We start from the raw sequence: 55,722 nt of genomic DNA, 5'->3' as shown, positions 1-55,722 counted from the left end.
CAAACGCCAGTACGCCAAGCTGCTCAAGGTAACGCGGCCGGACGTTGATCCCGTCGCCTTCCAGCGTCTGCGAGAAGCGTACGAGCGGGCGTTGCAGCGACTGCGTGCCGGCGACAGCCTCGTCGCCCACGCCCTCCCCCCTGCTGCGGATGAACAAGCAATGGCGCTGCTGGCCGAATTCGATGACTGGAAAGTCGACGAATGCTGGGCCCGCGCCGTGGCACAAGGGTGTGCCGCCGACTTTGAACAACTGCTGTTCCAGCGTTGCGTCAACGCACCCGACCGGCATCTACCGCTGTTGACCTGGGGCGTTGAAAAACGCCAATGGCTCACGCCATGGCAGCAAATAAACAGCGGCGGTTTTCCCCATCAACGCCTGGTCCACGCACTCAAGTGCGCGCTGTACGACGATCTTGAAAAATACCTGGCAGACGCCCAGCCTCGAGCGTTCTTCGAACGACTGGAGCGGGCATGCCGCCAGGGCTGGCTGGTTGACCTGACCCATCACCAGGCGTTGCAGGTGCAGGTGTTGCACCTGTTCACGGTGCAAGAAAGCTGGTCGCCGACTCTTTTCCAACAGGTCTGCCAGCTGTTCGCCTGGGACGCTGGCGCTGCGGTGCCTATCGATCAAGCGCGGTGGCAGGCCCTGGTCCGGCGCAGCGAGCAATACGTCTGGCTGAACGCGTTGCGAGATCAGGCGCAACAACCGGGTGCGGCGGCGTTGTTTTTGATGTGTGCAAAACCCGCGCAGCAAGCGCAATTGGCCGCCACGTTCGGAGAAGCCGATTGGCAGGCCTGCGAGCAACTGTCCGCAGCCTTTTCCACACGGTTCCCCGACCTGCTGGGCTTGCTCCCCAATCACAACCCGTGGTTCTGGCAGGCCCTCGTCGGCTATCGCCCCACCCGCCACGGCCTGAAACGAGCCACCGCCGTCCTTGCAACCTGCCTGGCGTTGGGTAGTCTCTCCAGCCGATTCGCACTCGGCCCGACCTTATTGATGCTGCCGCTATACCTACTGGGCGGCTGGTTGATGGCCCGCGTCGGCCAGTGGCTGCTGACCTACTGGACCGTCATGGCCGAGAGCCTGCAAGACCTCGACCAACGCGTCAGCCGCTGGTGTGTGCGCCGCAAATGGATCCCCGACCGCCGCTATCGGGTGATCCGCAACGGCGGTCCATTAGTAGCGCTGGGTTTTGTCGTGTGGCAATGGCTTGGGTGGTTGGGGCTTGCTACCTACGCAGTGACCGGTTTGATCGGCGTGCTCCAGCCGGCACGCTGGGCACCTGCCGAGTATGAGTACCGCTGGCGGCGACCGTTGCAGGCGATCTATCGGATTGCCGGGCTGAGTGCGCTCCAATGGCTGTTTTGCGCAGTAATGGTCGCGGTGATTGCGTATATACAGTTGGAATTGCCCGGCACCGCGCTTACCCGAGGGGCATGGCGTTAACATGCCCGTTACCTGATTTTTTGCGTTGATATCCACGATCAAGGAAGACACCCCATGACCAATACGCTCTCCCAAGACTTCACCCAAATCCCCACAGGCATGCAGCCCTTTCCGGCGATTGAAGACGTGTTCGTCGCCGATCAACTGGAACTGGCCAAGCATCTGCATCCGCTCTTCAGCCTTGACCTGAGCCAGGTGAATCCCGAATGGTCGGGCGTCGTGCACATGCTGAGCCCGTTGGAGCCCTATGAGAGTCTTGTCGGCGAGCTGACCGAATGGGACGGCTTTCACGGTGACCTGCTGAAAACCAACTGGATCGGATTTCAGCTTGAGCAGGGGCGATACCGCCTATGCGGCGACCCGCGCTACTTCTTTCTCCATGCAGGCAACGCGCAACTGGCCGACCCTCACCCCGGAGCGCGGGCGGACCTGGAGCGTCACTGTGCTGAGCAACACCGCGCATTTGCCCGCACGGTCGAGCGGTTCAACACCCACGGGGTACTGGCGCGCGAAGACGGCGAGCCGCTGGATGCGGTGGAGTTTGTCACCCAACTGGGCGGCGAAGTCGACGGCTTGGCTAACTGGGTGGAGTCGGTGGAGTTTCCGATGCAGATCATTGAACTGGACCCCGACCGTGGCGATTCGAACGTGTATCCCTTGAGCCCGGCCGGCAACCGGTTTTTCCACGTCGCCAGCGTGCCCGGCTGGCATTACCGCACCGCGGGGGCCGACTTGATCGTGATGTTCTACGAGCCGATTGAAGGCATGGTGTTATTTACCTTCGACTACAGCTGAGCAAAGTGATGACTCAACGGACCAAAACGCTTCTCGGTTGGGCCTTTCTAACCTGCCTGGCAGTGCTGTTGGCTTACGCGCTCGTACATAAACCGCAATTCCCGTCGCAAATAGTCCTCAAGCAAGCGTTCATACCCGGGCAGTGGGTGTACATCGTGCAAGACGCGAGGAACGCAGGGGAGCCCAAAAGTCTGCGGTTCTACGCAGACGATTACGAAAGCAGCGACGAGGTGATGAAGGTGCGCCTGGGCAAGAAGCCACCGTTCCTTGTTTCGGACACCGACTTGCAGAATGTAGTGATCGAACGGGTCGCCAATGGCCTGTACATCAAACTCGATGGTGCAGTCGAGGTGTACCGAAGCAACCTCTACCTGGCCGATGGCGACACGTACACCACGCTCCGCGTCAATCTGGAACAACGCGACACGCGGCCGCCCTTGCCGAGCGGCCGGTAGGTTTATTTCAACAGGGCGATCAGCGCACAGACCACGGTGATCACCAGCGCCGGCCACTGCATCGGCATGAAAAAGAAGTGATGGCGCACCCCATCAGCGTGCGGATGCCGATTGAGCACGAAGCCCAGCACCACGTTGATCGCCGAGCCAACACCCGCGCCTATCAGGAACTGCATCAGCGAGACATTGCCTGGCTTGACGCTGGGATCAGGCCACAACCCCATCAACAACAGCACCATGGCCACCGGAGTGAACAGCGTGAGCCAGCCTGCGCCGCGATAAATCATCGTTTGATACTCCTGGGCTTAGGCCAACTCACGGGCTTGTTCTTCAACCGCAAACACCACATCCAGGGTGTTGAGGAACAGATCATGGCTGAGGATGCCGGTGGCGATGGTCGACAGCACGGGCTTGCCGCTGTCGTCCTTGACCACCACGTTCTCGGTCCAGGCGTTGAGGTCGACGGTGCGCAACGATGCCATCGGCACTTTGCGGCCCTGGTACTCAAGGAAGGCGGCGCTGACCAGAATTGGCGTCGTGGTGATCTTGAGGAAGTTGCCGCTGACCCGCTTGCCCCAGACCTGCGCAGTGCTGATGCAATTGAACGTTACCGCCCCGCCCGCCTCCAGCGTCGCCGCCACCGCCGGCAGGCGTGCGCGTACGTGCAGTTCACGCACCAGTTGCTGGAAATCGTGAAAGCCCTTGAGGGTCTCGATCACCCGGTGAAACGGTTCCGAAGCATTGCGGCGATAGGCAACGTTGGTAACCATACCGGTCAGCACGGTTTGGCCGGAGCCGAACAGATACAGGTCCTCGATATCGGCAAAGGCCGTGTATTCGCGCTCATCGTTCACGAAGCGCTCGATGCCATGCTCGTACACGTCATAACGGGGCGCACGCAGCTTTTTGTGCCAGGCGTAGACCGCAAACATGCTCAGGCCGATCACCGCCAGCAAGGCGCTGGTGGCATAAAACACCATAAGCGGGTCGCTGAAATTCAAGGTCATGCCGCGTGACGTCTGGAGAGTGACGGGGCCATTGTTGCCCTGCGGCAGGATGGTGCTCAGGTACAGCACAAACCCGGCCATCCCCAGCATCACAGAACCAAAGATCAAACTGACCACAAGAAAGGCTTTGCCATGACGGAAGCTGGCGATCAGCTCACCAGTATTGGAAGGCGATTGAAAAGGGGATGAGGGCATGGGGGCTTGCGTCCTTGTAAGTAGATAAAGCGGGCTGCTTGGGTGCGCTTGGCACGGCGAGTTGGAACATGGCCAATTAGTATCGTTCCTTGTGCAGAGGCCTTAATGTGATGCACGCCGCAAAGTGGGCCAGGTCTTTTTTTTCACACACAGAACAGTGATCATCCCCCTCCCCCCGTATGTTGAGGAACCAAGACCATGGAATTGACGCTGGAAGCTGTGGCGCTTTTTGCACTCAAGTTGGTGCATGAGGTGGACGGTGGCAGCCCGGTTTTGCGGGATGATCCGGTGATGGTTGGCTATGACAGGGAGGTGTTTGGGCTGTTGGTGCGGCAGGGGGATTTGGCTGAAATCTTGGTGAAGATTGATGACTGTGCGGGCCAGGCTTTGATGGCGGTGGGCGGTGCCGACACAGTACTGGGACGTGAACTGCAACGGCTGGCGGCGGCTGTGCAAAATGCCCATCAACTGGATCAACTGCCCGAGCCGTTAACCACCCTCAAGGATTATCTGAAAGACATCCAGTGAGGCGACCTACCGCCGACCTTCCACCGCCATGCGCGCCGCCAACCCCATCAGCACTGAGCCCATCAGCCAGCGCTGCACCACTTGCCAACCGGGCCGGGTGACGAAAAACACCGCAATGGAGCCCGCCAGGGTGGCAATCACCGCGTTGACACCCACGCTGATAAAAATCTGCGTAAAGCCCAACACCAGTGATTGTGTTAGCACACTGCCATGGCCGTTCGGGTCGATGAACTGGGGCAGCAACGACAAATACATCACCGCCACCTTAGGGTTCAGCAGGTTGGTCACAAGCCCCATTGTGAACAGCTTGCGTGGGCTGTCCTTGGGTAAATCGCGCACCTGAAACGGTGAACGCCCGCCCGGTCTGATCGCTTGCCACGCCATATAGGCCAGGTACAACGCCCCACCAAACCGCAGCGCGTCGTAGGCAAACGGTACCGCCATGACCAACGCGGTAATTCCCAACGCCGCACAAAGCATATAAACCAAAAAACCCAACGCCACGCCGCCCAGGGAAATCAATCCAGCCGTACGGCCCTGACAGATCGAGCGGGATATGAGGTAAATCATGTTCGGTCCGGGCGTCAGCACCATGCCGAGGGAGATCAGCGCATAGGCAAGCCAGCTGGATAGTTCAGGCATGGTGCGGCTCCGGTTGTTGAAACATCTGGGCAAGGTTGTAAGGTTGGTCGCCATGGTAGGGCGTTCAAAATGCCCGCGTTAGATACAGATCCACGAGCAAATCGGCATACACCCACGAGGCAGGCCCATGATCGACTTCAACAACAAAGGTTTCTTCAAGCTCAAACAAAACAACGAATACGCCGAACGCGTAGCCGCCCTGCTGCTGGACGGCGAGGAAGTGGTCGACGCCTACAAAGCCATGCGCGACGGCGTAGTGTTTACCACCAAGCGCATCATCGCCGTGAACGTGCAGGGGATTACCGGGAGCAAGAAGGACTTCACGTCGCTGCCGTATAAAAATATCGTGGCGTACTCGGTGGAAACGTCCGGCACGTTTGATCTGGATTCGGAGTTGGAGATTTACTTTTCTTCGCTGGGGAAGGTGAAATTTGAATTTACGGGGAAGACGTCGATTGTTGAGATTTCGCGGTTGATTTCCAAGCACCTGCTGACCTGATCAGCAGGTAAAAATCAAAATATTCGAAACGATAGCGCCCTTCTGACCCCTGTCTCGTTTTCCCACACCCATCATCGAACAAATCCGACTTAGTCCGCTCATACCCCTCTTAGGCTCACGTCCCCGCACAAGGAGGTGAGCCTGTCATGTCAGAGCGCGCATACCCTCTCACCGAAGAACAACAACTCAAACAGCGAATCCTGACACCGCAACCGGCACGGCCTTTTTCGCCACCGCTCCATCTACTCGACCGTCCTCCCGCGCCAGCCCCCTCCCCCACCAAGCCTCCCGGCTGCGTATTCACCAAACCCTGCCAACTGCCCGACGGCATCACCCACTACGCCGATCCCAGCGGTTTCGTACCGCTGGAGTTGGTCAAGGAATACGGACATTTCAGCCTGCTGGGCGGGCGTGAAGTGGACGCTCGGGGAACGGTCTCGCTGCGCAAGATCAGCGGAAGCGCATTGCCCGTTGGCTTGGGGCAGTTGGCGTTGCGTGCAGCGGTGTTGGAGTCGGCAGCGACTGCTGTCGGCTCTGTAGCCGGGGCGTTGTTGACGGGGTTAGTGGCGTTGGCTTGGCCATCGGCGCTGGGTGATAGCGCGCTGTACAGCGATGAGCAATTGCGCTCGATGCAACGGGCGCGCTCACAGATGCGTTTGCATGTTGAGCAGTTGGAGGGCGGCACGCTCAAGGGCTATGGGTTTTACACCGGCAACAATGCCGACTGGCAGATGATCGATGTGGTGCAGTTGCAAAGCCGTGGCGATCAGTTTGTGGCGGATTTGGGCCAAGGTGTGGAGCTGATCTGGACGCCTGCGGTTGAATCCGGGGGACGCCCTGGGAATCCCAGCGTTGGAGGCTGCACCGCAGGCGCCGGTAATTTGGATTTACCCGCCAAACCAGAAGGCTGCGCAGATTTTGGTGAACCCGGTTTATCCGCCGGAATATCGGGATTTTATTCTGGTGTTCCCGGTGGAGTGGGGGGTTCGGCCGTTGTATGTGGTGGTCAGTGTTCGGGCTGGGGATCATACCTATCACCCCAAACCAAAACTCCTAGCTGCATTTCCGAAAGCCAAGTGGGCTCGCTCGAAAACTCCAATGACGGGGGTGGCCAACGCCCAAGATGGAAAGATCCCGATGGAACGATCTATGAATGGGACGCTCAACATGGCGCTGTGGAAAAGTACTCCAAGCGCGGAATTCATCTCGGCGAGTTCGATCATTTGACCGGTAACCAACGTAAGCCAGCCAAGCCTGAAAGGACGGTAGAACCATGAACCACTCAGTTATGGGCGTTTTGCCTAACGAGGACTTTGCGTCCTTTGAACAGGCGCTACCTCTGTCCACTCAAGACCTGATGGACATTATGGGGTGGGAGAAACTGGAGGATTGCGTATTTGACTATCTATTGACGGAAGAACAAGTACTCAAGATAGAAAAAGCGATTGCTCTAAAGCTGCCCACTCACTTTGACTTATTCCTTACCTCACACGACTAAGTGAGCCAAGGGGCATTCAAACTCCATTCGCCGACTAAAGGCTGACGAGGATCTCCCTGGTGAGCGGGCTTTTTTTGTGGTGAGCGGGCTTGCCCCGCGCTGGGGCGCGAAGCGGCCCTGAAACCAAGCCCTGCGGTTCCTATGGAAAATCTCGGTGGCCGAGTTGGGGCTGCTTCGCAGACCAGCGCGGGGCACGCACGCTCACTACACATGCCCTTTCAGCTCAGGCAGTTGAAGGGCTGCTGTTCTGGATTTCTTCGTTAAAGACCAACCGCGCACACAACCCACCACGCTCCAGGTTGTGCAACGCCAGCCGGCTGCCGATCTTGCCGACGATCATCTCGACAATCGCCAGCCCCAACCCGGCGCCATTGGCATTGTCACGGCTATAAAACCGCTCAAACAAACGCCCGATTTCCGCTTCATCAATCCCCGGCCCCTGGTCCTGCACGCTCAGGCAAAAAGCACCAATCACCACCTTCACCTCGCTGCCCGGCGGGGAAAAGTTGAGAGCGTTGGTCACCAGATTTTGCAGGGCGATGGCCAGTGCCACGGGCTCGGTTTCAACCCAGCATTCTTCGTCACCCTCCAGCACCAGCTCCACACCTTTCTCCATGGCCAGCGGGGTAAGTTCTGCCAATTCTTCGCGTACTAACTCTGTCAATTGCACACGGCTGCGCACAGGGTTGTTCAACTGCGGCTCGATGCGCGCCATGGTCAGTAACTGGCTTCCGATGCGGGTAGCGCGGTCGACACCGCTTACCAGAAATTCCAATGCCTCGCGTCGTTGCTCCACTGTCTCCGCGCTTTGGGCGTTTTGCGCATGGATACGCAGGATCGCCAGGGGGGTGCGCAGTTCGTGGGCGGCGTCGGCGATGAACCGGCGTTCGCGTTCCAACAACTCGTCCACCTGCACCAACAGCCGGTTGAGCGCGGTTTGCATGGGTTCCAGGTCGGAGGGCAGCGGTTTAAGGTGCAGCGGTTGCAAGGTGTCGGAATTGCGTCCACGAATCGACAGTGCCATGGCGCGCAGGGGTTTGAGACCCCAACCGATTAACAGCCAGATCAACACCGTCAGCAGCGGCACGCCGATGAGGGTCGGCCAGAGAGTGTGACGCATGATGCGTTGGATCACGTCTTGGCGGATGTCGTCGCGCTCGCCCACCCAAATCAACAGGCCCTGTTGCGGGTCGGCGAGGAGGAAGGCGCACCAGTCGTTGCCGTTGTCCATGATGTCGTGGGAACCAAGGGTCGCGGGCGGTGCTGCCAGCACCGGCGCTTCGGCTGAGCGTACAAGTAGCTGGCCGTCACTGCGCCACACCTGGAAGGTCAGGCGAGTTTCATAGGGATGGGCCACGCCCTCTTCGCCCACGCGGCTCATGGCCTGATCAAACGCCTGGTACAAGCGGTCCCAATCCGCCTCGCCGGGGTCACGCTGGCGCAGTACGCCTTGCAGCAGGCGCGCGCTTTGGGCGAGTTGGGCGTCGTAGACTTCTTCGATTTCGTGGTGACTGTCGCGCAGCACCAGCCAACTGATCAGGGCATCGCCGAGCAGGATCAACACCAGCACCGGCACGAGGATGCGCGCGCGCACGGAGGTCATGGCTTGAGCACCAGCACATAGCCAACGCCGCGCACGGTGCGTATGAGCTCGGTGGATAACTTTTTACGCAGGTTGTGGATCAACACTTCCAAGGTGTTGCTTTCGACGCGGTCCTGCCAGCCATACAACGCGCGAGACAAGCGCTCGCGGGTCACCACTTTGCCGGGGCGTACCATCAGTTGGTGCAGCAGTTGATATTCCATGGGGGTGACGATGATGTCCTCATCCAGGTAACGCACCTGCTGGGTGGCGGGGTCGAGGTTGACGCCGGCGTGTTCGAGCATCGGTTGCGCGCGGCCCTGGCTGCGGCGCAACAGCGCGCGCACGCGTGCCTTGAGCTCTTCGACGTCGAAGGGTTTGACCAAGTAATCGTCGGCACCAGCGTCCAATCCGGCGATGCGCTCGGCGGTGCCGTCGCGGGCGGTTAGGATCAGCACCGGAAGATCATGTTGCTCGGCGCGCAGTTGCTGCAACAGGTCGAGGCCGTCGAGGCGGGGCAGGCCGAGGTCCAGCAGCAGTAGATCGAAGCTCTCCGTGCGCAACGCATGCAGCGCCGCAACGCCATCCTGCAGCCAATCCAGGGTGTAGCCCTCGGCACCCAAGGCCACACGAATCCCTTGGCCGAGGGCACGGTCATCTTCGACAAGGAGTAGGCGCATAGCAAAATCTCTGTAGGAATCGGCGGCATCATGCCGGGTTATGGCCGGGGCTATTTCAGCAAAGATGTTACGGCTCGTTGCCAACTAAGGTTGCCCTAAGGTTGGTTTTGCACTGTGAAATCTCCCACATTTGCTGAGAGCTTTTCCATGCGCAAAATTCTCCTGCTGTCCCTGATCCTCGCCAGCCCCCTGGCCTTCGCCGGCCCGCAATGCACCACCGCCGAGCGCTCGCAATGGCAAGACGAAAAAGCCTTCCAGGACAAGCTCAAGGCCGAGGGCTACACCATCAGCAAGTTCAAGGTCACTGATGGCAACTGCTATGAGATCTACGGGTTCGACAAGGACAAGCGCAAAGTTGAGATCTACCACGACCCGGTCACCGGCAAGGCCGTGAAGACTGAGATCAAAGGCTGATGCCAGGCGAATCCCTACGCCTGTGGGACCCGCTGGTGAGGCTGTTCCACGCCTCTATCGCCGGGGTCTTCGTCGCCAATTACTTCTTCAACGAAGCCGGCGACGACTGGCATGTCTGGCTGGGTTATTACGCCATGGCCTGGCTGCTGGTGCGAACGGTGTGGGGATTTGTCGGACCGCGCAGCGCACTGTGGGCAGACTTTTGGCCTACGCCAAAAAGGCTGAATGCCCACGCGTGCTCGTTGCTCAAGGGTAAGCCGCAACACCGCTTGGGGCATTCGCCGATTGGCGCGCTGGTGATGCTGTTGATGTTGCTGGCGTTACTCACCGTCGGCGTGAGTGGCTTTTTGATGCAGGAAGTCGATGCCCTCTGGGGCGCCGATTGGCCGCTGCAAGTCCACGAGACCGCCGCCAATGCGCTGCTTGGCTTGGTTTGCCTGCATGTACTGGCTGCCGTGTTTGAAAGTATCCAGGTGCGGGACAACCTGCCGTTATCCATGCTCACCGGTCGCAGGAAGCGCCTGCCGGATGAACGTGCGCAGTAATCCTTTTACCCACAGGTTCCCTATGCGCTCCGCCTTATTGATATGCAGCCTGCTGGCAGTGTTTTTCGCTGCCTGGCAAAGCCATCCGCCCCATGTGCTGGCGCCGTTTGCCCAGACCAGCCCGAACACCGCAAAAGTGGCGGCGCCGGCGCAGTACAGCAGCCGGTTCGTATCCACCCAGCTCACCGACTTTGTGCACTCCTCATCCGTGACCGCCCTGCCCGGCGGCGACTTGATGGCGGTGTGGTTCGCCGGCTCACGCGAAGGTGCCGCTGATGTGCAGGTGCGCACCGCGCGCTTTGATGCACGTACCGGCGAATGGGGCGCCGAACAGGTGCTGGCCACGCGGGAAAGCACCCGCGACGGAACCCAGCGTTATATCCGCAAGCTCGGCAACCCGGTAATTGCCCTGGCGCCGGATAAACGCCTGTGGATGTTTTATGTGTCGGTGTCAGTGGGCGGCTGGGCCACCAGTGCGATCAACGTGATGGTGTCGGATGACCTGGGGGCCAGTTGGACGGCCCCTCGGCAACTGGTGACCTCGCCGTTCTTCAATATCAGCACCCTGGTCCGCGCCGCGCCGGTGTTCCACGCCGACGGCTCCATCGGCCTGCCGGTGTACCACGAGTTCATGGGCAAGTTTGCCGAGTACCTGTACCTGAGCGCAGACGGAGCGGTGATCGACAAATTCCGTATCAGCCGCGGCAAGAATTCCCTGCAACCGACCATCGTGCCCCTGGACGGCCAACGCGCCGTGGCGATGTTGCGCTATGCCGGCGACACCCATCACCGCGTGCTGGCCAGCCGCACTGAAGACGCCGGGCAAACCTGGAGCCAGCCGTACCCGCTGGAACCGGCCAACCCTAACTCGTCGCTGGCGGCGGTGGGCACGGTGGACGATGGGTTGCTGGTGGCGCTCAATGACCTGCAGGACGGCCGCTTCAAGCTCAGCCTCTATGGCACCGACGCCCAGCTCAGCCAGTGGCGCACTGTGGTGCAACTGGACGAATCACCGGACCCGCTCGGCCAACCGTTCGCCCCCGAAGCTTATAAAGAGATCATCGGCGAAGGCTTTCGCGCCTCCAGCGGCGCGCAGCGTTTACCGCTGGAGCAACGTTTTCTCAGCAGCCTCGACTACCGCGTGTGCAAACCCCGTGGCTGCGATTTCGAGTACGAGTACCCGTACTTCAGCCGCAGCCCGGACGGTATGTACCACCTGGTGTACTCATGGAATAACACGTTTATCAAACATGTCAGCTTCAACGAAGCCTGGCTGGCGGAGCGTCTGTGATGGTGTTGCTATGGCAGGCGCATTTGAGTTTTGTGCTGTTGGGGTTTGTGCTGTTAAGCACGTTTCGATTTACCGCCCGATGGCGACCGTGGTTGCTGCCAGTCCTGGTGGTGGTGAGCGTTATCCCGATCAATGAGCTGCCATTGGCGGCCTATGTCCGCAGTTTTACCGATGATTTGGCGATCAGCACGCTGGTGTTGTTGGGGTGGGTTGCGCTCAGCCGTCTGGGCGTGGTGCAGCCGCTGGCTCGACCGCATCAGGTGCAGATGTTGCTGCTGTTTGGCCTGCTGAGCCTGGTGCTATACCCGGCCACGTTAGGCCTGACCTATTTCGACCCGTACCGCTTGGGCTTCAACCCTCGACCGATGATTGTGCTGGTCGCGGTGGCGGCGCTGTTGATGCTGTGGCTGCGCAATGCGCTGGCGGTGTGGATGTTGGTGATCGGCACGCTGGCGTTCGCATTACGGCTCAAGGCCTCAGAGAACTATTGGGATTATCTGGTTGATCCGCTCTTGGCAGGCTACTGCGTAGTCGCTGGATTAATGCAACTCAAACTGTACTGCTTTAAAGAATGGAAAATTTGATGAGTGCGTTGCAATCACGTCGCCTGCGCTACGGCATGGGCGCGATCGGGTTGGTGTTTGTGCTGCTGGCTGCGTTGCGACTGGTGTTTGTGCTGGGTTTTTCCGGCCTTGATGTGACAACCCCGGCGCTGCTGGAAACCCTCGGCATCGGCCTGCGTTTCGACCTGCGCCTGGCGGTGTTGCTGCTGCTGCCGCTGGCGGTGCTGGCATGGCTGCCGCGCTGGAACCTCACCACGCTGCCAGTCCTGCGCTGGCTGGCACGTGCCTACCTGGTGGTCGCACTGGCGATGATCGGCCTGGTGTACATCATCGACTTCGGCCATTACGCCTACCTCGGCGTACGCATCAATGCGACGGTGCTGCGCTACCTGCAAGACGCACAGATTTCACAACAGATGGTGTGGGAAACCTATCCAGTGCTGTGGATAACCGCCTGCTGGCTGGCGGCAGTGGGGTTGTGGGTATGGGCGTTGATCTGCCTGGAGCGCCTGACCCTGGACCGTGCGCCAACCCCCATTAATCGATGGGCGGTGACGTCAGTCTCAGTGGTTGGCGTGGTCGCCGTGCTGCTCGCCCTGCTGGGGCGCGTGGCCAACCTCAACCTGGAAAACCCGGTGCCGCTGCGCTGGAGCGATGCGTTCTTTTCCGGCAACAGCCAGGTGGCCGCCGTGGGCCTCAACCCGGTGCTGTTTTTGTACGACACCCTCAAGGTCGGCCAATCGCAGTTCGATGAAGCCCAGGTGCGTAAGCATTACCCGCAAGTCGCCCAGTACTTGGGGGTGGATCAACCGGACGCCCAGCAACTGAATTTCACCCGCCACCAGGGTGTGCAGCCCTATCGCCTGGCCAGCGAGCGCCCGCTGAACGTGATCTTCGTGATGCTCGAATCCCTTGGCACGAGCGCCGTCGGGGCCTACGGCAACCCGCTCAATCCCACGCCGAACCTGGATAAACTGGCCAGCCAAAGCTGGTTCTTCAAGCACTTCTACGTACCGGTCACCGGCACCGCCAAGACTGTCTGGGCCAGCATCACCGGCGTGCCCGACGTCACCCGCCAGGAGACTGCCACGCGCAATCCGCTGATCACCCGGCAACACACGCTGATCAACGCATTCGAGGGCTATCAGAAGTTCTACATGATCGGCGGCAACGCCGGCTGGGCGAACATCAACGCGCTGATCCGCCAGAGCATCGACGACGTGCAGCTGTTTGAAGAGAGCGACTGGCAATCGCCACGGGTGGATGTGTGGGGTATTTCAGACTTGGACCTGTTCAAGGAAGGTGACGAACTGTTGAGCAGGATGCCCAAGGACCAGCCGTTCTTCGCCTACCTGCAAACCTCCGGCAACCATCGACCTTTCACGATTCCCAAAGACAACGACGGTTTCCAGGTGGCGAACGTGACCCTGGAGCAAGTCCAGGCAGCCGGTTCGCGCAGTGTCGAGCAATACAACGCAGTGCGCCTGCTCGACTACAACATCGGCCGCTTGATGGAAATCGCCAAGGCCGGTGGTTACTACGACAACAGCATTTTTGTGTTCTTCGGCGACCACAACACGCGCATCAGCCAGATCCCGCACATGGCGCCTGCCTTTGAACAGCTGGGGCTGGAAAGCAACAACGTGCCGCTGTTGATCCACGCGCCGGGCCTGGCACCTAGGGTGATCGAACAGGCGGTGGGCCTGGCGGATTTGTTGCCGACCGTTGCGGGCATGGCAGGCGTGCCGTTCACCAATGGCGCCATGGGCCGGGATATCCAACAGCCTGCTCCGGAAGGCGAGCGCGTGGTGCCGCTGGTGTTGCGTGAGGGGACGTTCCCAATCATCGGCGGCGTGACCCAACACTTCCTTTTGCAAATGCAACACGACGGCAGCTCACCGACCCTGCATGACCTGGCCTCAAAGACACCGCGAGAGGATGTGGCAACGCAACATCCCGCAGAGTTTCAGCGTTTGCAGGCGCTGACCCGTGGGCTGCATGAGAGCGCGCGGTTGATGCTGTTCAGAAATGTGCGGGAGTGATTATTTGGGTTGGAAGGTTTCGAGGTAGGCCAGGATGTTGTCGATTTTCTCCTGATCACTGATGCCCCAAAAGATCATCCGCGTACCGCTCACTACCTTCTTCGGTGCCTCGATATAGGCGGCGAGCTTGTCCCGCGTCCAGACCACGCCGGAGTTTTTCATCGCGTCAGAATACTGATAGTCGGTGGTGGTGCCGGCAGGCCTGCCGATGATGCCGTTGAGTTCCGGGCCGAACCCACCGCGCGCCCCTTCGCCGACGCTGTGGCAGCCGCCGCAGGTCTTGGTAAAGAGCTTTCCACCCGCCTCGGCGTCGCCGGCCGCGAGGGCTGAGTGGGCGTTAAGGATCAGGGCGAGGGTGAGCAGGACGTACTTCATGGGAACTCCACATCGGCGAATGCGGGCGATTATGCCTGTTTGTCAGGAACGCATGCCCATCCAGATCAGCGCTTCGGTCCACGCTCGATCAGGGGAGCATTCAGGGTCGACAGCCTTTTGCGTGCATTGCAGAGCACAGGGATCGTGCCGCACCTCCCCGCAAACAAGCAAAATAGACCCTCTGAGTAACCACCCATCGTTTTGGACATATCCAATCGAACCTATCCGATGGTCTTCCACTCCACCTTACTGAACCCTGATGGTGGAGTAACGATCATGGCTCAGCCATCGATTTTAGTACTGGAAGACGACGAGATCATTCGCTCGTTAATGGTGGATGTACTTGAGGATTTTGGGGCTCATGTGACGTCATTTCCTTCGGCGGATGAAGGGATGATTTTTCTGGAGCGGGATGATGAACCGGTCGACCTGATTGTCAGTGATGTTCAGATGCCAGGTTTGCTCAACGGCTATGACTTGAGCCGGGTAGTGGCCCATCGTTGGCCAGAGGTAAAGGTAGTGCTGACATCCGGCAACACTAAGATCGCGGCGCAACTGGGTAGCTCTGTGCGGTTTCTACCGAAACCGTGGAGCGCCGAACACCTGATTGAGTGTGTGCAAACGGCACTGACCCAGCAAAGCCCGCACCTGCATTGATAGCATCGCAACATCACTGAAGCCGAACTTTGGGACAAACACTGCGGTCATTAATGAGCAAGGAGAGACTTTTCTGATCCGCTGGTCAGGCTTTTCGCCTTGTGCGTACAGCCAATGGCCATGAGGTGTGTAGAATCACTGCCCAATTCTATGCGTCATTTATGGCCGGCAGGCCCACAGTTCGAGCTTATTGAATGCATTCACAGGCCCCTGACGGTGGTGTGCCCTCGTTGTTGGAAGCGTTGCGCACAGGCACGGCCCTGCTGCATGTAGCGCTGGAAAAGCGCCTGCCGTTTTTCAGCGAATACCTGGATACCGACTGGTTTCGACGCTTGCTCCAGGCGTATTACGGGTTTTATGGGCCAATGGAAGCCGCGCTGTACGATTGTGAGTTGATCCCTGATGGCTATGACACAGAGCTGCGTGTGAAAACGCCCACTCTGTTGAGCGATCTTCTCGCCCTTGGCCTGAATGACATGGCTATCAACGACCTGCCCCGCTGCACCCAATTGCCGCTCCTCGATACCCCTGCTGCCTGCCTGGGCGCCTTGTATGTGCTCGAAGGCGCTACGCTGGGCGGCCAGGTACTGCGCCGGGAAATGGCTCAGCGCCTGGATCTGGACGCCGATAACGGCGGTGCGTTTCTCAATGTGTATGGCCCTGAGACTGGTCGGCGCTGGAAAGACTTTCTCGACTATCTGGGCCACCAGCCGCTGGACGCACCAGCCAAACAACACGCGGTAGACGCGGCCCGTTCGACATTCCGCTGCTTTGAGCAATGGCTCGACAGCCAGGAGGTATTGCTATGAAACCCGATGATTTTGAAGAGCTGCTTGCCAACTGTGCGGACGAGCCTATTCGCATTCCAGGGGCCATCCAGCCCCATGGTGTGTTGCTGACGCTGTCTGACCCCGGCTTGCAGATCATCCAAGTCAGCGCCAACGTCGCCAGCCTGTTCAATCATGCACCGGAGACGCTGCTGGACCAGCCGCTGCACCGGTTGCTGGGCGCAGAGCACGCTAAGGCTGTGCAACACATGATCGAGCTCAACAACTTTATCGACGCGCCGCCGCTGCACGTTACTTTCAACGGCGCCAAGTTCGATGGCCTGCTGCATCGCCATCAGGGCGTCCTGATACTGGAATTCGAACCCTTGCTGGAGAATTTCCAGCCGCGGGCAATGAATCGTCGCACCAGTGATTTGGGCAAGATGCTGCAACGTTTGCAGGCGGCGAAAACCCTGCAAGCGCTGTACGAAATCAGCGTGCATGAAATCCAAGCCATGACCGGCTACGACCGCGTGCTGATCTACCGCTTCGAAGAGGAAGGCCACGGCCAAGTGATCGCCGAAGCGTCCGCGCCGTCCATGGAACTGTTCAACGGGCTGTTCTTCCCCGCGTCCGATATTCCCGAGCAGGCCCGCGAGCTGTATCGCACCAACTGGTTGCGCATCATTCCCAACGCGGCCTACGAGCCAGTGCCACTGCTGCCCAAACTGCGCCCGGACAATGGTGAGCCGCTGGACCTTAGCTTCGCCACCCTGCGCAGTGTGTCGCCGATTCACTGTCAGTACATGCAGAACATGGGTGTGCTGTCGTCCATGAGCATCTCGCTGATGAAGGGCGACAAACTCTGGGGCCTGATCAGCTGCGGCAACCGTGAACCGCTGCTGGTGCCCAACGAGTTGCGCACCGCCTGCCAGACCATCGGCCAGGTGTTGTCATTGCAGATCAGCGCCATGGAAGCCTTGGACCTGAGCCGCCAGCGCGAGGAAAAAGTCGAGGCCCTGGCGTTGCTGGATCAGGCGATGAAAGCCTCGGCGGACAACGTGTTCGATGGCCTGGCCCTGCAAGGCCAAGTGCTGATGGACCTGACCCTGTCCGGCGGTGTGGCGATCATCGAAGACAAGCAACTGCACCGCTACGGCAACTGCCCGGAGCCGGCGCAGATCCGCGCGTTGCACAAGTGGCTTCAAGAGAGCGGCGATACGGTGTTTTCAAGCCATAACCTGGCCTCCGTCTACCCGCCGGCCGCTGAGTTTCAGCAGATGGCCAGCGGTGTCCTGGCCATGAGCCTGCCTAAACCGGTGGATAACGGTGTGCTGTGGTTCCGCCCGGAAGTGAAGGAGAACATCAACTGGAGCGGCGACCCGAACAAGCCACTGGATCTGGAAAACTCCGACTCTGGCTTGCGCCTTCGCCCACGCACTTCGTTTGAAATCTGGAAAGTGGAAATGGCCGGCATCTCCACCAAGTGGAGCCATGGTGACCTGTTTGCCGCCAATGACCTGCGTCGCTCCGCCCTGGAAAACGACCTGGCACGCCAGGTAGCGCGTGAGCAACAAGCCGTGCGCGCCCGTGATGAACTGGTGGCGGTGGTATCCCACGACTTGCGCAACCCGATGACGGTCATTTCGATGTTGTGCGGCATGATGCAAAAGGCCTTCAGCTCCGATGGCCCACACACGTCGCGGCGGATTTCCACGGCCATCGACACCATGCAGCAAGCCGCCGGGCGTATGAATGTGCTGCTGGAAGACTTGCTCGACACTTCGAAAATCGAGGCCGGGCGCTATGTGGTCAAGCCAGTGGCGCTGGATGTGAGCCAGATGTTCGAAGAGGCTTACTCGTTGCTCGCACCGCTGGCGATGGAAAAAGGCATCGACCTGTCGTTCAGCGCCGAGCCTGATCTGGTGATCAACGGCGACCCTGAGCGGATGTTCCAGGTGCTCTCGAACCTGATCGGCAACGCCATCAAGTTCACGCCGCGCCAAGGCACTATCGGCATCAGTGCCATGAGCAATGGTGAGGAGACCGTGTTTTCGGTGCGCGACTCCGGCGAGGGCATTGCGCCGGAGCAATTGCCCCATGTGTTCGACCGCTATTGGACCCAGACCGAAAACAATCCAACGGGAAGTGGCTTGGGGCTCTACATCACCCAGGGCATCGTCCACGCCCACGGCGGCAAGATCATTGCTGAAAGTGAAGTGGGGCGCGGCAGCGAGTTCCGGTTTACGGTGCCGAACGTAATTGAAAACTCACCTACCTAAACGCCAGCGACCTTGTGGCAAGGGGTCTGTGGCAATAACCAGACATGGCTTGCTCTAGAGAGCGGCCTCAACCTCCGTCATATCTTGCAGCAGGGCGTTTATAGCTCGACGCCCCTCGTCCTCTATAAGTTTGTCGCCACTTCGCTCAACAGGGCGAAGTCACCCTCGACTGATAGAAGGATACTTCCATGCTCGGCCCTATAAATTCTCCCCCTCTGCCTGCTCAATACCCCACTGCACCGCATGACGACGCCCCCCTTCAACGCAATAAGCGCAGCATCGACGGCCCTCAATCGCAGCTCGAACCTCAGGACGCTGACGGTTCGGCGCGCGATGGCCGACACAGGAATACCGGCAGCCTAGACAGCCTGGGCAAGGGCAACTTGCCTTAAACCGTCGTACGAGGGGCAGTGCACTGCCCCTCGTCTTTGTAGGTCGTCGCGTCTTAACAAAACACTGACATCCGTTGCGCTAATCTTTCCGGTTCAACCCTGGCCGGAGCCTTTTACTGCATGCCACATCCCGACACCTTGCCCGCCGTACTCGCCGGCCCTCTGCTGCGGCGCCTGGAACCCCAACGCTTGGTGTTGTGGCTGGTGGGAAGCCGAGCATTAACCCTGACCCTGAGGCTGCAATCTGCCGAGCAGCACCTGGATATCCCGCTGGGCCAGGACCAATGCCAAGTCGTGCAGGTGGGCCGCGAGGCGTTTGTCCATCTGATTGATATACGGCTGCAAAAGGCGCTGCCGCAGGATGTGATCATCGACTATGACTTGCTCGTCGACGGCACCGGCATAGCCCAGTGGGCACCCCACTTGCTGTACGCCAACGCCCAATACCCGAACTTCGTGCTGCACAGCCGTATCCATCAACTGGTTCACGGCTCGTGCCGCAAACCTCACCACAGTGCCGACGAAGGCCTGCTTTGCGTTGATCGCCTGCTGGCCAATGCGCAGAACCCAACCGAGCGCCCGGCCTTGTTGATGATGAGCGGCGACCAAGTGTATGCCGACGATGTCGCCGGGCCGATGCTGCGCGCGATCCATGGGCTGATTGCGCGCCTGGGCCTGTTCGACGAATACCTGGAAGGCGCCGTGGTAGACGATAGCGCCAGCCTCTACGGGCATCACGCCAGCTACTACAACCGCGCCGATCTGCTCCCGGCGCTGGACAGCAACGAGACCCTGCGTGAACGTTTTTTTGGCGGCGTGAAAAAACCGATTTTCACCAGCAGCACCGCCGACAACCATCTGGTGACCTTCGCCGAAGTCATGGCGATGTACTTGCTGGTGTGGTCGCCTGCCCCTTGGAACCTGATCACCCCACAACCGCCGCAACTGAGCGCCGAGGAGTCATCGCGCTATGTGCGTGAGCAAGTGACGCTGGATACATTCCGTGAGGGTTTGCCGGACGTAGCACGGGTATTTGCCCACCTCTCCACCCTGATGATCTTTGACGACCACGACATCACCGACGACTGGAACCTCAGCGCCCAATGGGAAGAAACCGCCTACGGCCATCCGTTTTCCAAACGCATCATAGGTAACGCACTGCTCGCCTACCTGCTGTGCCAGGGTTGGGGGAATAACCCGGATGCCTTTGTTGAGCTGGTGGGCCAAACGCAGACGCTGGTCACCCACACGCAGGACAATCACTTGGACGCGCTCGCGCAGGACCAGTTGGTGGAGACACTGCTGAAGTTCCAGCAGTGGCATTACGTCCTGCCCACAACGCCGGCCTTGGTGGTGCTCGACACCCGCACCCGGCGCTGGCGCAGCGAATTCACGCTCAAGCACCCATCAGGCCTCCTTGACTGGGAAGCCTTGAGCGAACTGCAACAAGAGCTGCTCGATCATCCCTCAGCCATCATCGTCTCTCCCGCGCCGATTTTTGGCGTCAAGCTGATCGAGACCGTGCAAAAAATCTTCAGTTGGTGCGGCCATCCGTTATTGGTGGACGCCGAGAACTGGATGGCTCATCGCGGCGCAGCTCAGGTCATCCTCAACATCTTCCGCCACTCGCGCACGCCGGGTAACTACGTGATCCTCTCGGGCGACGTGCACTACTCGTTTGTCTATGAAGTGCTGATCCGCCACCGCAACGCCGGCCCCAGAATCTGGCAGATCACCAGCAGCGGCATCAAGAACGAATTCCCACCTCGATTGCTGGAATGGTTCGACCGCCTCAACCGCTGGCTTTATTCGCCGCGATCGCCCCTGAACTGGTTCACTCGCCGCCGCACCATGCAGGTGGTCCCCCATATCCCGGAACATGCCGAAGCCGGTGAACGGTTATGGAATTCGGCCGGAATTGGCCAAGTGTTTTTCAACGAGCGGGGGCAGCCTGAGGCTATTTACCAGCACAACGCGGACGGCAACCCTCGGACGAGGATGGTGGCGCCGCAACAATAGCCAATAGCCATCACCCAAAAGCAGCATACCCACTCTATTCAAAGCGTTTAATCCCTGCTGTACAGTAGCCCCAGCCACGGAGTATCGGCGACAACATTGGCAGGCCTAGGCGCCTGCCCACGCAAGGAATGCGCAGATGGACGATACTTCCGGCAACAACCCGCTGGACCATGATTTTTCCCACCTTAACGCCGACATGTTGCATGCCGTGCTGGAGCTGGTCAGCGACGGCATCTGGGACTGGAACGCCAATACCGGGTTCGTCTACCGCAACCCAGGCTGGTACGAAATGCTGGGCTACCCTCGCCATTCCCTGGAAAACAACGTGTTTACCTGGGAAAACGTTATCCATCCGGACGATTATCCCCGCGTGATGACGGTGTTCGATGACTACGTCCACCAGCGTACCCCTCACTACCAAACCGAATACCGTTGCCGCAAAAAAGATGGCAGCTACCTGTGGATCGAGGATCGCGGCTATGTCATTGCGCGCAATGAGGACGGCTCGGTAGCACGGATGGTGGGCGCCCATCGCGACATCGATCTGCGCAAATCCTCCGTTGAACAGTTGGAGCGACGCAATCATCCCTTGAGGCACTGGTGGCCGAGCGGACGCGCGAGCTGTCGCGGGTCAATCAGCAATTACAACTACAGCTGAACGAAAACCGCTCCCTGGCCGAACGGGACGCCCTCACTCTCGTCGCCAACCGCTACCGCCTGGAAAAAGTACTGCTGGAAGAGTGCGGCCGCGCACAGCGTTTTCGCCTGCCGTTGGCATTGATCGCGGTGGATATCGATGACTTCAAACCAATCAATGACCGACATGGCCACGGCGTGGGCGACCAAACCCTGGTGCACGTCGTGGAATGCCTGGAGAGCTGCATTCGTCCAGGCGACCTACTGGCTCGGTGGGGAGGTGATGAGTTTATGGTGGTGCTGCCCAAAAGCTCACTGGAAACCGCCAGGGCGCTGGCTGAGAACATCTGCCGAACGATGCGCAAGATCCCGATGCGCGGAGATCTCACCGTCACCCTGAGCCTGGGCGTGGCCGAGCGCCGCATGGATGAATCCCCCGCCGCCCTGATGGCGCGTGCCGACCAGGCACTGTATCGCGCCAAAGCGGCGGGGAAAGATGGGGTGTCGGAGTAGGTCAAGCCCGTCAACGTACTGGCGGCGGGTACTGGATGCCGCCTCTGCTCCACAGCGCATTGAGGCCGCGCTTGACGGGTTCAGCGCGTTGCCACAAACGACTTTTGGCAACGGCTCCTTCCGATTTGGAATGACCCGGCGACTTTATTTCGTTTGCGACAAGGGCTGGCCTGCGGCTTAGATAAAACGACGCCCGCCACTGCCGAGTCCGAGATTCATGAGCCGCGAAACCATCAGCCAGTCGATTTCCATCGTTCATCCCATCAGCCTCAGCCACGGCAAGAACGCCGAAGTCTGGGACACCACGGGCAAGCGCTATATCGATTTTGTCGGCGGCATCGGCGTGCTTAACCTCGGCCATTGCCATCCCGGTGTGGTGGAGGCTCTTCGTGAACAAGCGACGAAGTTGACCCACTATGCGTTCAACGCCGCGCCGCACACGCCGTACATCGAACTCATGGATCGCCTGACAGCGTTTATCCCAGTGAACTACCCCGTCAGCGGCATGCTCACCAACAGCGGCGCGGAAGCCGCGGAAAATGCCTTGAAGATCGTCCGCGGCGCCACCGGCCGCACTGCAGTGATCGCCTTTGACGGTGCCTTCCACGGCCGCACCCTGGCCACTCTCAACCTCAATGGCAAAGTGGCGCCCTACAAACAAAAGGTCGGCGTCCTGCCCGGCCCGGTGTATCACCTGCCCTACCCCAGCGCCGATAACGGCGTGAGCTGCGCTGAGGCACTGAAGGCTATGGATCGACTGTTCAGTGTGGAAATCGATATCAGCGACGTAGCCTGTTTCATCATCGAACCGGTGCAGGGCGAAGCCGGATTCCTCGCCTTGGATATCGAGTTCGCTCAGGCGCTGCGGCGCTTTTGCGATGAACACGACATCCTGTTGATCGCTGACGAAATCCAATCCGGCTTCGGCCGAACCGGCCAGCGTTTTGCCTTCTCGCGCCTGGGGATAGAACCGGACCTGATCCTGCTCGGCAAAAGCATCGCCGGCGGCGTCCCCTTGGGCGCAGTGGTCGGGCGCAAGACGTTGATGGATAACCTGCCCAAAGGTGGGTTGGGCGGTACGTACTCCGGCAACCCCATTGCCTGCGCAGCGGCGCTGGCCACCCTCGATGCAATGACCGATGAGCATTTGCAGGAGTGGGGCTCGCAGCAGGAAGAAGCGATCGTCGGCCGTTATGAAGCCTGGCGTTCGCAGCGCCTGTCGCCGTACCTGGGCCGCCTGACCGGCGTCGGCGCCATGCGCGGCATCGAACTGACCAGCACCGACGGCACGCCAGCGCCTCAGCAACTGACCCAATTGTTGAGCCTGGCGCGAGACGCCGGGTTGCTATTGATGCCCAGCGGCAGGTCGCGGCACATCATTCGCCTGTTGGCGCCACTGACCATTGAGCCTGCGGTGCTGGAAGAAGGACTGGATATTCTTCAAGCGTGCCTCAAGCAATTGGTTTAACGCCCGTATCCGCCGGTCGGCAGCCTTGCGCCGCGATAGGGGCATTGTGCTGCCTTGACCTGATCCCCCTCCCCCCTGAAAATGCGCGACGCTTTTTTGTCTTCCCCGTTTACTGAAGTAGTGAAATTTCAATGTCCGATTCTTACACCGAACACTCCGCCGAAGAATCCGTAGTCGCCTTGCACGCCAAAGCTGAATACGAAAACGCCATCAATCTTTCACAGCACGTGCCAGCCGCCAAGATCATCAGCGAGATGGTGCTGGACGCCTTTCACACCTCCAAGGAAAGCGACCAGATCCGCGAACTGCGCGTCGCCATCCGCCAGGCCCACGACGCCTTCGACGACGACAAGGCCTACGACCTGATGGGCCAGCTCAAGCAGCTCAAGGACGCCGAAGCCGCCGATAACATCGCGCTGGAAGACCTGAGCAGCAAATTCTCCATCAGCCGCATCCTGTCCAGCTTCAAGGACGACCCCGAGTTTCAGGAACTGGTCTACGGCCTGGCCCTCAAGGTGCTGAACCAGTCTCACCAGGCCATCAGCAACCCAAGCGCCGGCAAGGGCAAGGCGGCTCGCCCCAAGAAAGAAGCTGAAGTGTTTGTGATCAGCAAGGACGGCATCAGCGTCACGCTGCCGCTGCGCACGCCACGTTCCAACTTGAACGTCGACCGCGAGGCGTTCGAGTTCCTGGGCTTCAGCTTTGTGGGTGAAGGCGATGAAGCCGAGCTGCAAGTCGAAAGCTTTGTGGACAACGCCGGCGTCGAGCAGCCGCTGAGCCGCAAGAGCGTGATTACTGCACTGCAACAGCAGACGGCGTTTGCGGGTTACAGCATCGCGCAGCAGTAACCAACACCCTCGGATCAATGTGGGAGTCCTCTCCCACATTTTTTTTGCGCGGTATCAGCTGGCGCCCTGAATCTGCGCCGCAAACACTTCGCGAAACCGCGCCATCTCCCGCTTATTCCCCACCGTGACCCGCACCCACTGCGGCCAGTTTTCCCACACTCGTCCGATCAGTACGCCGTGGGCGGCCAGTGTGTCGATGACCTGCTCTGCCGGGCGCTTCACGTCAATCATGAAGCAGTTGGCCTGGGATGCCGTGCAAGTGAAGCCACGGCCCTTAAGCCAGGTGATGGTTTCTTCGCGCAGTTGCGCGTTGAGCGCCTTGCGTTGGGGCAGCACCTTCACATCTTCCAGGCTGGCGAGGCCGCCGAGCAAGGACGAACCGGCCGGGACGTTGTCGCCGCCGAATACCGCCAAGCGCTCCAGCAGCGCCGGATGGCCGATCGCCAGGCCCAGGCGAGCGCCGGCCATGCCGTAGATTTTCGAGAAGGTACGCAGCACCAGCAGATCGTCGTTGTCCTTGACCCAGCTCACCACGCTTGGGGTATCGGCGAAGTCGATGTAAGCCTCATCCACCACCAGCACACAGCCTTTGGGTTTGTTCGCCAAAGCCTGGCGGATGGCCTCGGTCGGCGTCACGGTGCCCGTCGGGTTGTTGGGGTTGCACAGGTAGAGCATGCCGGCCTGGGGGTCAGCCGCGAGCATGGCCTGGACGTCGTGGGCATGCTCGGCGTTGAGGTTCACTTCTTTCACCGGCGCTTTGCGCGATTTAGCGGCCTGGCGTGGTACCTCGTAGGACGGCGTCGCCATCACCAGGCCCCGGGTTTCGCTGGTAAACGCCAGCACCGCGTAGCGCAGTGCGGCCATGGAGCCGGAAAACACCGCCACTTGATCTTCGGCAATCCCTTGTTGCTGTGCAAATAACTCGGCCAGGGCGTACATGTGTTTGTACGGATAACGCCCTGCAGTGTCGATGCCGCGCTGCATCGCTTCGCGGGCCGCTGCCGAGGGCCCGTAGGGACTTTCGTTGTAGTTGAGCAGCACCTTGTCAGTCTTGGTTGCCGACGACGCGGCCACCGCCCAATCCAGGCGCCCGAATAAAGGCAGGGCGGCGCTGAGGGCGAGAAGGGATCGACGACTAACGCTGACCATGGTGACTACTCCTTGTAGGCGGATGATGGATTCGCACTGCTCGTACAAGTGAGTATGACGAGACAATACGCAGCGGATTTAACCGAGCGCCCATGAAAAAGCCCCGTACGACTTTCGACGACGGGGCTTTTTCATGGGCGGGCTTTCAGTGCTCCCAATAGTCCGCGATGGGGTATTTGGCACACAAATGCTCAAGTTCAGAGCGCAATTGCGCCTGCGCAGTGGGCTCGAAGTGGTACTCGTATTCACCAAGCGGCGTCACCTGGTTGAGTACCCGGCACACCAGATCGACGACTTGCCGACAGCCATCGGCATCCACATTGCGTTGCGCCATGGAACCTGTGCCAATACACAGGCCGCTGGCAACGGCAGACGAACGGGTCTCGCCGGGTACGCGACTTTTATTCACAACGATTCCGCAGCCTTCCAACGCCGACTCAGCGATGGCACCGGTCATGTCCCCGCGCAAACGAATCAACACCGTATGGTTTTCGCTGCGCCCACCGACCACGTCATAGTCATGGGCCTGAAACGCGTAGGCCGCTTCGTCGGCCAGAGCGCGAACCCGCCCCATGCAAACGTCGAATTCCGCCGTCATTGCGTAGCCAAGCGCCGCGGCTTTTGCGGCGATCATATTGACCGCCGGCGCGCCCTGCATACGCGGGAAGACGGCTTGATCCAGCACACGGCTGAAAGTCGCCTTCAAGCCAGGCACCTTGGTATGGGCGTCGCGACCGGACAGGATCAGCCCACCACGCGGGCCACCCAACTGTTTGTGAGTGCAAGTGGTCGTGACGTGAGCCGCGTTAATCGGGCTGGGGTGGCGACCGGTCACAACCAGCCCTGCGATATGGGAAATATCGGCCAACAGGATCGCGCCTGCTTCATCGGCAATCGCACGAAACCGCTCGAAATCCAGCACACGCGAATAAGCTGATGCGCCGCAAATGATGATCCGTGGACGATGGGCCAGCGCCAGGCTGCGCACCTGCTCGTAATCGATAAGGCCCTCGGCAGTGGTGCCGTAGCGAATCGCTTTGTAGTAGGCCCCGGTAAACACGGCGGGGCTGCCGTGGGTCAGGTGACCTCCGTGATCGTGGGCCATGCCCAGCAAGGTATCACCCGGCTCAAGCAGGGCGGACAACACTTGGGCGTTGGCGTTGGAACCCGAGTGCGATTGCACGCCGGCGTAGTGGGCGTCGAACAGTTCACGCGCCCTGCGGATCGCCAGGGACTCAACCAGATCGACATTCTCGCAGCCGGCGCGATGACGCTTGCCGGGCGCGCCCTCAGCAGTAACGTTGACCAGTGCGGACGCGGAAGCCGCCAGGGTGCGAGGCTTGACTGCACAGGAGGACGCGACCAATGACAGCGTGCGATGTTGGCGTGCCACTTCGGCGTCCAGCAGCATCGCCAGTTCCAGGTCCTCTGCGCGCAGGTCCGCCATGCCTCGGCGCAACAGGTCAGCCTGATCCTGCAGGTGTACGGTATTGAATGCCATGGCGGGTGTCCTTTCCTTGGTCGCTGCGTATCAGTTCGTCCTGAACCGTGGCGTTCAATTAAACAGGAAATTAAACATTTTCCAATTTAAATGTTCGCTTTTGTCCCCCCTTACCGAGCGGATGGCCATTTGCCTTGCGCAATGCGGATCCCTCGCATCCGGGACTTTATTGTTAGGTCGCACGCGTGCAACACTTGCGCCCGCCGCGACGTATGAAACGCCCTGGATGGGCGTTTCACTGTTGAAACAATCTATACGGCGTCTTCAAAGATCGACGGTTTTTACTATAGGGAAGTGGTGAGCGCGTGATGCACAGACGAGAAAAAACCGAGCATTTGAAGAGCAACATCAAGTACTTGATCAAGAGCCGTGGCGAGACCCAGCTGTCGCTGTGCAACGCCGCCGGCCTGACCCGCACTACGATCTACAACATCCTCGAAGGCAAGGTCGTCAATGTTCAGCAGTCGACCCTGCGCAAGATTTCCGACTTCTTCGGCGTGTCCTACGAAGAAATCGAGACCATCGATTTTGAAGCCAAGGAAATCATCGAGAGCAGTGCCTCGCCCCAAGGCAACATGAACCCCGCAGCCGTGCCGGTGCTCAAGCAAAGCCAGGTCATGCAGCACCTGGATAAGCGCATTGGCGAACTGGCTACCCTCTTCCCGCTCACTTACTACTTCGGCACCTCCCACAACCTGATCGGCGTGCGACTGGAGCGCCCTATACCGGGTGCGAATGAGCCGGGTGACCTGTTGATCATCCAGAAGGGTTCGTCGAGCGACGATAAGGAAAAACTGGTGTTCGACAGGGCTACCCACACGCTGTTTATCAGCCGTGAAGCCTGCGCCAGCTCAGAACGTCTGTGTGTACTGGGGGATATCATTGAGGAGCGCTTCAATGACCACGTATGAAAGCGAGATCGAAAACAGTAAATACAAACTGCTGGGCTTCGAAAATGATAAGCGCCTGGCGGTGATCATGATCATCGCCACGGGCAAGATCATTCGGGTCAAGTTGAGCGAAGTCTTAAACAGCGAAATCATGGATAACTTGAATAAAATGGAAGTTAAAAACCTGTACAAGAAGTACTACTCCCAAGCGGGCACGGTGACGGCGTACGACCTCAACGATCGCAATGAAAGTTCGTGGATGATCTACATCATCCTCAACCTGCTGCTCTTCACCTTTTACATCTTCACCAGCATTGCCGCGACGAAACCGATCTACATCGAGTCCCTCGACATCATCGTTACGCCAGGCACTTTCCTATACCCGCTGACCTTCCTGATCGTGGATCTGCTCAACGAAAACTTTGGCCTGAGGCTCGCCAGGAAGGCCATCCTGTTTGCCTTTGCCAGCAACGCGATGATCATCATTTTGCTCTACGGCTCAACCTTCTTACCCGGCTTGCCCGGTTGGAAACTCGACGGTCCCTATAACGATGTGATTGTGCAGGTGTCGTCGGTGTTGATCGCGTCGTCGGTGTCGTTCCTGGTGTCGGAAAACATTAACTCGTATTTGCTGTGCAAGATCAAAGAGCTGACTAATTCCAAATACCTATACCTGCGCATCTTCCTCAGTACGTTCTTTGCGGTGATTATCGACAGCTTCCTGTTCTGCTTTATTGCGTTCTACGGCGCCATGCAGACCAGCGATATCCTGAGCATGATCTATGTGCAGATCGCAATTAAGGTGGGCTTTGCGTTCTTTAATATTCTGCCAGCCTATGGCGCGCGTTCGTTGTTCAAGCGCTATATCACCGGCAACGCTGCCTGATTGAAACACGCCGATGGGCCTTGCCCATCGGCTTCATCACCTTAGTTCAGCTGCAACTTCTGCTTCAGGTTCTGCATGACATCTGTCTTGTTCTGCAGGTACTCATTCAAGCCCCGTGCACGCAGGTTGCACGCATCACACTCGCCACAGCCACTGCCTAGGACGCCGTTGTAGCAGGTCAGGGTCTGCTGGCGGACCAAGTCCAGTTGCTGGTGGTAATCGGCCAAGGCCCAGGTCTCGGCCTTGTTCAGCCACATCAGCGGGGTTTCCAGGCGCACGTCGTATTCCATGCCCAGCTTGAGTGCCTGATTCAGCGCCTTGACGAATTCATCGCGGCAGTCCGGATAACCGGAGAAGTCGGTTTCGCACACGCCTGTAATGACGGTCTCGGCTTTCACCTGGTAGGCGTAGATTGCCGCCAGGGTCAGAAACAGAATATTGCGCCCCGGCACAAAGGTGCTGGGCAGGCTTTCACCTGAGCTGTTCACGGTCGGCACAGGAATGTTGTCGCGGGTCAGGCTGCTGATGGCCAGCTCGTTGAGCAACGACACGTCCATCACTTTGTGAACGGTGGCCCCCAACTGCTTGGCAAGCTGCTGGGCGACTTCGACTTCCGCCACATGGCGTTGGCCGTAGTCGAAGGTAATGCAGTGCACTTCATCGTAGTGCGGCAGTGCGTGGATTAAACAGGTGGTGGAGTCTTGTCCGCCACTGAACACGATTACGGCTTTTTTACTCATCGTTCTGCGTCCTGCATGGGTAGGATGTGGGCATAGTTTAAAGGTCACTCAATAAAAAACCCCGCGCTTCTTTCGAAGGCGGGGCCTTTTGCTACTCAGACACTCAGTGTGCGTAGGTCAGCAACAGCTCTTTCGGCACTTGGAAATCCAGGGACATCATCACGCTGAGCGCGGTGATGGTGAAAATCGAGAACACGAACAGCTTGCGCGCCCAGACGGTGTCATCCACCGCCTTGTAGCCTGTCCAGGCCATGTACAACCAGTACATGCCCATGGCAGCCGCGACGGCGAGGTAGCTCATGCCGGCGTAGCCACTGAAGGTCAACATCAAGGTCGCCACAAGGAAGGCCAGGATGTAGAGCAGGATGTGTTTCTTGGCAACCTGGATGCCACGCTTGACCGGCAAAACCGGAATCGATGCAGCCAGGTAGTCGTTGAAACGGAAGATCGCGATGGCGTAGGAATGCGGCATCTGCCACAGGCTGAACATCACCAGCAGCACCAGCGCGGCCATGTCGAAGCTATTGGTTACAGCCACATAACCAATCACCGGCGGCATCGCCCCCGACAGACTGCCCACCAGCGTGCCGTGAACCGACTTGCGCTTGAGGTACAGGCTGTAGAGGCCGACGTAGATGACAAAGCCGATCACGGCAAACAGCGCCGCCAACGGGTTGGCCACCTTATACAACAGTGCCACACCGGCAACACCCAAAACGGTCGCGTAGATCAGTGCCAGCTTCAGGGAGATAAGGCCCTGGACCAGCACGCGATTCTTGGTGCGCTCCATCTTGATATCGATGTCACGGTCGATGCAGTTGTTGAAGACACAACCGGAAGCAACCACCAGGGACGTACCGATCATCGCAGCCAGGAAGATGGCCAGATCGACATGTCCCTTGGAGGCCAGGAAGAAACCGCCCGCCACAGAAAGCACGTTACCGAAAATGATCCCCGGTTTGGTGATTTGGATAAAGTGCTTAAGCGACATCGGGTCTTACCTCACTTCGCCATCATGAACGTATGGATGCTGAACATGATCCATATCGACAAGCCAACCAGCAGCAGGATTACTAAGCCTGCGAACACGAACGCAATCACGTTATCGCGCTGCTCTTTAGAACGATCCAGGTGCAGGAAGTACACCAGGTGAACCAGGACCTGAATCACCGCGAATGCCAATACGATCATCAAGGTGATCGACTTCGGCAGGGTCGGGTACATCACCAGACCGAACGGGATGAGCGTCAGGATTACCGACAGGATGAAGCCAATGGCGTACGACTTAACGCTGCCGTGGCTCGAATCATGGCTGTCATGGTCATGGGAGTGTGCATTAGCCATTACAGAGTCCCCATCAGGTAAACAACGGTGAAGACGCAGATCCAGACCACGTCCAGGAAGTGCCAGAACAGGCTCAGGCAAGTCAGGCGAGTCTTGTTGGTGTTGGTCAGGCCGTGTTTATTGACCTGATACATCATCACCGCCATCCACAGCAGGCCGGCAGTAACGTGCAGACCGTGGGTGCCGACCAGCGTGAAGAACGCCGACAGGAAACCGGAACGGTGCGGGCCGTAGCCTTCGGAGATCAACAGGTGGAACTCGTTGATCTCCATGCCGATGAAGCCCAGGCCGAACAGGAAGGTCATACCCAGCCAGGTCAGCACGCCTTTCTTGTTGCCCTTGTAGAAGGCCAACATGGCGAAGCCGTAGGTGATCGAACTGAACAACAGCAAGGCGGTTTCGCCAAGCACGTAAGGCAGTTCGAAGATGTCGTGGCCCGACGGGCCACCCGCTACGTTGTTTACCAGTACCGCGTACACCGCGAAGATCGACGCAAACAAGATGCAGTCGGTCATCAGGTAGAGCCAGAAGCCGAAAACGGTCATCGGCCCCGAGTCGTGGTGATGGTCATCGTGCCCATGGTCATCGACATGGGCGTGTCCAGCATTGGTCACTAAGTTCGACATGGTTTAAGCCTGTTCCAACGAGGTTTCTACACGGTTGGCCGGGATTTTCTTCTCGGCGACCAGGCGAGCGTGCTGCTCGGCTTCGATGCGCTCGATCGTTTCGACCGGCACCATGTAGCCTTGATCATCACGTGCTGCGTGGACAATGAAGTAGCCGATGGTGCCCACCAGGCTCACGATTGCCAGCCACCAGATGTGCCAGATCATCGCGAAACCGAACACGGTCAACAGCGCACCCATCACCACGCCAGTGGCGGTGTTGCTTGGCATGTGGATCGGCTCGTAGTGCTTAGGACGCTGGTACGCAGTACCGTCTTCCTTGGCTTCGGTGAACGCATCAATGGTGTTCGCAGTAGGGATCACGGCGAAGTTGTAGAACGGCGGCGGCGACGAAGTCGACCATTCCAGGGTGTGGCCATTCCATGGGTCGCCGGAGTCGCAAGCGTTCTGCTTACGGTCACGGATGCTCACGTACAGTTGGATCAACTGGCAGGCGATACCCACAGCGATCATGATTGCACCGAACATGGCAACGTACAGGTACGGCACCCACTCAGGGTTGGTAGTAGCGTTCAGACGACGGGTCATGCCCATGAAGCCCAGTGCATAGAGCGGCATGAACGCGACGAAGAAGCCCGAGATCCAGAACCAGAATGCAGCCTTGCCCCAACCTTCGTGCAGCTTGAAGCCGAACGCTTTCGGGAAGTAGAAGCTGAAACCAGCGATGTAACCGAATACAGCACCACCGATGATCACGTTGTGGAAGTGAGCAATCACGAACAGGCTGTTGTGCAGTACGAAGTCAGCACCCGGGATGGCCAGCAGTACGCCGGTCATGCCGCCGATGGCGAAGGTCACCATGAAGCCCAGGGTCCACAGAACCTGGCTGGTCATGCGCAGACGACCGTGATAGATGGTGAACAGCCAGTTGAATAGCTTCACCCCCGTCGGGATGGAAATCAGCATCGTCGCCAGGCCGAAGAAGGCGTTGACGCTGGCCCCCGAGCCCATGGTGAAGAAGTGGTGCAGCCAAACCATGAAGCCCAGTACCGAGATCGCGCCCGATGCATAAACCATCGAGTGGTGACCGAACAGGCGCTTGCCGGTAAAGGTCGAGATCACTTCGGAGAAGATACCGAACGCTGGCAGGATCAGGATGTACACCTCAGGGTGACCCCATGCCCAGAACAGGTTCACGTACATCATTGGATTGCCACCAAGTTCATTGGTGAAAATGTGGAAATCCAGGTAACGGTCAAGCGACAGCAGCGCCATGGTAGCGGCCAGGATCGGGAACGAAGCCACGATCAGGACGTTGGCCCAGGTGCAGGTCCAGGTGAAGATCGGCATGTCCATCAGCTTCATGCCAGGGGCGCGCATTTTCAGGACGGTGGCCAGGAAGTTGACCCCCGTCAGCGTCGTCCCGAGTCCTGATAACTGTAGCGCCCAGATGTAGTAGTCCACACCCACGCCAGGACTGTACTGGATACCCGACAATGGCGGATACGCAACCCAACCGGTCTTGGCGAATTCGCCGACGCCCAGGGACACGTTGATCAGCACAACGCCGGATACCAGCAGCCAGAAGCTCAGGGAGTTCAGGAACGGGTAGGCAACGTCACGGGCACCGATCTGCAGCGGCACAGCAAGGTTCATCAGGCCGGTGAAGAAAGGCATCGCCATGAAGATGATCATGATCACACCGTGGGCGGTGAAGATCTGGTCATAGTGTTCAGGCGGCAGGTAGCCAGGCGAACCTTCGGTGGCCATGGCCAACTGGGTACGCATCATGATGGCGTCGGCAAAACCGCGCAGCAGCATGACCATGGCAACGATGATGTACATCACGCCGATTTTCTTGTGGTCGACCGACGTCAGCCACTCGGTCCACAGGTAGGTCCACTTCTTGAAATAAGTGATTGCTGCAAACAGTGCCAGACCACCCAGCGCGATCATGGCGATGGTAATCATCACAATCGGCTCGTGGAACGGGACCGCATCCCAACTTAATTTACCAAACATCGTTTACTCCTCTGCCCCAGCAGTTGAATGCGAGCCCGTGTCAGAACCTTCAACCGCGGCCACTTCTTTCTTCTCGTGCTTGACCGGCTTGCCTGGCTTCATACCTTCGTACTTGTCGACGATTTTCTGAAACAGGTTCGGCTCATACGCGGAGTACAGAGCGACTGGGTTGTTCTGGCTTGGTTTGGTCAGGGCGTCGTATTCAGCTTGATCAAGCTGTTTAGGTGCGGCCTTGACTTCGGCTACCCAGGCGTTGAAATCTTCCTGGCTCGTCGAGATCGCTTTGAATTTCATGCCGGTGAAGCCAGCGCCGCTGTAGTTCGCGGAGATGCCTTCCATTTCAGCTTTTTCGTTCGCGATCAGGTGCAGACGGGTCTGCATGCCTGCCATCGCGTAGATCTGGCCACCCAGGGCTGGGATGAAGAACGAGTTCATCACGGCGTCGGAGGTGATCCGGAAGTTAAGCGGGGTGTTCTCCGGGAACCGGATCTGGTTAACCGTGGCGATACCCAGGTCCGGGTAGATGAACAGCCACTTCCAGTCCAGCGCGACCACTTCGATGTTGATCGGCTTGACGTCGGACTCCAGCGGACGGTACGGGTCCAACTCGTGGGTCGACTTATAGGTGATGTAACCCAGGGCGATGATGATGAGGATCGGAACCAGCCACACCGCGATTTCGATCTTGGTGGAGTGCGACCACTTAGGCGCGTAGGTCGCGTTGGTGTTCGACGCGCGGTATTTCCAGGCGAAGGCGAAGGTCATGATGATCACAGGCACCACAACCAACAGCATCAGCAGGGTGGCAGTGATGATCAGGTTTCGTTGATCCAGACCGATCTGTCCTTTTGGGTCCATCAAGGTCCACTTGCAGCCTCCCAGCATTAACATCATGCCAAGCAGCGGCAAAAAGCCTAGTAATCGGGGGTACCTGTTTTTACTCATCTCACGACCTCTAAAGCAGCTTGCGCAATGCAGTTGGGTTTTGATCGCCAACACTTCACCCTGCCAAGGGTTGGCATTTCTCTTCGATTGAATAAGAGCCTGCCCGGCACGCCATAACGGAGCGTTTCACGGACCTGCGGTGAGTTCTTATTCGATTTCGTGGTTAAAGGCCTTGTTACAGACCAATTCCGTTTGGTGCGGATAGTTGAAAGGCTGCCGGAACCTTGGGGTCGCACAGAGCCATCCATCTGCCCCTCGACCGCTCCAGTGCTCAAATATTGAACAGCACGGGACATTCAGTGCGTGCGATTGTAGTTAGCTAGCGATGTATAAACCATGTCTTATAAAGAAATAATTTTTATCGATTACAGCAATAATCCTTCACCGATATTGCAACGGTTCGCGATTTTATCGCGTTCGATTCTCAACAAAAACCACAAAAATTGCGGTGTTATAGGCTGAACCGCCACGGCCTTCAGTCGTCGTAAGGGCATGCAAAACCTATCTAACCCCCCAGAAAACAAGGCATTGGGACATCACGCAAAGGTGTGTCCGCCGCGAGGTGCGCAACGTCGTCCAGACCACGAACTGACAGCACACCTTGGGCGTTTTTTGCAAATTTAAGCGATGGCTTCGCGAAGCAGAAACGTCCTGCGGCGGCCTCTGTGTGACAACATGTCGCACGCTTCGCGCACCCTCAGTTGTCCCGTGTCACGCTCTATTCACAAAAGCCTACAAACAAAAACGCCCCGGCTTTCGTCAAAGAAGGACCGGGGCGTTTGACAGTTGGGTTCAGGCCTTGCGCTGGCGATTGCGATAGATGCCCAGCGGCACCAGGATCACCGTCAGCACGAACGCCACCAAGGCCCACTGCGCCAGGGACAGGCCCAGCACCGGCGGGTACGGCGTGCTGCAGAAGCCATCGACCTGAAAGCCCAGCGGGAAGACCTTGGCCAGGGGCAGGTCATCGACGATGGGTTGCAGCACATCGATGCCGCAGCTGACCTGCGGGAAGAACTGCGTGTACACGTGGTGACCCGCTGCGGCCACCCCGCCGACGGCGCTGAGGATCACCAGCCCTTCGAAAAAGGTCAGGGCGCCCTTGGTGCGCATGGCTGCGCCAATGAACGCGAAGATCGCAATCAACAGCAAGGCATAGCGTTGCAGGATGCACAGCGGGCACGGCGCCTCGCCCAGCACCACCTGCATGTACAACGCCCCACCGATCAGCGCCAGGCAGATGATGCCCAGCAACACCAGAAAGCGCCGCTCCCTGCCTAAACGCAATTCGTCACTCATCCCCGTATCCCTTTGTTTGGTTGTGCCAATGGCCGCAAGTTTACACACAGAGAGTGGTTTAAACAGAGGGGGGTTAACGGGGGATTAATCTGAAGAAATAGAGAGCCAAATGTGGGAAGGGGCTTGCCCTCGATAGCAGTGGATCAGCCAGCTTATCTTCAGCTGACACACCGCTATCGAGGACAAGCCCCCTCCCACATTTTGACCGTGTTATTCCAAGGCAGCAGCCGGGCCGAAGAACTCGTAGCGGCTTTGCTTCTCGGGCACACCCAGGGCCTTGAGGTGGCGCTTGATTGCGGCCATGAAACCTTTAGGCCCGAGGAAGTACGCGTCCAGGTCACGCTCTTGCGGCAACCAAGCCTGCAACTGCTCCAGACTCAAGAGCCCAACGTTATCCGCCGCTGGGCTCACCCCGTCATCCTCGGCATAGCAATAGAAGCGCTTGAGTTGCGGGTGCTTCGCGGCGAGCGCGTCCACCCAATCGCGAAACGCGTGCACCCCGCCGTTACGCGCGCAGTGGATAAAATGCACCGGACGCTGGGTGGCCAGAGCGGCTTCAAGCATCGGCAGGGTCGGCGTGATGCCCACGCCGCCGCTGATCAGCACCAACGGTTTATCGCTGGCCTGCAGGATGAACTCACCCGACGGCGGGAACAGTTCGATGGTTGCGCCGACGTGCAACTGGTCATGCAGGTAGCTGGACACCCGCCCACCGGCTTCGCGCTTGACGCTGATGCGATACTGCCCGGCATCGCTGAGGGCCGACAGGGAATAGTTGCGGCGCACTTCTTCACCGTCGAGCACCAGCTTCATACCGATGTACTGGCCTGGCGCGGCGGCAAGGATCGGACCGTTATCCACAGGCGCGAAATAGAAGGAGACGATCTCGGCACTCTCCTCCACTCGCTTGACCAACGTAAACGCCCGCGCACCGCGCCAGCCGCCGGGGGCCTGGGCTTTCTCTTCGTAGATGGCGGCTTCGGCACCGATCAGAATGTCGGCCAACTGGCCATAGGCGGCGCCCCAGGCCTTCATCACCTCAGGCGTGGCAATCTCGCTGCCCAGCACTTCGGAAATCGCCCGCAGCAGGCAGGCGCCCACGATCGGGTAGTGCTCCGGCAGGATCTGCAACGCCACATGCTTGTTGATGATCTTCGCCACCAAGTCGCCCAGTTGGTCGAGCTGGTCGATATGCCGCGCGTACATCAACACGCCGTTGGCCAAGGCGCGAGGCTGGTCGCCGCTGGCTTGGTGGGTCTGGTTGAACAGCGGGCGCACCTCAGGGTACTCGGAGAGCATCATGCGGTAGAAATGGGTGATCAGCGCCTCACCGCCACTTTCCAGCAGGGGCACGGTGGATTTGACGATGGCACGGTCTTGGGCACTAAGCATGGGAGCCTCCTGGGCTTCTTTACTGATTACCCTTAGCTACTCAGTATTCATGCCAACTAATAAATCGTTAATTTTCAATACCTTAAACATTGTGTAGTCAGTATGACCTCCTACACTCTATAGTCATAAGGACTACAAGGAGTCATTATGACTGCGCAATCACTGCTCACCACCCTCCTGCCCTTGGTCGCCGACCTGTCCCGCGACCTGCCCGAAGGCGAGCGCTATCGCCGCCTGCTGCAAGCCATGCGTGCCCTGCTGCCGTGCGACGCCGCAGCGTTGCTGCGCCTGGACGGTGAATGGCTGGTGCCGCTGGCAGTAGACGGGTTGAGCGCCGACACCTTGGGCCGACGCTTCAAGGTGAGCGAGCACCCGCGCTTCGCCGTCCTGCTCGGCAGCCCCGGCCCGACGCGCTTTGACAGCGACAGTGAATTGCCCGACCCCTACGACGGCCTGGTCGATGGCCTGCACGGACACTTGGAAGTGCACGACTGCATGGGCTGCCCGTTGTTTGTCGACGACCAGCCCTGGGGCCTGCTGACCCTGGATGCCCTCGACACCGAACGTTTCGAACGGGTTGAACTGGACGCCCTGCAAGCCTTCGCCAGCCTCGCTGCCGCCACCGTCAACGTCGCCGAACGCATCGAGCGCCTGGCGCTGCGCGCTGAAGACGAACACCAACGTGCCGAGATCTACCGTCAAGCCAGCGGCCAGCAGCACAAGGAAATGATCGGCCAGAGCAAAAGCCACAAACGCTTGGTCGAGGAAATCAAACTGGTGGGCGGCAGCGACCTCACCGTGCTGATCACCGGCGAAACCGGAGTGGGCAAGGAATTGGTGGCCCAGGCTATCCACGCGGCATCCAATCGTGCGGATAAACCGCTCATCAGCCTCAACTGCGCCGCCCTGCCGGAGACGCTGGTGGAGAGCGAGTTGTTCGGCCACGTACGCGGAGCCTTTACCGGCGCGCTCAATGAGCGTCGCGGCAAGTTCGAACTGGCCAACGGCGGCACCTTGTTCCTGGATGAAGTAGGCGAACTGTCGCTGACCGTGCAAGCCAAGCTGCTGCGAGTGCTGCAAAGCGGTCAGTTGCAGCGCCTCGGTTCGGACAAGGAGCATCAGGTTGACGTACGCCTGATCGCCGCCACCAACCGCGACCTCGCCGACGAAGTCCGCAACGGCCACTACCGCGCGGATTTCTACCACCGTCTGAGCGTATACCCGCTGCAGGTGCCGTCACTGCGCGAGCGCGGGCGCGATGTGTTGCTGCTGGCGGGCTTCTTCCTGGAACAGAACCGCTCACGCATGGGCCTGGGCAGTCTGCGGCTGACCAGTGATGCCCAGGCCGCGCTTTTGACCTATAACTGGCCGGGGAATGTGCGGGAGCTGGAACACTTGATCGGACGCAGCGCATTGAAGGCATTGGGCAACTGTCGCGAACGGCCGAGGATTCTGAGCTTGAGTGCGCAGGATCTGGACTTGCCGACGGTGAATGCGCCGGTCATCGAAGCACAGGCTCAAGCCGCACCCGTGGTCACCGGCGACCTGCGCCAGGCCACCGAAGACTATCAACGCCAGATCATCAGCGCCTGCCTGGAACGCCACCAACACAACTGGGCCAGCGCGGCCCGCGAACTGGGCCTGGACCGCGCCAACCTGGGCCGCATGGCCAAGCGCCTCGGACTGAAATAGCAAGGACAGCTCGGCCAAATGTATGCAATGCAGGGAATGTGGGAGGGGGCTTGCCCCCGATAGCGGTGGGCCAGCTATAGAGGGGCTGGCTGACACACTGCCATCGGGGGCACGCCCCCTCCCCCATTAGACTGTCTTCGCCTGGAAGACCGGACTGGCAGACTTAGGCTTACGAAACACCAACACATTGCCCAACATCACCAGCACCAACCCCGCCAACGCGGGCGCGGTCCATTGGTAGCCCTCGGCAAACGCTGACACATTCAGCGCCACCACCGGGAACAGCACCGTGCAATACGCTGCCCGCTCCGGCCCCATGCGCCCAACCAGGGTCAGGTAGGCCGTAAAGCCGATCACCGAACCCGGAATCACCAGGTACCACAGCGCGCCGATGTACCGTGCGCTCCAGTCCATCTCAAACGGAATGCCCCGCACCACACAGTAGGTCGCCAGCATCAAGGAGCCGTACAACATGCCCCAGGCATTGGTGGTCAGCGGCCGCAAGCCGGCCTTCTGTTGCAGGCTCGACAGCATATTGCCGGCCGAGAAACACATCGTCCCCAGTAACGCCAGACCCAAGCCGAACAAGGTCTGCGGACTGGCGGTGTGTCCCACCAGTTCCGGCCAGAACAGCAAGCCCAAGCCCGCCAACCCGAGGCCACCGCCCATCAACACGTTACGTGCCACGCGCTGGCCGAAAAACACCCGGGCATTCAGCGCGTTCCACAACGTGGCGGTGGAAAACACCACTGCCACCAGGCCGCTGGGAATCCACTGGCTGGCGGTCAGGAAGCACATGAAGTTGACGCAAAACAGGCACAGCCCCTGCGCCAGGCAGATCAGATGCCCGCGCCGGTTCATCACCTGCAACTTGCGGCTGAGCAGCAACAACGCAAACAACACCAGCGCCGCCAAGCCAAAGCGATAGACGATGGACACAGGAATCGCCACCACGCCCAATTGCCATTTGAGGGCGATCCAGGTGGTGCCCCAGATCAGCACGGTGAGTAAATACAGGGAAAGGTTCATAGCGGGCTCCATCGGTAGAGCCAAAGTGTCGCCCTCAACCGGCGCCGCGCTCTTGCAGATTCTTGCGCTTTTGTCGGGCGGTGGGCTCACAGCGCCCACCTCGCGGAGTAGGATGCAAGGCGTCGGAGAACACACCATGTCAGATCTGGAATCCCTACAAGTCTTTCAAGCCCTTAACCGCTCGCCCAACGCACGCCTTGAAGCCTGCGCCGAGCTCGGTGACGGCTTGTCGGCAGCTTTGTGGAGCAACCATCACGATTCCCAGGACTACCAGGCGCCCAGCCATCACACCTTATCCTGCTACATCGGCGGTGGCACTGGCACCTTTCGGCGTGACCAGCCGGGCACCAAGGGCGGCCCCGACAAGCTGTGTATCCTGCCCGCCGAGCATCAGTCGGCGTGGGTGATCAACGGTGAAATCCGCCTGGCCCACGTGTATTTCAGCCCAGAGCAATTTGCCCTCGGCTGCGTCACCCTGCTCGACCGCGAACCGCGCACCCTGGAACTGCGCGAAAGCACCTTTCTGCAAGACGACAGCCAGGCCAGACGCTTCCACCAGTTGATCGCGCTCAACTGGCAGGAGCCCGCCGAACGCCTGCTGACCAGCAGCCTGGCCCATGAAATGCTCAGCCACACCCTGCTCAGCCAGGTAGGCGCCCGCGAAGGCCTGCGTTTGAAAGGTGGTTTAGCGGCGTACCAGCGACGGCTGTTGGTGGACTACATTGACCAGCACCTGGAAGACCCCATCAGCCTTGGGCAACTTGCTGGCCTGTGCGCGCTGTCGGAATACCATTTTGCGCGGATGTTCCGCCAAAGCTTCGGCCTGCCGCCCCATCAGTACTTACTGGCGCGTCGGCTGACCCGCGCGCAACACCTGCTGCGCAGCGGTGCCCTCCCCTTGGGCGAGATTGCCTTGCTGTGCGGTTTTTCCAGTGCCAGTCACTTCACTCATCGCTTCCGCCAGGCCATGGGCGCCACGCCCGGCGACTACCGTCAGGCGTTCATTTAAACCATCAAGCCCAACGTCTTGGCCTTGGCCACCGCCTGAGTTCGCCGCTCGACGCCCAGCTTGCTGTGGATGCGCCGCGCGTGAGTCTTGACGGTGTGCAGGGAGATAAACAACCGATCGGCAATTTCCAGGTTGGAGCTGCCCAGGGCGATCAGTTGCAGCACTTCCAATTCACGCTGGCTCAAGGGGTTTTCTACCGTGCCGGGGGTTGACGCCTGGGGTTCCATGCCCAGCTCGCTCAACAGTCCCGGCGAGCGCAAACGCAGTTCACGAATCGCTTGTTGCACCTGACAACGCCCGGCCAGTTCCAGGCCGGTTTGCAGCGAACGGCGCGCCAAGGCAGCATCGCCCAGTTGCCAAGCGACTTCGCCCAGCACCAGGTGCAGCTCGGTTTCCAGGCAGAGCATGCCGCGCTGATGGGTGGTTTCCAGCAACGCGTTGAGCCGTGCCACAGGTTGATCGGCGCAGCCCAGTTTCACCTCCGCCAGCACCAGCAGGTATTCCAGGCGTGGAATCAGTTCCAGGGTGGCCGGTGGCGCCTGTTTGGCCTGGGGGCCACGGAAGTGGCGCAGCACACGGCGCACCGCTTCCACGGTCAATTCGGCGCGGCCTTGCTGCAACCAGAAATGCCCACTGACCAACAACAGCACCGCCCGGTATACCGTGTCCGGCACCTGGCGCTGCTGCATCAGCCGTTCGGCCTCGCGCAGTTGCACAAAGGCCTGGGCGTAATCACCCCGGTTGGCGGCCAGCAAGGCCAGACCGAGAAAACCGTAGAGCACGCGTTTGTCCTGGCTGTGCAGGCACATCTTCAGGCCAGTCTCGAAACAGTCGGCGGCCAAGCTGTCCTGGCCCTGGCGCAGCGCCAAGTGCCCGCGCCGCAAGGCAATGCGCCCAACCAGTGGCCCGGCCTTGAGCCGCTGCTTGAGTAACATCGCCTGCACCGTTTCCAGCAGGCTTTGCGCCCGATACGGCGCGCCACGCTGTTCCAGCAATTGCGCGTGATCCAACTCCAGCAACGCCTCCAGCACCAACGAACCATGGGCGCGCGCCAGGCACAGCGCTTCGCGGTTCAGGCCTTGGGCTGCGTCCAGTTCACCGCGCAGCAAGGCTTGTTGGGTCAGCCCCGACAGGCACATCAGGCGCGAAGTCCAGGCGCTCTCGGGCAAGGCTTGCAGGGCCTCAAGAAAATGCAGACGGGAACTCTCGGCATCGCCGCCCAGGTGCAGCAACCAGCCCCACTGCGCCTGCCAGCGCGCCAGTAAATAACGCTGTTGCGCCGCCGAGGGTTGCGGGGCAAATCGAGCGAGCTGATCAATGCACGCAGCCGCCTGTTCGAAGCGCCCGGCGAACAGGAGCGCAGCAGTTACCAACCCCACCAGTTGCGCCGAGCCGAGCATCAGTTCATCGCCATGCTGCTCATGCAGGCGCAACAGCAAGACGGCGTTCTGCTGGCGGAACAGATCCTCGAAGCTGAAGTGCTGCAAGAGGCTCACCGCCATTTCATATTCTTCGGCCAGCAGAGCCTGTTCAAAAGCGGCCTGCCAATCCTGCTCGGTGCAAAACCACTGGCAAGCGCGTCGATGCCAAGAGCGCCTGGCAGGCCAGGGTTCGTTGTGCATCAGTTGCGCCAGGGGCGGGAAAACCTGCAACCAGTCGGTGTCTTCCCACGGCTCGATAAACGCGCCCAGCGCGTGTAAATCCCTCAGGTATTGGCCACCGTCGCCAGCGCCGAACAAGTGTTCGCACAGGCCAGTATTGAAGCGCGGCAGATGGGCCAGCACCCGCCAAGCCTCGGCCAACTCCGGCGGCAGCGTGCTGAACAGTTCGTGTTGCAGGTAGTCGAGCAACGTCTTATCGGGATGACCATCACCCAGCAAGGCGATGCGCACACCCGCGCACCAACCCGCGCTGAACTGCAGCACGCTGTCGACGGACTGGGCCGGCGCATGGCTGAGCAGTGCCTGGATTTCCACAGGGGTAAATGCCAGTTCGGCGCCGCACTCAAGTAACTCATCGTCGAGCAGCAGCCGAGGCCAATTGCAGGCCGGACGCCGTCGAGCGCCCAGCCACCAGGTCAGGGCCGGGCTGCTGGCGGTGAGCAGGCGATCGAGCAAGGCGTCGGTGTCTTGAGTGGGTAAGCGGCAGAAATCATCGAGGAACACCCATGCCTGGGCCTGCCAGCGGCTGAGGTCCAGCAGCAATGTGGCTTCGTCGGTAAACGTCAGGCCAAGGTTTTGCGCCAGCCGTTGGCACAGGTCGAGGGGGCTGAGCGACGCGCCATTGAGCGGCAACCAGTACACCTGGCAACCGATGGGCGCCTGCAACGCGCATTCAGCGAGTAACGCGCTCTTGCCGCTGCCGCCGGGGGCGCATAACAACTTGACCCTGACCGGTGCTGCCAGCAAAGGCTCGGCCAGGCGGGGGCGCAGCAAATGATGGGCGGACAGCCGGGGCATGAATCCAGGACGGTCCAGGCAGCGTGTCATGGCGGTCATTGCTGCATCCTGCTTTTTTATTGTTATGCAACGTGATGCGTACCCTAGTCCTGTGGCGGGGGGTTGTTGAAGAAGTATTCAGCAGGGTGATTGAAGGCCATGCACAGAACCCAATGTGGGAGGGGGCTTGCCCCCGATGGCGGTGTATCAGTCAACCAATCCAGTGACTGATACTCCCTCATCGGGGGCAAGCCCCCTCCCACATTTTGACCCCGCTTCGATCCGGGATCAGCGCACGCCTTCAGCCCTCAAGGCTGCCGGAGTGTAGTCCGCTGCCTTGGCCGCGAAGCCGAACACGAAGCTGCTCTTCTCCTCGTTCTTCATGCCCAGTGCGATGTAGCGCCCGGCAATGATGTCGTACAGGGTTTCGACCGTGTAGGCCGGCACCTGGTGGTCGTAGTAGAACTGCGCATGACCTTCGGCGACGCGCCACAGTTGGCCGCGACCGTCGTAGTGATCCACCAGCGCGACTTGCCAGCTGTCTTCGTCGATGTACATGTGGCGCTTGGCGTAGATGTGCCGCTCGCTCGGTTTGACCGTGCCGACCACTTCCCACACGCGGTGCAGTTCGTAGCGGGTCAGGTCCTGGTTGATGTGACCAGCCTTGATGATGTCGTCGTACTTGAGGCTCGGCGAATCGAGCTTGTAGCTGTTATAGGGGATGTACATCTCTTTTTTGCCCACCAGCTTCCAGTCGTAGCGGTCGGGGGCCCCGGAGAACATGTCGAAGTTGTCGGTGGTACGCAGGCCGTCGGACGCGGTGCCCGGCCCGTCATAGGACACTTGCGGAGCACGGCGCACACGGCGCTGGCCGGCGTTGTAGATCCAGGCCAGGCGCGGTTCTTTCACCTGGTCGAGGGTTTCATGCACCAGCAGCACGTTGCCCGCCAGGCGCGCTGGGGCGGTGACCGATTGCTTGAAGAAACTCAACACGTTGGCCGCCTTGGCCGCGTCGATATCCGGGATCGCTTGAGGCACCGCCACTTCTTCTTCGAAGCGGATCGGCGTGTAGCTGCCATTGGTCTGCGGAGTGGCCTGGGTGATGATGCGGCGCAGGTTACCGCCGTGGTAACGGGTGATGTGGTTCCACAGCACCTCCACGCCATTCTTGGGAATCGGGAACGCGTAGTAGCGGTTGCCGGTGAAGTTTTCCAGGCCGTTGCCGTCGTTGATCGCCTTGACGTTCAGTGCGCTGCGCTTGATCGATTCGTAGATGTCCGCCGGTAAGTTGACCGTACGGTGGCTCGGGTATACCGGAATCTTGTAGGTCTCGGGGTAGCGTTTGAACATCGCCACCTGGCCGTCGGAGAGTTTGTCTTTGTACTTGTCGACGGTGGCGGCGGTGATGACAAACAGCGGTTTTTCATTGGCAAACGGGTCGGCCAGGAAGCCTTTGCTGTCCACCGCGCCAGCGTTTTTCGGGATACCGCCAGTCCAGGCCGGGATCGAGCCGTCAGCGTTGCCGGCTTTTTCGGCACCGACCGGCGTGAGGGTGGTGCCCAGCTTGGCAGCTTCTTCCGGCGACACCGCCGCCATTACGTGAGCAGCCAACAGACTCAGGGCCAACACTGCAATTGTCTTACGCATAAGTTCTTGTCCTTCTTTAAGCCAAATCAGAAGTTCACGCCGAAGCTGAGGGCGAGGAAGTCGCGGTCGGTCAGGGTGTTGTAGTCGCCACCAAAGAAATCGGTGTAGCTGAGGCTGGCGGTGTAGGTGCTGCGGTAGTCCGCATCCACACCGACGCTGATCGCCTTGGCGCCCTTGTTGAAGATCCCGTTGGGCCCATAGCCGGCCACGTCATGGGACCAGGACAGGTTGGGCTTGAGGTTCACCCCGAAAATGGCGTTGTTGTAGTCAAGGATCGCCCGCGCGCGGTAGCCCCAAGAGGTGGAGGTGACGAAACCGTCGGTGTCACCCTCGAAACCGTAAGCGCCGTAGACCGAATCGCGGCCGTAACGCAGTTTGGATTTGTCCTCCAGGCCAGCCACGTGCACCACGGCCGCTTCGCCCACCAAAGTCAGGCGTTCGGCGCCGAGGACTTGGTCAAAGAACTGGGTCATGGTGCTTTGGATCTGGGTGATTTCCTTGCGGCGGTAGCCTTTGTTGTCGCTGCCGAAATTGCTGCGGATGGGTGAGGCCAATTGGCCGGCGATTGGGTTAAGCAAGGCCAATGTCAGGTCGGTGGTATTCAACTGCACCGGGGCATTGGGCCGGTAGCTGATTTCCCCGGTCCACGCCGTGCCGGTGGGCAAGGTAGTGGAGAAACTCGCGCCGAACAGGCGGATGTCTTCCGGGTAGTCGAGGTAGTACTGGCCACGGCCGAGCATGGTGCTCTGGGCCAAGGCCTGACCGAAACCTCCAGCGGCGGCGGCGATGCCACCGATGGTTTGCAGTGTGGTGTTGTTGGTGATGGTGCCTACAGTGGGTGTGCGGCTGTGGTAATTCATGAAATACAAACCGTACTCGGTGTCGTCACCCAGCCAACGCAAAGCCGCCCCAAACTGACCGGAGTCCCGCGCATCACGGTCTCCCGCACGCTGTACCACCACACCCTCGCGCGTCACCACAAAACCCTGGCCGCGGTTTGCCGCAATCGATTGCAGCGGCGCGATACCAGGGCTGCCTACTGTGTAGTTACCGGTGCAACCATCCGCCGCCACGTCACCGCCAAAGAAGGTGCCGCAGTTATCCAGCACGGTCTGGTCCCACTCCAACTGATAAAACCCTTCCACGGTCAGTTGGTTGGTCAGGCTCTGGGACGCAAACAGCATGTTCACCGGGATCAGACCTTCCTTGATCTCGGCACCCGGGCGGCGGAACGCCGACACGTCAATCGGGTTGATGCTGTTGATGGAGTTGCCGATGAAGGTACTCTCACCCCAACTGACCACCTGCTTACCGGCGCGTACGGTGCCCGGCAGGTCGCCCAGGGAATAGTTGTGATAGACAAACGCATCGAGGATCTGCGCACCACTGGATTTGGCGCCTTCCTTACGGTTGTGGTCGCTGATCTGCTTGAACTCGCGGTCTTCGTCCTTGAGCTCGAAGTCGTACCAGTACTTGCCGCGTACGAACACACCGGTGTCGCCGTACTTGAGTTCAAGGTCGTGCAGGCCCTTGAAGATTTTCGAGAAGGTCTCGCCCTTCTTGAAATTGAGCCGTCCGTCATCCCCCGTGGAAGCCTGGCCCGTGCCGCCATTGACGGTACCCACGAGTTTTTTATCGGCATCACGCATGCCCCAACTCGAACCCACCGACAACGACGAATCGAATTGCCCTTCGATCTCGCCAATATTGAACGAAACAGCCTGAGCCTGGGCACAGCAACCCAAGGCAACCGCAGCGGCCAGCGCCTGTGGCGTGAAGATGGCGCGCATTGTTGTTTTTGTCATGCGTCTTCCCCGGTGAGTGACAGAAGGCCCCACCCTACTGCCGCACATCAGGAGCGATAAGCGCACCAAGGAGGGATTCGTGTTGTCGCTCGAAAGGATTACCGGGCGCTCTGGCCTGGGTCTGGGCGGGGGCATGAACCGTGTGGATGGCGGGTTATCAGGGCCATGGATGGCGAGCGTCAAGACTGTTGCAGTTTTTACAACAGTCCTTGTCCCGAAGCGCTATTACTCATCTTGTCGCAAACGACTATTCTTGCCGGGCTTTCAGGGCAAACGGCCCGCCTCCCCAAACGGAAGAAAAGCCAGACTCAAATGGATTGATGTCTTTTTTCAATCTGTTACCGGTGTTCACTGACGTTGATTTGTCGCTCCTTGATCCAACGTCTTACTTCAGCCGCTGCGTTTGCAGCGGCTTTTTTTTGCCTGAAATAAAACGGGGCGCCATCAGCGCCCCGTAGGATTCAAACTTTTTCAAGCAATGATCACAGGCTGTACTTCTGCAAGTTGGCCATCATCTCCTTCAAGGCCTCGATGTTGTCCTTGGGATGAGCCGCCCCTTCGAAGTCGCAGATCTGCTGCCAGTGCGCCGCCACATCGTCCGGTGAAAAACCGGCTTCGGGATCAAAGCCCACACCCAGGCTGCGCTCCCAGCGGGTCTTGCCAATCCAGCCACCGCCCACTTCAAACAACCCAGAAGTTTCCTGGCACGCTTCGCTGCCCAGGTACACCACGAGCGGGCTGACCAATTCCGGCTTGAGGCGCTCGAACACTTGCGGCGGGATCAGGCCTTCGGTCATGCGCGTGGCGCCAGTGGGGGCGATGGCGTTGACCAGGATGTTGTTCTTGCGCCCCTCCAGCGCCAGGGTACGGGTCAAGCCGTACAGGCCGAGCTTGGCCATGCCGTAGTTGGACTGGCCGAAGTTGCCGTAGATGCCCGAAGTGGACGCGGTGAAGATCACTCGGCCATAGCCTTGCTCACGCAGATGGGGCCAGGCGGCGCGGGTGACTTTGTAGGCGCCTTCGACATGCACCCGGTAAACCAGGTCCCAGTCGGCGTCTTCCATTTTGTGGAACGTTTTGTCGCGCAGGATGCCGGCGTTATTGACCACTACGTCGATGCGGCCAAAAGCGTCGAGGGCGTTTTGCACAATCTTGTCACCATCGGTGACAGAGTCGTGGTTGGCTTCCGCAATACCACCCGCCTCGCGGATCTCGGCCACTACACGGTCGGCCGCCGAAGCACTGGCGCCTTCGCCTTGGGTGGACCCGCCGAGATCGTTGACCAGCACCTTGGCCCCATGTTTAGCGAACAACAGCGCATGGGCCCGGCCCAATCCGCCGCCGGCACCGGTGACGATCACGACCTTATCCTGGAACTGCACTGACTCACTCATACCGAACTCCAATGGCGACAATGGGAATGGGTCGAGTGTCAGGCACAGGGCTGCCGGTCACAATAAAGACAGCCAAGGCTGAATGGTGCTCGATAAGGCAGGGGGATGATCCTAAGGCTCAGGAATAAGCCACGCGGGTTTCAACCTGCCCAATCCGATCACGAAACGCCTGGTAATGCTTGAGCACCTGCACCGGCGCTTCAATCTGCGGGTAGTGGCCGATGTTGGCCAGTAACACCGTGTCGGCATGGGGCACCAATTGGTGGTAACGCTCCACCATATGGATACCGGAGATCGGGTCGATCTCGCCGTCGATCACTCGCAATGGCACGTCACCCTGCTGCATCGCCGCCACCCAGCGATCACGCAGGCGCCGACGCTGGGGAATGTAGGCGATCAGCTTGTGCAGGATGCGCGTGCCATCGTTGCAGTCGATCAGGCTCCAGAAATCGTCCAGTGCGCTTTCGCTAGGGCGGGTGTTGGGGCCGAAGATCTGGCCGAAGCTGTCGGCCAGGGCATTGCGCCCGAATGCGCGGCCGATCATCCAGCCCAGCGGGCTGAGCAGGAGTTTTTGCACCAGCGCCGGGCGATGGGTTTCCGGGAACAGCCCGCCGTTGAGAAACACACAACTGGCCATCTTGAATCGGCCTTCATAGTGCCGGGCCAACAGTTCCTGAGCGACGCTGTCACCGTAGTCGTGGGCCAGCACGTGCACCGGCTGATCCACCCGCAGATGCTCCAGCAAAGCCTGTTGCAAATCCGCCTGTTCCAGCAGGCAGTAGCCATGGTCCAGAGGCTTGGCTGAATCGCCGAAACCGAGCATGTCGCAGGCGATGACCAAGTTGTGCTGGGCCAGGGGTTGCCACAGGTAATGCCAGTCCCAACTGGCGGTGGGAAAGCCATGGATCAGCAGCAACGGTTCGCCCTGCCCCGACACCCAGTAACGGATGGTGCGTCCGTGAAATTCGAAACTCTGGCTGCGTTTGCGCCAGGCTCTGAGCGGGATCTCGGCAAGTGGCATCAGCTTCTATACCCAGGATCTTGAGCATCCAATTTGCGCAGCAACGCCGGCCAGGCCAGCGCGCCCCCCATACCTTGAGCGCTCTTGGTGACAGCAGCGACCATGGCTTTGGCGCCCGCAAGAATCTGCGGACCAATGGCGATCAATTCAGCGCCGCCGTTTTGCGCCAGCACCTGGATATCGCAGGCGCGCTGAAAGGTGAACATCATCAGGAACGTGTCGGCGATGGTACTGCCACAGGTGAGCAGGCCATGGTTGTGCAGCATCAAGAAATTATTGTCGCCAAGGTCGGCCTGCAGGCGGGCCTTTTCCTCATGGTTCAGCGCGACGCCTTCATAGGCGTGATAGGCCAGGCTCGACAGCACGAAGATCGATTGCTGGCTGATCGGCAGCACGCCCTGTTTCTGTGCCGCCACCGCCACACCGGCGGCAGTGTGGGTATGCAACACGCAGGTGACATCGTGGCGAACTTCATGGATCGCGCTGTGGATCGTGTAGCCCGCCGGGTTGATCTCGTAGGGGCTGTCCATCAGCTTGTTGCCGGCCTGGTCGACCTTGACCAGGCTCGACGCAGTGATCTCGTGGAACATCAGTCCGTAGGGGTTGATCAGGAAATCATCGGTGCCCGGCACCTTGGCCGAGATGTGGGTGAAGATCAGGTCGTCCCAGCCATGCAGCGCCACCAGGCGATAGCAGGCCGCCAGGTCGACACGAGCTTGCCACTCGGCAGCACTGACCTGATCTTTGACATTCTGTGGCGGCACAACAGGGGCTAGGCTCACGGTAACGACCTCCTTGGCGCACTTCTTATTATTTTTCGAGTGATGGGCCAGTCTAGTCAGACGCCCTGGCGGACGGAGTTGCCTTCGCAGCCAGCTTGATGACCGTACGAGTCAGCTATGAGAATAGTTTAGATCTATACAAACGGCGTCAAAGAGACGCCGTCAATAAAGGGACTGAAAACCGCTGGAACCGCTCAATCAAGCGCGCAGTGCAGTGACCAATTCTGCCAACCACGGCTCGGCATCTGCTTCCGGCGTCACGCTCTCGCTGGCGTCCAGGCGCAACATGGGCAGTACTTCGCGCACGCCCAACTCGCCAAACAGCTCGCGCATTTGCTCACCGCCACCACAAAAGGTGTCGCCATAGCTGGCGTCGCCCAAACCAATCACCGCACCGGGCAAACCGCGCCAGGCCGAAGGCAGTTGGTCGCGAATCGTCGAATACAACGGTTGCAGGTTATCGGGCAGTTCACCCATGCCGGTGGTCGAAGTCACCGCCAGAAACGCCTCAGGGGCAAACGCCTGCACATCCGCCAGGGTCGCGCGCGGGTTGTGCCAGGCTTCAAAACCAGCGTCTTTGAGGATGCCGGCGGCGTGCCGGGCGACTTCTTCAGCCGTGCCGTAGACCGAGCCGGAAAGGATGGCGACTTTCATCAATCTGATCCTGTAGTTGAGCGAAAGCCTGGGATATTAACAGCGACGCAAATATTTCGGGGCGCACCGTGCAAGATTCACGACTTGCCATAAACTGCCCATTCAAACAACACGCCACGGACCGCTCAATGATTAACGCCAAGCTGATGCAGATGGTGATCGACGCTTCCAACGAAGGCATCGTGGTCGCCGAACGCGAAGGCGATGAAAAGCCCCTGATTTATGTGAACCCGGCCTTCGAACGGATGACCGGCTACACACTGGACGAAATCCTCTATCAGGACTGCCGCTTCCTGCAGTCGGGCGACCGTGATCAGCCAGCGCTGACGGTTATTCGGGATGCTTTGGCGAAGGGTGGTTCGTGCCGGGAAACCCTGCGCAATTACCGTAAGGACGGCAGCCATTTCTGGAACGAACTGTCGCTTTCAACGGTGTTCAACACGGCTGATAAGCAAACCTATTTTATCGGCGTACAAAAAGACGTCACGCTCCAGGTCAGGGCCCAGCAGCGTGTCGAGCAATTAGAAAGCGAACTGGCCCAAGTCAAAGCCGAACTGGCCGCGTTCAAGTCGACAAATGGATTGAACAAAATTTAGAAAATACGGCCATATGAGCGGATAATGGCACTTTAATGCCCCTCTATTGAGCAAGCACAATGCAACGCGATGCGCTTCTGACCAAGGATGAGCTGGATTTCATTCAGAACATGCAACACAACCCGCAACTTAATCTGCGGGATGCGTCGTCGAGCCTGACCGTCAACGGCGGTGCGCAGATTCGCGACTTGCTCACCCGCCTGGCCGCCCACGACCATGTCACCATCCAAGCGCAGTTCGACAACCAGCAACTGACCTTTCCCCTCCAATTGGTGGAGGATGAGTTCAATGCAGTGCATCTGCGCCTGGGTGTGCCGAGTATTTTTGAAGACGGCCCGGTGATCCGCGCCTGGCGCCTTGCACTTGAAGCTCCGGTGGCCCTGGAGAACATCAAGGGCACCGCAAGTGCGCTGTGGGTGCATGAGGTGTCATTCAAGGGCGTGCTGGTGGAGATTCGTGGCCGGATCAAACCACCCAAAACCTTTTCCCTTTGGTTCAGCCCTTCCGGCTATGAGCGCATTGCCCTGCGCGGCGCCTTTGAGAGGGAAACCGCGCGGGGTTTGTTTGCCTATCGCCTCAGTCAAAGCGATGCGGATGAAATCGAACGCCTGCGCCAGTTCATCCTGCATCAGCACCGCCTGGTGCACCCGCAGATGCACGCCTGAGTTCAGGTATCCAGGTTACCGCTGAGGAACTGCTGCAAGCGGCGTTGCATCTGGCGCCCTTCGCTGCCCAGACAACCGATGGAAGAACCTGCCAGCGCGCTCTGCGCCAGGTCCGACACTGCGCCAGCAAGAAATAACGGGCAATCAAGGGTCAACGCCAAACGGTTGAGGCGGCCAGCCAGATCAACGTTATGGGAGTGGTTGGAGAAGATGATCAGCGCCTGGGGATGAGTCTTTTCACATACGAGGGTCAGCTCATCAAACGGCTGCCCCATCCCCAGCACCTTCACGACCAGGTCATCGCTGCTCATCAACAGCGCCGCCACCAGCAACTCCAGTTTGCGGCATTCGCCGGGTATGGCTGACAGCAATACCCGAGGCGCAGGCGACAGTGTCGCCGCTTGCAGGCGCTGAAAGGCATGGATACGCAAGAAGGCGTCGAAAAACAGCCATTCGCTGGCTTGACCAAAACGCCCCTGGTGGCGCAACAGCTCGTTCCAGAGAGGCATCAGGATCTCTTGGAACGCCACGTTGAGGGGATAGGTAGCGAGAATCTGGCCATACAGGCTTTCCAACTGACGGTCGTCAAAGGCCTTGACCGCCAGCAACAGCCTCGCCCGCCATTGCGGCAATTCGCTTTCCTCGACTGAGTCGCGCTCAGCGCGAATCGCTTCGGCCTGCTGATCGTCGCGGGCGAGAATCTTGCCGACCTTGCTCACCGCCACGCCACGCTCAATCCAACCAAGAATGCGATTGACCGTCTCAATATCGGCCTTGGAGTAGAGGCGGTGCCCACTTTCGGTGCGGATGGGCTGGATCAGGCGGTAACGACGCTCCCATGCACGCAAGGTGACCGGGTTGACGCCTGTCAATCTTGATACATCACGAATTGGAAAAAGCTCAGCGCAATCAGGCGAATCCAGATGCGAAATGCTGTCAGCAGGAGCAGTAATCACGGGCATTCAAGACCAACAAACCAGCGGTAATTGGGCGGTCATTTAACGCCTGTAGACTCCTCTTTTTCAAGGTGTGTACTTTTCGGACCAATGTCGCTGGCGTATTTCGGCAAAACCGGAATAATCCTTGCCTGTTTTTTCTACGTCGCTGCAACACCCCGCAGCTTCGTTTGTGCGCCACCTACCCGGATCAGCGCACCCGTACATTTGGAGATACACAATGTCTACCTCTCCCGTCACCTTGATGGTTGCGCGCCGCGTCGCCAAAGGCCGCTACGAAGAACTGATGGCCTGGCTGCGCGAAGGCGAGCAATTGGCTACCGACTTCCCCGGTTATCTGGGCTCCGGCGTACTTGCACCGCCGCCCAACGATGACGAATTCCAGATCATTTTCCGCTTCGCCGACGAAAAAACACTGCATGCCTGGGAATTCTCCGCCTCCCGTTGTGCCTGGCTTAGCCGCGGCAGCGATTTGTTTGCCGACCCCTCAGAGCACCGTGTGCGCGGCATCGATGGCTGGTTTGGCGCCGCGGGTGCCCGTCCGCCGCGCTGGAAGCAGGCCGTGGCAATCTGGCTGGCGTTTTTCCCGGTGTCGCTGCTGTTCAACTTTGTCTTGGGGCCATTGCTCAATGGGCTCGACCTGGTGCCTCGCGTACTGGTCAGCACGATGGCACTCACGCCTCTGATGGTTTACTGGTTCATTCCGCTGTCCACACACCTGCTGGCGAACTGGCTGCATCCCACGCCTGCACCGCGCAAGGCCGCCGAAGCGGCGGCGTGAGTACAGGGGCGACCCGTCGCTGGTATGATTTGCGCCTGCCAGCGACGCGAGCCTCCCATGACTGCAAAGAACGCCCCGATCCTGATCACCGGCGCCGGCCAACGTGTCGGCCTGCATTGCGCCCAGCGCCTGCTGGACGAGGGCCAACCGGTGATTTTCAGCTACCGCAGCGAACGCCCCGGCGTACAGGCCCTGCGCGAGCGTGGCGCGATCGGTGTGTTTGCCGACTTCTCCAACGAAGCTGGGATCCTGGCGTTTATCGCTGAACTGAGTACCCACACCCAAAGCCTGCGCGCGATCATCCACAACGCCTCGGCCTGGGTCGCGGAAACGCCGGGCGACGAAAGCCGCGCGTTTACCGATATGTTCAGCGTACACATGCTTGCGCCGTACCTGATCAACCTGCATTGTTCGACCTTGCTGCAACGCTCTTCACCTGCCGATATCGTGCATATCAGCGATGACGTGGTGCGCAAGGGTAGCCGCCAGCACATCGCCTACTGCGCCACCAAGGCCGGGCTCGACAGCCTTACGCTGTCGTTTGCCGCGCAGTTCGCGCCGCTGATCAAAGTCAACGGCATCGCCCCGGCGATGGTGATGTTCAACGAAGACGACGACGCGGCCTATCGCACTCGGGTGTTGGCCAAATCAGCCCTGGGCATCGAGCCCGGACCCGAGGTGATTTACCAGAGCGTGCGCTACCTGCTGGACAACCCCTATGTCACCGGTACCACCCTGACCGTCAACGGCGGGCGGCATATCAAGTAAGCCGTTTGTGAGGATGTTGTATGACCTTATCCCTGCCCCACCATTACCGCGAGATCCTCAAGAACCTGGGCGAAGACCCGGAACGCGAAGGCTTGCTCGACACCCCCAAGCGCGCCGCCAAGGCCATGCAGTACCTGTGTCATGGCTATGAGCAGAACCTCGAAGAAATCGTCAACGGTGCACTGTTCGCCTCCGACAACGACGAGATGGTGATCCTCAAGGACATCGAGTTGTACTCGCTGTGCGAACATCACCTGCTGCCCTTTATCGGCAAGGCCCACGTGGCCTATATTCCGACCGGCAAGGTGCTCGGCCTGTCGAAACTGGCGCGTATTGTCGACATGTTCGCCCGGCGCCTGCAGATCCAGGAAAACCTCACGCGGCAGATCGCCGACGCGATCCAGGACGTGACCCAGGCCGCCGGCGTGGCCGTGGTGATCGAAGCCAAGCACATGTGCATGATGATGCGCGGCGTGGAAAAACAGAATTCAACCATGAACACCTCGGTGATGCTCGGCGCGTTCCGCGAGTCGAACACCACGCGCATGGAGTTCCTGCAACTGATTGGACGGAGCAAGTAGCAATGCCACAACTTCAACCAGGCATGGCGCGCATCCGGGTCAAGGACCTGTGTCTGCGTACCTTCATCGGTATCAATGAGGACGAAATCCTCAACAAGCAGGATGTGCTGATCAACCTGACCATCCTGTATGCAGCCCAGGACGCCGTGCGTGACAACGATATTGACCACGCGTTGAACTACCGCACCATCACCAAGGCGATCATCGCCCACGTGGAAGGCAACCGCTTCGCGCTGCTGGAACGCCTGACCCAGGAATTGCTGGACCTGGTGATGAGCAATGAATCGGTGCTGTACGCCGAGGTCGAAGTGGATAAGCCCCATGCGCTGCGCTTTGCCGAATCGGTTTCGATTACCCTGGCGGCCAGCCGCTGACATTGAAGTGGACCCTATGAACGATCAACAACGCCTCGAACTCGAAGCCGCCGCTTTTCGCCGGCTGGTAGCACATCTGGACAGCCGCAAGGATGTACAGAACATCGACCTGATGAACCTCTCCGGTTTCTGCCGTAACTGCCTGTCCAAGTGGTACAAGGCCGAGGCCGACGAGCGCCAGATCGAGCTGAGCCTCGATGACGCTCGTGAAGTGGTGTACGGCATGCCGTACGCCGAGTGGAAAGCCCAATACCAGAAAGAAGCCAGCGCTGACCAACAGGCAGCGTTCGCCAAAGGAAAAACCCATGACTGATTTGAACACCCTGCGCGCCAGCCTCAACAGTGGCGAACACATCTTTGCCGACACCCTGGCATTGGTCGCGGCCGGTTACGATTACCAACCGCAGGCCTTCATCAATGGCACCGTGGAAAACGCGGCCGGGCAGAATGAAGGGTCGTGCAAGACCTTGGGTTTGGCGGTGCTGGAAGGCTTGAGCGACCAAGAAGCGCTGCTGGCGTTTGGTGAGCACTACCGCTCGGTGGTGGCGACGCCTGAGGGCAGCGACCACGGCAATATTCGGGCGTTGATTGCCCAT

54 protein-coding genes and 2 pseudogenes (2 of these 56 cut by a window edge) are annotated in these 55,722 nt (G+C 59.4%); 31 read left to right on the top strand and 25 right to left on the bottom strand.

The window, feature by feature from the left end; genetic code table 11:
- The 3 genes in view from G9Q84_RS24175 to G9Q84_RS24165 are tightly spaced (at most 54 nt apart) and all read left to right on the top strand, a layout consistent with a single transcriptional unit that may run on beyond the window.
- Positions 1–1,447, top strand: the 3' portion of a protein-coding gene (locus tag G9Q84_RS24175; RefSeq protein WP_181644202.1) for a hypothetical protein. 47 nt of this gene lie to the left of the window's left edge; only the last 1,447 of its 1,494 coding nucleotides appear in the window; its start codon lies beyond the left edge, outside the window; the stop codon is at positions 1,445–1,447.
- A 54-nt stretch (positions 1,448–1,501) separates the two neighbouring features.
- The gene (locus G9Q84_RS24170) at positions 1,502–2,242 is read left to right on the top strand and encodes a hypothetical protein (RefSeq protein WP_122755891.1); all 741 of its coding nucleotides are present in this window, start codon (positions 1,502–1,504) and stop codon (positions 2,240–2,242) included.
- Between the two features lie 8 nt (positions 2,243–2,250).
- Entirely contained in the window at positions 2,251–2,697 is a 447-nt protein-coding gene (locus G9Q84_RS24165; protein WP_122755890.1) for a hypothetical protein, read from the top strand.
- Between the two features lie 2 nt (positions 2,698–2,699).
- On the opposite strand, the gene G9Q84_RS24160 is transcribed toward G9Q84_RS24165, so the two are convergent.
- Positions 2,700–2,984 (bottom strand): hypothetical protein, encoded by a 285-nt coding sequence (locus G9Q84_RS24160; protein ID WP_032885648.1) that lies wholly within the window; start codon positions 2,982–2,984, stop codon positions 2,700–2,702.
- An 18-nt stretch (positions 2,985–3,002) separates the two neighbouring features.
- Positions 3,003–3,899, bottom strand: a complete 897-nt coding sequence (locus G9Q84_RS24155; protein ID WP_122755889.1) for a hypothetical protein — start codon at positions 3,897–3,899, stop codon at positions 3,003–3,005.
- Between the two features lie 198 nt (positions 3,900–4,097).
- Here G9Q84_RS24155 and G9Q84_RS24150 point away from each other — a divergent pair, with 198 nt between their 5' ends.
- Entirely contained in the window at positions 4,098–4,427 is a 330-nt protein-coding gene (locus tag G9Q84_RS24150; protein ID WP_122755888.1) for a hypothetical protein, read from the top strand.
- Between the two features lie 6 nt (positions 4,428–4,433).
- Here G9Q84_RS24150 and G9Q84_RS24145 read toward each other — a convergent pair whose 3' ends face one another.
- Positions 4,434–5,069 carry a LysE family translocator gene (locus G9Q84_RS24145; RefSeq protein ID WP_122755887.1) on the bottom strand — a complete coding sequence of 212 codons (636 nt, stop codon included), beginning with the start codon at positions 5,067–5,069 and terminating at the stop codon, positions 4,434–4,436.
- 127 nt (positions 5,070–5,196) lie between these two features.
- Between G9Q84_RS24145 and G9Q84_RS24140 the strand changes: the two genes are divergently transcribed.
- The 3 genes and pseudogenes from G9Q84_RS24140 to G9Q84_RS24130 all read left to right on the top strand — a co-directional run bounded on the left by G9Q84_RS24140 (position 5,197) and on the right by G9Q84_RS24130 (position 7,066).
- Positions 5,197–5,568, top strand: a complete 372-nt coding sequence (locus G9Q84_RS24140; RefSeq protein WP_032885644.1) for a PH domain-containing protein — start codon at positions 5,197–5,199, stop codon at positions 5,566–5,568.
- Between the two features lie 146 nt (positions 5,569–5,714).
- Positions 5,715–6,845 (top strand): annotated as a pseudogene (locus G9Q84_RS24135) (colicin E3/pyocin S6 family cytotoxin).
- Positions 6,842–7,066 (top strand): pyocin S6 family toxin immunity protein, encoded by a 225-nt coding sequence (locus G9Q84_RS24130; protein WP_095186397.1) that lies wholly within the window; start codon positions 6,842–6,844, stop codon positions 7,064–7,066. The pseudogene G9Q84_RS24135 and the gene G9Q84_RS24130 overlap by 4 nt, the downstream one beginning before the upstream one ends.
- Before the next feature lie 223 nt (positions 7,067–7,289).
- Here the strand turns inward: G9Q84_RS24130 and G9Q84_RS24125 are convergent, their stop codons facing one another.
- Positions 7,290–8,669 (bottom strand): sensor histidine kinase, encoded by a 1,380-nt coding sequence (locus G9Q84_RS24125; protein WP_095186396.1) that lies wholly within the window; start codon positions 8,667–8,669, stop codon positions 7,290–7,292.
- The gene (locus tag G9Q84_RS24120) at positions 8,666–9,328 is read right to left on the bottom strand and encodes a response regulator (protein ID WP_032885641.1); all 663 of its coding nucleotides are present in this window, start codon (positions 9,326–9,328) and stop codon (positions 8,666–8,668) included. The genes G9Q84_RS24125 and G9Q84_RS24120 overlap by 4 nt, the downstream gene beginning before the upstream one ends.
- 147 nt (positions 9,329–9,475) lie before the next feature.
- Here G9Q84_RS24120 and G9Q84_RS24115 point away from each other — a divergent pair, with 147 nt between their 5' ends.
- The 5 genes from G9Q84_RS24115 to G9Q84_RS24095 are packed head-to-tail and all read left to right on the top strand — an operon-like array spanning position 9,476 to position 14,183.
- Positions 9,476–9,742 (top strand): PepSY domain-containing protein, encoded by a 267-nt coding sequence (locus G9Q84_RS24115; RefSeq protein ID WP_032885640.1) that lies wholly within the window; start codon positions 9,476–9,478, stop codon positions 9,740–9,742.
- Positions 9,742–10,287: a cytochrome b/b6 domain-containing protein gene (locus G9Q84_RS24110; protein WP_181644201.1), complete on the top strand. Its 546-nt coding sequence runs from the start codon at positions 9,742–9,744 to the stop codon at positions 10,285–10,287. The genes G9Q84_RS24115 and G9Q84_RS24110 overlap by 1 nt, the downstream gene beginning before the upstream one ends.
- Positions 10,288–10,309: 22 nt before the next feature.
- Entirely contained in the window at positions 10,310–11,578 is a 1,269-nt protein-coding gene (locus G9Q84_RS24105; RefSeq protein ID WP_095186393.1) for a sialidase family protein, read from the top strand.
- Positions 11,578–12,162, top strand: coding sequence for a hypothetical protein (locus G9Q84_RS24100; RefSeq protein WP_122680690.1), 585 nt, complete (start codon positions 11,578–11,580; stop codon positions 12,160–12,162). Before G9Q84_RS24105 ends, G9Q84_RS24100 begins: the two co-directional genes overlap by 1 nt.
- Positions 12,162–14,183, top strand: coding sequence for an LTA synthase family protein (locus tag G9Q84_RS24095; protein WP_122755885.1), 2,022 nt, complete (start codon positions 12,162–12,164; stop codon positions 14,181–14,183). Before G9Q84_RS24100 ends, G9Q84_RS24095 begins: the two co-directional genes overlap by 1 nt.
- Here the strand turns inward: G9Q84_RS24095 and G9Q84_RS24090 are convergent, their stop codons facing one another.
- Entirely contained in the window at positions 14,184–14,558 is a 375-nt protein-coding gene (locus G9Q84_RS24090; protein ID WP_099602192.1) for a c-type cytochrome, read from the bottom strand.
- Between the two features lie 276 nt (positions 14,559–14,834).
- On the opposite strand from G9Q84_RS24090, the gene G9Q84_RS24085 reads away from it, so the two are divergent.
- The 7 genes and pseudogenes from G9Q84_RS24085 to G9Q84_RS24055 all read left to right on the top strand — a co-directional run bounded on the left by G9Q84_RS24085 (position 14,835) and on the right by G9Q84_RS24055 (position 24,140).
- On the top strand, positions 14,835–15,215 hold the full coding sequence (locus G9Q84_RS24085; protein ID WP_122755884.1) for a response regulator: 381 nt from the start codon (positions 14,835–14,837) through the stop codon (positions 15,213–15,215).
- Between the two features lie 194 nt (positions 15,216–15,409).
- Positions 15,410–16,024, top strand: coding sequence for a biliverdin-producing heme oxygenase (locus tag G9Q84_RS24080; protein WP_122680693.1), 615 nt, complete (start codon positions 15,410–15,412; stop codon positions 16,022–16,024).
- Positions 16,021–18,264, top strand: coding sequence for an ATP-binding protein (locus G9Q84_RS24075; RefSeq protein ID WP_122755883.1), 2,244 nt, complete (start codon positions 16,021–16,023; stop codon positions 18,262–18,264). Before G9Q84_RS24080 ends, G9Q84_RS24075 begins: the two co-directional genes overlap by 4 nt.
- A gap of 512 nt (positions 18,265–18,776) precedes the next feature.
- Positions 18,777–20,675, top strand: a complete 1,899-nt coding sequence (locus G9Q84_RS24070) for an alkaline phosphatase D family protein (RefSeq protein WP_122755882.1) — start codon at positions 18,777–18,779, stop codon at positions 20,673–20,675.
- 136 nt (positions 20,676–20,811) lie between these two features.
- Positions 20,812–21,824, top strand: a pseudogene (locus G9Q84_RS24065) (sensor domain-containing diguanylate cyclase).
- A gap of 217 nt (positions 21,825–22,041) precedes the next feature.
- Positions 22,042–23,292 (top strand): 2-aminoadipate transaminase, encoded by a 1,251-nt coding sequence (locus G9Q84_RS24060; protein WP_181644200.1) that lies wholly within the window; start codon positions 22,042–22,044, stop codon positions 23,290–23,292.
- Positions 23,293–23,423: 131 nt separating this feature from the next.
- On the top strand, positions 23,424–24,140 hold the full coding sequence (locus tag G9Q84_RS24055) for a hypothetical protein (RefSeq protein WP_122755881.1): 717 nt from the start codon (positions 23,424–23,426) through the stop codon (positions 24,138–24,140).
- Positions 24,141–24,194: 54 nt separating this feature from the next.
- Here G9Q84_RS24055 and ptaA read toward each other — a convergent pair whose 3' ends face one another.
- Together ptaA and G9Q84_RS24045 are read right to left on the bottom strand one after the other, a co-directional pair.
- Positions 24,195–25,289: a pyoverdine biosynthesis transaminase PtaA gene (gene ptaA / locus G9Q84_RS24050; RefSeq protein WP_122755880.1), complete on the bottom strand. Its 1,095-nt coding sequence runs from the start codon at positions 25,287–25,289 to the stop codon at positions 24,195–24,197.
- A 145-nt stretch (positions 25,290–25,434) separates the two neighbouring features.
- Positions 25,435–26,790, bottom strand: a complete 1,356-nt coding sequence (locus G9Q84_RS24045; RefSeq protein WP_032885626.1) for a serine hydroxymethyltransferase — start codon at positions 26,788–26,790, stop codon at positions 25,435–25,437.
- 308 nt (positions 26,791–27,098) lie between these two features.
- On the opposite strand from G9Q84_RS24045, the gene G9Q84_RS24040 reads away from it, so the two are divergent.
- Together G9Q84_RS24040 and G9Q84_RS24035 are read left to right on the top strand one after the other, a co-directional pair.
- Positions 27,099–27,701: a helix-turn-helix transcriptional regulator gene (locus tag G9Q84_RS24040; protein WP_095186382.1), complete on the top strand. Its 603-nt coding sequence runs from the start codon at positions 27,099–27,101 to the stop codon at positions 27,699–27,701.
- The gene (locus tag G9Q84_RS24035; RefSeq protein WP_032885624.1) at positions 27,688–28,566 is read left to right on the top strand and encodes a queuosine precursor transporter; all 879 of its coding nucleotides are present in this window, start codon (positions 27,688–27,690) and stop codon (positions 28,564–28,566) included. Before G9Q84_RS24040 ends, G9Q84_RS24035 begins: the two co-directional genes overlap by 14 nt.
- Positions 28,567–28,607: 41 nt before the next feature.
- On the opposite strand, the gene queC is transcribed toward G9Q84_RS24035, so the two are convergent.
- From queC to hmpA, 8 genes are all read right to left on the bottom strand, one after another.
- Positions 28,608–29,306: a 7-cyano-7-deazaguanine synthase QueC gene (queC, locus tag G9Q84_RS24030; RefSeq protein WP_032885623.1), complete on the bottom strand. Its 699-nt coding sequence runs from the start codon at positions 29,304–29,306 to the stop codon at positions 28,608–28,610.
- A 103-nt stretch (positions 29,307–29,409) separates the two neighbouring features.
- A complete protein-coding gene (gene cyoE / locus G9Q84_RS24025; RefSeq protein WP_014719864.1) occupies positions 29,410–30,297 on the bottom strand; it encodes a heme o synthase in 888 nt (295 codons plus the stop codon).
- A gap of 11 nt (positions 30,298–30,308) precedes the next feature.
- The gene (cyoD, locus tag G9Q84_RS24020; protein WP_017734785.1) at positions 30,309–30,650 is read right to left on the bottom strand and encodes a cytochrome o ubiquinol oxidase subunit IV; all 342 of its coding nucleotides are present in this window, start codon (positions 30,648–30,650) and stop codon (positions 30,309–30,311) included.
- Positions 30,650–31,276 carry a cytochrome o ubiquinol oxidase subunit III gene (locus G9Q84_RS24015; RefSeq protein WP_032885622.1) on the bottom strand — a complete coding sequence of 209 codons (627 nt, stop codon included), beginning with the start codon at positions 31,274–31,276 and terminating at the stop codon, positions 30,650–30,652. Before G9Q84_RS24015 ends, cyoD begins: the two co-directional genes overlap by 1 nt.
- A 3-nt stretch (positions 31,277–31,279) precedes the next feature.
- Positions 31,280–33,298, bottom strand: coding sequence for a cytochrome o ubiquinol oxidase subunit I (gene cyoB, locus G9Q84_RS24010; protein WP_032885621.1), 2,019 nt, complete (start codon positions 33,296–33,298; stop codon positions 31,280–31,282).
- A gap of 3 nt (positions 33,299–33,301) precedes the next feature.
- Entirely contained in the window at positions 33,302–34,243 is a 942-nt protein-coding gene (gene cyoA / locus G9Q84_RS24005; RefSeq protein ID WP_032885620.1) for a ubiquinol oxidase subunit II, read from the bottom strand.
- 792 nt (positions 34,244–35,035) lie between these two features.
- A complete protein-coding gene (locus tag G9Q84_RS24000; protein WP_032885619.1) occupies positions 35,036–35,542 on the bottom strand; it encodes a disulfide bond formation protein B in 507 nt (168 codons plus the stop codon).
- Positions 35,543–35,752: 210 nt separating this feature from the next.
- Entirely contained in the window at positions 35,753–36,934 is a 1,182-nt protein-coding gene (hmpA, locus tag G9Q84_RS23995; RefSeq protein WP_181644199.1) for an NO-inducible flavohemoprotein, read from the bottom strand.
- A gap of 147 nt (positions 36,935–37,081) precedes the next feature.
- On the opposite strand from hmpA, the gene norR reads away from it, so the two are divergent.
- Positions 37,082–38,626 carry a nitric oxide reductase transcriptional regulator NorR gene (norR, locus tag G9Q84_RS23990; protein ID WP_122755878.1) on the top strand — a complete coding sequence of 515 codons (1,545 nt, stop codon included), beginning with the start codon at positions 37,082–37,084 and terminating at the stop codon, positions 38,624–38,626.
- A gap of 126 nt (positions 38,627–38,752) precedes the next feature.
- Here the strand turns inward: norR and G9Q84_RS23985 are convergent, their stop codons facing one another.
- Entirely contained in the window at positions 38,753–39,655 is a 903-nt protein-coding gene (locus G9Q84_RS23985) for a DMT family transporter (RefSeq protein WP_095186380.1), read from the bottom strand.
- A gap of 136 nt (positions 39,656–39,791) precedes the next feature.
- Between G9Q84_RS23985 and G9Q84_RS23980 the strand changes: the two genes are divergently transcribed.
- On the top strand, positions 39,792–40,664 hold the full coding sequence (locus tag G9Q84_RS23980) for a helix-turn-helix domain-containing protein (protein WP_032885615.1): 873 nt from the start codon (positions 39,792–39,794) through the stop codon (positions 40,662–40,664).
- On the opposite strand, the gene G9Q84_RS23975 is transcribed toward G9Q84_RS23980, so the two are convergent.
- The 7 genes from G9Q84_RS23975 to G9Q84_RS23945 all read right to left on the bottom strand — a co-directional run bounded on the left by G9Q84_RS23975 (position 40,661) and on the right by G9Q84_RS23945 (position 50,405).
- Complete coding sequence (locus tag G9Q84_RS23975; RefSeq protein ID WP_122680702.1) at positions 40,661–43,162, bottom strand: LuxR C-terminal-related transcriptional regulator; 2,502 nt, start codon at positions 43,160–43,162, stop codon at positions 40,661–40,663. The genes G9Q84_RS23980 and G9Q84_RS23975 overlap by 4 nt on opposite strands.
- 228 nt (positions 43,163–43,390) lie before the next feature.
- Positions 43,391–44,749 carry a DUF1329 domain-containing protein gene (locus tag G9Q84_RS23970; protein WP_032885613.1) on the bottom strand — a complete coding sequence of 453 codons (1,359 nt, stop codon included), beginning with the start codon at positions 44,747–44,749 and terminating at the stop codon, positions 43,391–43,393.
- A 26-nt stretch (positions 44,750–44,775) separates the two neighbouring features.
- Positions 44,776–46,554: a DUF1302 domain-containing protein gene (locus tag G9Q84_RS23965; RefSeq protein WP_032885612.1), complete on the bottom strand. Its 1,779-nt coding sequence runs from the start codon at positions 46,552–46,554 to the stop codon at positions 44,776–44,778.
- Between the two features lie 482 nt (positions 46,555–47,036).
- On the bottom strand, positions 47,037–47,948 hold the full coding sequence (locus G9Q84_RS23960) for an SDR family oxidoreductase (protein WP_032885611.1): 912 nt from the start codon (positions 47,946–47,948) through the stop codon (positions 47,037–47,039).
- A gap of 118 nt (positions 47,949–48,066) precedes the next feature.
- Positions 48,067–48,969 carry an alpha/beta fold hydrolase gene (locus G9Q84_RS23955; protein ID WP_122755877.1) on the bottom strand — a complete coding sequence of 301 codons (903 nt, stop codon included), beginning with the start codon at positions 48,967–48,969 and terminating at the stop codon, positions 48,067–48,069.
- Positions 48,969–49,751, bottom strand: a complete 783-nt coding sequence (locus G9Q84_RS23950; RefSeq protein ID WP_032885609.1) for a class II aldolase/adducin family protein — start codon at positions 49,749–49,751, stop codon at positions 48,969–48,971. The genes G9Q84_RS23955 and G9Q84_RS23950 overlap by 1 nt, the downstream gene beginning before the upstream one ends.
- Before the next feature lie 198 nt (positions 49,752–49,949).
- Positions 49,950–50,405 carry a flavodoxin gene (locus tag G9Q84_RS23945; protein WP_095186375.1) on the bottom strand — a complete coding sequence of 152 codons (456 nt, stop codon included), beginning with the start codon at positions 50,403–50,405 and terminating at the stop codon, positions 49,950–49,952.
- A 128-nt stretch (positions 50,406–50,533) separates the two neighbouring features.
- Between G9Q84_RS23945 and G9Q84_RS23940 the strand changes: the two genes are divergently transcribed.
- Positions 50,534–51,001, top strand: coding sequence for a PAS domain-containing protein (locus tag G9Q84_RS23940; protein WP_122755876.1), 468 nt, complete (start codon positions 50,534–50,536; stop codon positions 50,999–51,001).
- A 59-nt stretch (positions 51,002–51,060) separates the two neighbouring features.
- The gene (locus tag G9Q84_RS23935; RefSeq protein ID WP_032885606.1) at positions 51,061–51,666 is read left to right on the top strand and encodes a hypothetical protein; all 606 of its coding nucleotides are present in this window, start codon (positions 51,061–51,063) and stop codon (positions 51,664–51,666) included.
- A 2-nt stretch (positions 51,667–51,668) separates the two neighbouring features.
- On the opposite strand, the gene G9Q84_RS23930 is transcribed toward G9Q84_RS23935, so the two are convergent.
- Positions 51,669–52,628, bottom strand: coding sequence for a MerR family transcriptional regulator (locus G9Q84_RS23930; protein ID WP_122755875.1), 960 nt, complete (start codon positions 52,626–52,628; stop codon positions 51,669–51,671).
- Between the two features lie 214 nt (positions 52,629–52,842).
- Here G9Q84_RS23930 and G9Q84_RS23925 point away from each other — a divergent pair, with 214 nt between their 5' ends.
- The 6 genes in view from G9Q84_RS23925 to G9Q84_RS23900 are tightly spaced (at most 57 nt apart) and all read left to right on the top strand, a layout consistent with a single transcriptional unit that may run on beyond the window.
- Positions 52,843–53,403, top strand: coding sequence for a putative antibiotic biosynthesis monooxygenase (locus G9Q84_RS23925; protein ID WP_095186373.1), 561 nt, complete (start codon positions 52,843–52,845; stop codon positions 53,401–53,403).
- A gap of 57 nt (positions 53,404–53,460) precedes the next feature.
- The gene (gene folM / locus G9Q84_RS23920) at positions 53,461–54,171 is read left to right on the top strand and encodes a dihydromonapterin reductase (protein ID WP_032885603.1); all 711 of its coding nucleotides are present in this window, start codon (positions 53,461–53,463) and stop codon (positions 54,169–54,171) included.
- Positions 54,172–54,191: 20 nt separating this feature from the next.
- Positions 54,192–54,752, top strand: coding sequence for a GTP cyclohydrolase I FolE (gene folE / locus G9Q84_RS23915; protein ID WP_032885602.1), 561 nt, complete (start codon positions 54,192–54,194; stop codon positions 54,750–54,752).
- Between the two features lie 2 nt (positions 54,753–54,754).
- Positions 54,755–55,126 (top strand): dihydroneopterin triphosphate 2'-epimerase, encoded by a 372-nt coding sequence (folX, locus tag G9Q84_RS23910; RefSeq protein ID WP_032857710.1) that lies wholly within the window; start codon positions 54,755–54,757, stop codon positions 55,124–55,126.
- Between the two features lie 16 nt (positions 55,127–55,142).
- Entirely contained in the window at positions 55,143–55,439 is a 297-nt protein-coding gene (locus G9Q84_RS23905) for a DUF1244 domain-containing protein (RefSeq protein ID WP_010206472.1), read from the top strand.
- Positions 55,432–55,722, top strand: the 5' portion of a protein-coding gene (locus tag G9Q84_RS23900; protein WP_181644198.1) for a HopJ type III effector protein. Its footprint extends 51 nt past the window's final position; 291 of the gene's 342 nt are visible here — the first part of the coding sequence; the start codon lies at positions 55,432–55,434; the stop codon falls past the right edge of the window. The genes G9Q84_RS23905 and G9Q84_RS23900 overlap by 8 nt, the downstream gene beginning before the upstream one ends.

The sequence above is a fragment of the Pseudomonas sivasensis genome (assembly GCF_013778505.1).
Classification (GTDB): Bacteria; Pseudomonadota; Gammaproteobacteria; order Pseudomonadales; family Pseudomonadaceae; genus Aquipseudomonas; species Aquipseudomonas sivasensis.
This window is presented reverse-complemented; position numbering and strand designations above follow the sequence as displayed.

What these genes read in the sequence shown, in the direction of transcription:
- G9Q84_RS24070 (WP_122755882.1), top strand. Translation starts at nt 18,777, where the DNA reads ATGCCACATCCCGACACCTTGCCCGCCGTACTCGCCGGCCCTCTGCTG.
- queC (WP_032885623.1), bottom strand. Translation starts at nt 29,306, where the DNA reads ATGAGTAAAAAAGCCGTAATCGTGTTCAGTGGCGGACAAGACTCCACC.
- G9Q84_RS24085 (WP_122755884.1), top strand. Translation starts at nt 14,835, where the DNA reads ATGGCTCAGCCATCGATTTTAGTACTGGAAGACGACGAGATCATTCGC.
- G9Q84_RS24080 (WP_122680693.1), top strand. Translation starts at nt 15,410, where the DNA reads ATGCATTCACAGGCCCCTGACGGTGGTGTGCCCTCGTTGTTGGAAGCG.
- G9Q84_RS23985 (WP_095186380.1), bottom strand. Translation starts at nt 39,655, where the DNA reads ATGAACCTTTCCCTGTATTTACTCACCGTGCTGATCTGGGGCACCACC.
- G9Q84_RS24115 (WP_032885640.1), top strand. Translation starts at nt 9,476, where the DNA reads ATGCGCAAAATTCTCCTGCTGTCCCTGATCCTCGCCAGCCCCCTGGCC.
- G9Q84_RS24150 (WP_122755888.1), top strand. Translation starts at nt 4,098, where the DNA reads ATGGAATTGACGCTGGAAGCTGTGGCGCTTTTTGCACTCAAGTTGGTG.
- G9Q84_RS24095 (WP_122755885.1), top strand. Translation starts at nt 12,162, where the DNA reads ATGAGTGCGTTGCAATCACGTCGCCTGCGCTACGGCATGGGCGCGATC.
- G9Q84_RS24155 (WP_122755889.1), bottom strand. Translation starts at nt 3,899, where the DNA reads ATGCCCTCATCCCCTTTTCAATCGCCTTCCAATACTGGTGAGCTGATC.
- G9Q84_RS23930 (WP_122755875.1), bottom strand. Translation starts at nt 52,628, where the DNA reads ATGCCCGTGATTACTGCTCCTGCTGACAGCATTTCGCATCTGGATTCG.
- G9Q84_RS23980 (WP_032885615.1), top strand. Translation starts at nt 39,792, where the DNA reads ATGTCAGATCTGGAATCCCTACAAGTCTTTCAAGCCCTTAACCGCTCG.
- G9Q84_RS23970 (WP_032885613.1), bottom strand. Translation starts at nt 44,749, where the DNA reads ATGCGTAAGACAATTGCAGTGTTGGCCCTGAGTCTGTTGGCTGCTCAC.
- cyoA (WP_032885620.1), bottom strand. Translation starts at nt 34,243, where the DNA reads ATGAGTAAAAACAGGTACCCCCGATTACTAGGCTTTTTGCCGCTGCTT.
- folX (WP_032857710.1), top strand. Translation starts at nt 54,755, where the DNA reads ATGCCACAACTTCAACCAGGCATGGCGCGCATCCGGGTCAAGGACCTG.
- G9Q84_RS23945 (WP_095186375.1), bottom strand. Translation starts at nt 50,405, where the DNA reads ATGAAAGTCGCCATCCTTTCCGGCTCGGTCTACGGCACGGCTGAAGAA.
- G9Q84_RS24145 (WP_122755887.1), bottom strand. Translation starts at nt 5,069, where the DNA reads ATGCCTGAACTATCCAGCTGGCTTGCCTATGCGCTGATCTCCCTCGGC.
- G9Q84_RS24100 (WP_122680690.1), top strand. Translation starts at nt 11,578, where the DNA reads ATGGTGTTGCTATGGCAGGCGCATTTGAGTTTTGTGCTGTTGGGGTTT.
- G9Q84_RS23965 (WP_032885612.1), bottom strand. Translation starts at nt 46,554, where the DNA reads ATGACAAAAACAACAATGCGCGCCATCTTCACGCCACAGGCGCTGGCC.
- G9Q84_RS24075 (WP_122755883.1), top strand. Translation starts at nt 16,021, where the DNA reads ATGAAACCCGATGATTTTGAAGAGCTGCTTGCCAACTGTGCGGACGAG.
- G9Q84_RS23955 (WP_122755877.1), bottom strand. Translation starts at nt 48,969, where the DNA reads ATGCCACTTGCCGAGATCCCGCTCAGAGCCTGGCGCAAACGCAGCCAG.
- G9Q84_RS24125 (WP_095186396.1), bottom strand. Translation starts at nt 8,669, where the DNA reads ATGACCTCCGTGCGCGCGCGCATCCTCGTGCCGGTGCTGGTGTTGATC.
- G9Q84_RS23975 (WP_122680702.1), bottom strand. Translation starts at nt 43,162, where the DNA reads ATGACCGCCATGACACGCTGCCTGGACCGTCCTGGATTCATGCCCCGG.
- hmpA (WP_181644199.1), bottom strand. Translation starts at nt 36,934, where the DNA reads ATGCTTAGTGCCCAAGACCGTGCCATCGTCAAATCCACCGTGCCCCTG.
- G9Q84_RS23925 (WP_095186373.1), top strand. Translation starts at nt 52,843, where the DNA reads ATGTCTACCTCTCCCGTCACCTTGATGGTTGCGCGCCGCGTCGCCAAA.
- G9Q84_RS24120 (WP_032885641.1), bottom strand. Translation starts at nt 9,328, where the DNA reads ATGCGCCTACTCCTTGTCGAAGATGACCGTGCCCTCGGCCAAGGGATT.
- G9Q84_RS24060 (WP_181644200.1), top strand. Translation starts at nt 22,042, where the DNA reads ATGAGCCGCGAAACCATCAGCCAGTCGATTTCCATCGTTCATCCCATC.
- G9Q84_RS24130 (WP_095186397.1), top strand. Translation starts at nt 6,842, where the DNA reads ATGAACCACTCAGTTATGGGCGTTTTGCCTAACGAGGACTTTGCGTCC.
- folE (WP_032885602.1), top strand. Translation starts at nt 54,192, where the DNA reads ATGACCTTATCCCTGCCCCACCATTACCGCGAGATCCTCAAGAACCTG.
- ptaA (WP_122755880.1), bottom strand. Translation starts at nt 25,289, where the DNA reads ATGGTCAGCGTTAGTCGTCGATCCCTTCTCGCCCTCAGCGCCGCCCTG.
- folM (WP_032885603.1), top strand. Translation starts at nt 53,461, where the DNA reads ATGACTGCAAAGAACGCCCCGATCCTGATCACCGGCGCCGGCCAACGT.
- G9Q84_RS24040 (WP_095186382.1), top strand. Translation starts at nt 27,099, where the DNA reads ATGCACAGACGAGAAAAAACCGAGCATTTGAAGAGCAACATCAAGTAC.
- G9Q84_RS24105 (WP_095186393.1), top strand. Translation starts at nt 10,310, where the DNA reads ATGCGCTCCGCCTTATTGATATGCAGCCTGCTGGCAGTGTTTTTCGCT.
- G9Q84_RS24090 (WP_099602192.1), bottom strand. Translation starts at nt 14,558, where the DNA reads ATGAAGTACGTCCTGCTCACCCTCGCCCTGATCCTTAACGCCCACTCA.
- cyoD (WP_017734785.1), bottom strand. Translation starts at nt 30,650, where the DNA reads ATGGCTAATGCACACTCCCATGACCATGACAGCCATGATTCGAGCCAC.
- G9Q84_RS24110 (WP_181644201.1), top strand. Translation starts at nt 9,742, where the DNA reads ATGCCAGGCGAATCCCTACGCCTGTGGGACCCGCTGGTGAGGCTGTTC.
- G9Q84_RS24000 (WP_032885619.1), bottom strand. Translation starts at nt 35,542, where the DNA reads ATGAGTGACGAATTGCGTTTAGGCAGGGAGCGGCGCTTTCTGGTGTTG.
- norR (WP_122755878.1), top strand. Translation starts at nt 37,082, where the DNA reads ATGACTGCGCAATCACTGCTCACCACCCTCCTGCCCTTGGTCGCCGAC.
- G9Q84_RS24170 (WP_122755891.1), top strand. Translation starts at nt 1,502, where the DNA reads ATGACCAATACGCTCTCCCAAGACTTCACCCAAATCCCCACAGGCATG.
- G9Q84_RS24045 (WP_032885626.1), bottom strand. Translation starts at nt 26,790, where the DNA reads ATGGCATTCAATACCGTACACCTGCAGGATCAGGCTGACCTGTTGCGC.
- cyoE (WP_014719864.1), bottom strand. Translation starts at nt 30,297, where the DNA reads ATGTCGCTTAAGCACTTTATCCAAATCACCAAACCGGGGATCATTTTC.
- G9Q84_RS23905 (WP_010206472.1), top strand. Translation starts at nt 55,143, where the DNA reads ATGAACGATCAACAACGCCTCGAACTCGAAGCCGCCGCTTTTCGCCGG.
- G9Q84_RS24165 (WP_122755890.1), top strand. Translation starts at nt 2,251, where the DNA reads ATGACTCAACGGACCAAAACGCTTCTCGGTTGGGCCTTTCTAACCTGC.
- G9Q84_RS24015 (WP_032885622.1), bottom strand. Translation starts at nt 31,276, where the DNA reads ATGTCGAACTTAGTGACCAATGCTGGACACGCCCATGTCGATGACCAT.
- cyoB (WP_032885621.1), bottom strand. Translation starts at nt 33,298, where the DNA reads ATGTTTGGTAAATTAAGTTGGGATGCGGTCCCGTTCCACGAGCCGATT.
- G9Q84_RS24160 (WP_032885648.1), bottom strand. Translation starts at nt 2,984, where the DNA reads ATGATTTATCGCGGCGCAGGCTGGCTCACGCTGTTCACTCCGGTGGCC.
- G9Q84_RS24035 (WP_032885624.1), top strand. Translation starts at nt 27,688, where the DNA reads ATGACCACGTATGAAAGCGAGATCGAAAACAGTAAATACAAACTGCTG.
- G9Q84_RS24140 (WP_032885644.1), top strand. Translation starts at nt 5,197, where the DNA reads ATGATCGACTTCAACAACAAAGGTTTCTTCAAGCTCAAACAAAACAAC.
- G9Q84_RS24055 (WP_122755881.1), top strand. Translation starts at nt 23,424, where the DNA reads ATGTCCGATTCTTACACCGAACACTCCGCCGAAGAATCCGTAGTCGCC.
- G9Q84_RS23960 (WP_032885611.1), bottom strand. Translation starts at nt 47,948, where the DNA reads ATGAGTGAGTCAGTGCAGTTCCAGGATAAGGTCGTGATCGTCACCGGT.
- G9Q84_RS23935 (WP_032885606.1), top strand. Translation starts at nt 51,061, where the DNA reads ATGCAACGCGATGCGCTTCTGACCAAGGATGAGCTGGATTTCATTCAG.
- G9Q84_RS23940 (WP_122755876.1), top strand. Translation starts at nt 50,534, where the DNA reads ATGATTAACGCCAAGCTGATGCAGATGGTGATCGACGCTTCCAACGAA.